Origin of the sequence: Plastoroseomonas hellenica (assembly GCF_018129085.1) — a bacterium.
In the GTDB taxonomy this organism is placed as follows: Bacteria; Pseudomonadota; Alphaproteobacteria; order Acetobacterales; family Acetobacteraceae; genus Plastoroseomonas; species Plastoroseomonas hellenica.
Map to the genome: position 1 here is coordinate 55026 of NZ_JAAGBB010000010.1, position 56273 is coordinate 111298.

At 66.6% G+C, this 56273-nt stretch carries 53 protein-coding genes and 1 other annotated feature (2 of these 54 cut by a window edge); of the genes, 19 read left to right on the plus strand and 34 right to left on the minus strand.

The features are described 5' to 3' along the window. The 3 genes from GXW71_RS10100 to GXW71_RS10110 all read right to left on the minus strand — a co-directional run. A protein-coding gene (locus GXW71_RS10100) for a SulP family inorganic anion transporter (RefSeq protein ID WP_211852369.1) crosses the window boundary here: on the minus strand, nt 1-841 show its 5' portion. Its footprint begins 656 nt before the window's first position; only the first 841 of its 1497 coding nucleotides appear in the window; its start codon is at nt 839-841; its stop codon lies beyond the left edge, outside the window. A 62-nt stretch (nt 842-903) separates the two neighbouring features. Continuing rightward, nucleotides 904-959: a sequence feature (sul1 is cis-regulatory element that is thought to sense ions involved in sulfur or methionine metabolism; They are found in Alphaproteobacteria), on the minus strand. Nucleotides 960-1138: 179 nt separating this feature from the next. Continuing rightward, nucleotides 1139-1540, minus strand: coding sequence for a type II toxin-antitoxin system VapC family toxin (locus GXW71_RS10105; RefSeq protein ID WP_211852370.1), 402 nt, complete (start codon nt 1538-1540; stop codon nt 1139-1141). Further along, entirely contained in the window at nt 1537-1803 is a 267-nt protein-coding gene (locus GXW71_RS10110; protein WP_211852371.1) for an antitoxin, read from the minus strand. Before GXW71_RS10110 ends, GXW71_RS10105 begins: the two co-directional genes overlap by 4 nt. Nucleotides 1804-2300: 497 nt before the next feature. Between GXW71_RS10110 and GXW71_RS10115 the strand changes: the two genes are divergently transcribed. Then, nucleotides 2301-2984: a hypothetical protein gene (locus GXW71_RS10115; protein ID WP_211852372.1), complete on the plus strand. Its 684-nt coding sequence runs from the start codon at nt 2301-2303 to the stop codon at nt 2982-2984. A gap of 178 nt (nt 2985-3162) precedes the next feature. Here GXW71_RS10115 and GXW71_RS10120 read toward each other — a convergent pair whose 3' ends face one another. Next, nucleotides 3163-3411 (minus strand): hypothetical protein, encoded by a 249-nt coding sequence (locus tag GXW71_RS10120; RefSeq protein WP_211852373.1) that lies wholly within the window; start codon nt 3409-3411, stop codon nt 3163-3165. 79 nt (nt 3412-3490) lie between these two features. After that, the gene (locus GXW71_RS10125; RefSeq protein ID WP_211852374.1) at nt 3491-3826 is read right to left on the minus strand and encodes a hypothetical protein; all 336 of its coding nucleotides are present in this window, start codon (nt 3824-3826) and stop codon (nt 3491-3493) included. A gap of 92 nt (nt 3827-3918) precedes the next feature. Between GXW71_RS10125 and GXW71_RS10130 the strand changes: the two genes are divergently transcribed. Further along, complete coding sequence (locus tag GXW71_RS10130) at nt 3919-4401, plus strand: hypothetical protein (RefSeq protein WP_211852375.1); 483 nt, start codon at nt 3919-3921, stop codon at nt 4399-4401. Nucleotides 4402-4474: 73 nt separating this feature from the next. On the opposite strand, the gene GXW71_RS10135 is transcribed toward GXW71_RS10130, so the two are convergent. The 5 genes from GXW71_RS10135 to ssb form a co-directional block, all read right to left on the minus strand. Further along, nucleotides 4475-4636: a hypothetical protein gene (locus tag GXW71_RS10135; RefSeq protein ID WP_211852376.1), complete on the minus strand. Its 162-nt coding sequence runs from the start codon at nt 4634-4636 to the stop codon at nt 4475-4477. Nucleotides 4637-4786: 150 nt separating this feature from the next. After that, nucleotides 4787-5032, minus strand: a complete 246-nt coding sequence (locus GXW71_RS10140; protein WP_211852377.1) for a hypothetical protein — start codon at nt 5030-5032, stop codon at nt 4787-4789. A 53-nt stretch (nt 5033-5085) separates the two neighbouring features. Then, nucleotides 5086-5475, minus strand: a complete 390-nt coding sequence (locus GXW71_RS10145) for a hypothetical protein (RefSeq protein WP_211852378.1) — start codon at nt 5473-5475, stop codon at nt 5086-5088. 10 nt (nt 5476-5485) lie between these two features. Next, nucleotides 5486-5767: a hypothetical protein gene (locus tag GXW71_RS10150; protein WP_211852379.1), complete on the minus strand. Its 282-nt coding sequence runs from the start codon at nt 5765-5767 to the stop codon at nt 5486-5488. A gap of 95 nt (nt 5768-5862) precedes the next feature. Continuing rightward, nucleotides 5863-6330: a single-stranded DNA-binding protein gene (gene ssb, locus GXW71_RS10155; protein ID WP_246526453.1), complete on the minus strand. Its 468-nt coding sequence runs from the start codon at nt 6328-6330 to the stop codon at nt 5863-5865. An 874-nt stretch (nt 6331-7204) separates the two neighbouring features. Here ssb and GXW71_RS10160 point away from each other — a divergent pair. Further along, entirely contained in the window at nt 7205-9064 is a 1860-nt protein-coding gene (locus GXW71_RS10160) for an ABC transporter ATP-binding protein (protein ID WP_211852380.1), read from the plus strand. A 415-nt stretch (nt 9065-9479) separates the two neighbouring features. On the opposite strand, the gene GXW71_RS10165 is transcribed toward GXW71_RS10160, so the two are convergent. Continuing rightward, a complete protein-coding gene (locus GXW71_RS10165; protein ID WP_246526441.1) occupies nt 9480-13472 on the minus strand; it encodes a lactate dehydrogenase in 3993 nt (1330 codons plus the stop codon). A 1640-nt stretch (nt 13473-15112) separates the two neighbouring features. Here GXW71_RS10165 and GXW71_RS10170 point away from each other — a divergent pair. Beyond that, complete coding sequence (locus GXW71_RS10170; protein WP_211852382.1) at nt 15113-16018, plus strand: hypothetical protein; 906 nt, start codon at nt 15113-15115, stop codon at nt 16016-16018. Here GXW71_RS10170 and GXW71_RS10175 read toward each other — a convergent pair. From GXW71_RS10175 to GXW71_RS10200, 6 genes are all read right to left on the minus strand, one after another. Next, nucleotides 16002-16283 carry an Lrp/AsnC family transcriptional regulator gene (locus tag GXW71_RS10175; RefSeq protein ID WP_211852383.1) on the minus strand — a complete coding sequence of 94 codons (282 nt, stop codon included), beginning with the start codon at nt 16281-16283 and terminating at the stop codon, nt 16002-16004. The two genes, GXW71_RS10170 and GXW71_RS10175, sit on opposite strands and share 17 nt — an antisense overlap. Before the next feature lie 1253 nt (nt 16284-17536). After that, nucleotides 17537-18427: a metallophosphoesterase family protein gene (locus tag GXW71_RS10180; protein WP_211852384.1), complete on the minus strand. Its 891-nt coding sequence runs from the start codon at nt 18425-18427 to the stop codon at nt 17537-17539. A 4-nt stretch (nt 18428-18431) separates the two neighbouring features. Next, nucleotides 18432-19712 carry an extracellular solute-binding protein gene (locus GXW71_RS10185; RefSeq protein WP_211852385.1) on the minus strand — a complete coding sequence of 427 codons (1281 nt, stop codon included), beginning with the start codon at nt 19710-19712 and terminating at the stop codon, nt 18432-18434. Between the two features lie 26 nt (nt 19713-19738). Then, a complete protein-coding gene (locus GXW71_RS10190; RefSeq protein WP_211852386.1) occupies nt 19739-20563 on the minus strand; it encodes a carbohydrate ABC transporter permease in 825 nt (274 codons plus the stop codon). Next, the gene (locus GXW71_RS10195; protein WP_211852387.1) at nt 20556-21458 is read right to left on the minus strand and encodes a carbohydrate ABC transporter permease; all 903 of its coding nucleotides are present in this window, start codon (nt 21456-21458) and stop codon (nt 20556-20558) included. The genes GXW71_RS10190 and GXW71_RS10195 overlap by 8 nt, the downstream gene beginning before the upstream one ends. After that, nucleotides 21451-22608, minus strand: a complete 1158-nt coding sequence (locus GXW71_RS10200) for an ABC transporter ATP-binding protein (RefSeq protein WP_211852388.1) — start codon at nt 22606-22608, stop codon at nt 21451-21453. The genes GXW71_RS10195 and GXW71_RS10200 overlap by 8 nt, the downstream gene beginning before the upstream one ends. A 149-nt stretch (nt 22609-22757) precedes the next feature. Between GXW71_RS10200 and GXW71_RS10205 the strand changes: the two genes are divergently transcribed. After that, nucleotides 22758-23654 (plus strand): MurR/RpiR family transcriptional regulator, encoded by an 897-nt coding sequence (locus tag GXW71_RS10205; RefSeq protein WP_211852389.1) that lies wholly within the window; start codon nt 22758-22760, stop codon nt 23652-23654. Nucleotides 23655-23672: 18 nt separating this feature from the next. On the opposite strand, the gene GXW71_RS35415 is transcribed toward GXW71_RS10205, so the two are convergent. Together GXW71_RS35415 and GXW71_RS10215 are read right to left on the minus strand one after the other, a co-directional pair. Next, nucleotides 23673-24068, minus strand: a complete 396-nt coding sequence (locus tag GXW71_RS35415; RefSeq protein WP_211852465.1) for a DUF1330 domain-containing protein — start codon at nt 24066-24068, stop codon at nt 23673-23675. 45 nt (nt 24069-24113) lie between these two features. Continuing rightward, nucleotides 24114-24449 carry a hypothetical protein gene (locus tag GXW71_RS10215; RefSeq protein ID WP_211852473.1) on the minus strand — a complete coding sequence of 112 codons (336 nt, stop codon included), beginning with the start codon at nt 24447-24449 and terminating at the stop codon, nt 24114-24116. Between the two features lie 283 nt (nt 24450-24732). On the opposite strand from GXW71_RS10215, the gene GXW71_RS35150 reads away from it, so the two are divergent. Next, the gene (locus GXW71_RS35150; protein ID WP_281417327.1) at nt 24733-24867 is read left to right on the plus strand and encodes a hypothetical protein; all 135 of its coding nucleotides are present in this window, start codon (nt 24733-24735) and stop codon (nt 24865-24867) included. A gap of 100 nt (nt 24868-24967) precedes the next feature. Here GXW71_RS35150 and GXW71_RS10225 read toward each other — a convergent pair whose 3' ends face one another. Together GXW71_RS10225 and GXW71_RS10230 are read right to left on the minus strand one after the other, a co-directional pair. After that, complete coding sequence (locus GXW71_RS10225; RefSeq protein ID WP_211852391.1) at nt 24968-25972, minus strand: phosphoadenosine phosphosulfate reductase domain-containing protein; 1005 nt, start codon at nt 25970-25972, stop codon at nt 24968-24970. Further along, nucleotides 25969-26946 (minus strand): ArdC family protein, encoded by a 978-nt coding sequence (locus GXW71_RS10230; RefSeq protein ID WP_211852392.1) that lies wholly within the window; start codon nt 26944-26946, stop codon nt 25969-25971. Before GXW71_RS10230 ends, GXW71_RS10225 begins: the two co-directional genes overlap by 4 nt. A gap of 235 nt (nt 26947-27181) precedes the next feature. Between GXW71_RS10230 and GXW71_RS10235 the strand changes: the two genes are divergently transcribed. Beyond that, nucleotides 27182-27547 (plus strand): hypothetical protein, encoded by a 366-nt coding sequence (locus GXW71_RS10235; RefSeq protein WP_211852393.1) that lies wholly within the window; start codon nt 27182-27184, stop codon nt 27545-27547. Between the two features lie 329 nt (nt 27548-27876). Here the strand turns inward: GXW71_RS10235 and GXW71_RS10240 are convergent, their stop codons facing one another. Both GXW71_RS10240 and GXW71_RS10245 read right to left on the minus strand, forming a co-directional pair. Further along, entirely contained in the window at nt 27877-28149 is a 273-nt protein-coding gene (locus tag GXW71_RS10240; RefSeq protein ID WP_211852394.1) for a hypothetical protein, read from the minus strand. Next, entirely contained in the window at nt 28146-29138 is a 993-nt protein-coding gene (locus GXW71_RS10245) for a DUF3991 and TOPRIM domain-containing protein (RefSeq protein WP_246526442.1), read from the minus strand. The genes GXW71_RS10240 and GXW71_RS10245 overlap by 4 nt, the downstream gene beginning before the upstream one ends. A 401-nt stretch (nt 29139-29539) precedes the next feature. Here GXW71_RS10245 and GXW71_RS10250 point away from each other — a divergent pair, with 401 nt between their 5' ends. Further along, nucleotides 29540-29851, plus strand: coding sequence for a MucR family transcriptional regulator (locus GXW71_RS10250; RefSeq protein ID WP_211852467.1), 312 nt, complete (start codon nt 29540-29542; stop codon nt 29849-29851). Nucleotides 29852-30631: 780 nt separating this feature from the next. Here the strand turns inward: GXW71_RS10250 and GXW71_RS10255 are convergent. Together GXW71_RS10255 and GXW71_RS10260 are read right to left on the minus strand one after the other, a co-directional pair. Beyond that, nucleotides 30632-32965 (minus strand): putative bifunctional diguanylate cyclase/phosphodiesterase, encoded by a 2334-nt coding sequence (locus GXW71_RS10255; protein WP_211852395.1) that lies wholly within the window; start codon nt 32963-32965, stop codon nt 30632-30634. Between the two features lie 249 nt (nt 32966-33214). Continuing rightward, a complete protein-coding gene (locus GXW71_RS10260) occupies nt 33215-33796 on the minus strand; it encodes a TetR/AcrR family transcriptional regulator (protein ID WP_211852396.1) in 582 nt (193 codons plus the stop codon). 128 nt (nt 33797-33924) lie between these two features. Between GXW71_RS10260 and crtY the strand changes: the two genes are divergently transcribed. From crtY to GXW71_RS10275, 3 genes are read left to right on the plus strand one after another with little or no spacing between them, the layout of a single operon-like run. Then, the gene (crtY, locus tag GXW71_RS10265) at nt 33925-35124 is read left to right on the plus strand and encodes a lycopene beta-cyclase CrtY (RefSeq protein WP_211852397.1); all 1200 of its coding nucleotides are present in this window, start codon (nt 33925-33927) and stop codon (nt 35122-35124) included. Next, nucleotides 35117-36607 (plus strand): phytoene desaturase, encoded by a 1491-nt coding sequence (locus GXW71_RS10270; RefSeq protein ID WP_211852398.1) that lies wholly within the window; start codon nt 35117-35119, stop codon nt 36605-36607. The genes crtY and GXW71_RS10270 overlap by 8 nt, the downstream gene beginning before the upstream one ends. Beyond that, entirely contained in the window at nt 36604-37539 is a 936-nt protein-coding gene (locus GXW71_RS10275; RefSeq protein WP_281417329.1) for a phytoene/squalene synthase family protein, read from the plus strand. The genes GXW71_RS10270 and GXW71_RS10275 overlap by 4 nt, the downstream gene beginning before the upstream one ends. Here the strand turns inward: GXW71_RS10275 and GXW71_RS10280 are convergent. The 3 genes from GXW71_RS10280 to GXW71_RS10290 are packed head-to-tail and all read right to left on the minus strand — an operon-like array spanning nt 37536 to nt 39606. Then, on the minus strand, nt 37536-38264 hold the full coding sequence (locus GXW71_RS10280; protein WP_211852400.1) for a fatty acid desaturase: 729 nt from the start codon (nt 38262-38264) through the stop codon (nt 37536-37538). The genes GXW71_RS10275 and GXW71_RS10280 overlap by 4 nt on opposite strands. Next, nucleotides 38261-38743, minus strand: a complete 483-nt coding sequence (locus GXW71_RS10285) for a sterol desaturase family protein (RefSeq protein WP_211852401.1) — start codon at nt 38741-38743, stop codon at nt 38261-38263. The genes GXW71_RS10280 and GXW71_RS10285 overlap by 4 nt, the downstream gene beginning before the upstream one ends. Beyond that, the gene (locus GXW71_RS10290) at nt 38740-39606 is read right to left on the minus strand and encodes a polyprenyl synthetase family protein (protein WP_211852402.1); all 867 of its coding nucleotides are present in this window, start codon (nt 39604-39606) and stop codon (nt 38740-38742) included. The genes GXW71_RS10285 and GXW71_RS10290 overlap by 4 nt, the downstream gene beginning before the upstream one ends. A gap of 161 nt (nt 39607-39767) precedes the next feature. Between GXW71_RS10290 and GXW71_RS10295 the strand changes: the two genes are divergently transcribed. Further along, a complete protein-coding gene (locus GXW71_RS10295) occupies nt 39768-41036 on the plus strand; it encodes a glycosyltransferase (protein WP_211852403.1) in 1269 nt (422 codons plus the stop codon). A gap of 15 nt (nt 41037-41051) precedes the next feature. Here GXW71_RS10295 and GXW71_RS10300 read toward each other — a convergent pair whose 3' ends face one another. After that, nucleotides 41052-41378, minus strand: a complete 327-nt coding sequence (locus tag GXW71_RS10300; protein WP_211852404.1) for a hypothetical protein — start codon at nt 41376-41378, stop codon at nt 41052-41054. A gap of 714 nt (nt 41379-42092) precedes the next feature. After that, nucleotides 42093-42380 (minus strand): hypothetical protein, encoded by a 288-nt coding sequence (locus GXW71_RS10305; protein ID WP_211852405.1) that lies wholly within the window; start codon nt 42378-42380, stop codon nt 42093-42095. Between the two features lie 138 nt (nt 42381-42518). On the opposite strand from GXW71_RS10305, the gene GXW71_RS10310 reads away from it, so the two are divergent. From GXW71_RS10310 to GXW71_RS10330, 5 genes are all read left to right on the plus strand, one after another. After that, nucleotides 42519-42932, plus strand: coding sequence for a helix-turn-helix transcriptional regulator (locus tag GXW71_RS10310; RefSeq protein ID WP_211852406.1), 414 nt, complete (start codon nt 42519-42521; stop codon nt 42930-42932). A gap of 542 nt (nt 42933-43474) precedes the next feature. Beyond that, nucleotides 43475-45124, plus strand: coding sequence for a coiled-coil domain-containing protein (locus tag GXW71_RS10315; RefSeq protein WP_211852407.1), 1650 nt, complete (start codon nt 43475-43477; stop codon nt 45122-45124). A 10-nt stretch (nt 45125-45134) separates the two neighbouring features. Next, nucleotides 45135-47294: an AAA family ATPase gene (locus GXW71_RS10320; RefSeq protein WP_211852408.1), complete on the plus strand. Its 2160-nt coding sequence runs from the start codon at nt 45135-45137 to the stop codon at nt 47292-47294. Further along, complete coding sequence (locus tag GXW71_RS10325; protein WP_211852409.1) at nt 47287-47907, plus strand: hypothetical protein; 621 nt, start codon at nt 47287-47289, stop codon at nt 47905-47907. Before GXW71_RS10320 ends, GXW71_RS10325 begins: the two co-directional genes overlap by 8 nt. Before the next feature lie 360 nt (nt 47908-48267). Continuing rightward, entirely contained in the window at nt 48268-49176 is a 909-nt protein-coding gene (locus tag GXW71_RS10330) for a YihY/virulence factor BrkB family protein (RefSeq protein WP_367617280.1), read from the plus strand. Nucleotides 49177-50513: 1337 nt separating this feature from the next. Here the strand turns inward: GXW71_RS10330 and GXW71_RS10335 are convergent. The 4 genes from GXW71_RS10335 to GXW71_RS10350 all read right to left on the minus strand — a co-directional run bounded on the left by GXW71_RS10335 (nt 50514) and on the right by GXW71_RS10350 (nt 53835). Next, nucleotides 50514-50978 carry a phage baseplate assembly protein V gene (locus tag GXW71_RS10335; RefSeq protein WP_211852410.1) on the minus strand — a complete coding sequence of 155 codons (465 nt, stop codon included), beginning with the start codon at nt 50976-50978 and terminating at the stop codon, nt 50514-50516. A gap of 472 nt (nt 50979-51450) precedes the next feature. After that, a complete protein-coding gene (locus tag GXW71_RS10340) occupies nt 51451-51948 on the minus strand; it encodes a response regulator (protein ID WP_211852411.1) in 498 nt (165 codons plus the stop codon). 406 nt (nt 51949-52354) lie between these two features. After that, on the minus strand, nt 52355-52750 hold the full coding sequence (locus GXW71_RS10345; protein WP_211852412.1) for a response regulator: 396 nt from the start codon (nt 52748-52750) through the stop codon (nt 52355-52357). Nucleotides 52751-53100: 350 nt separating this feature from the next. Beyond that, a complete protein-coding gene (locus GXW71_RS10350) occupies nt 53101-53835 on the minus strand; it encodes a formylglycine-generating enzyme family protein (RefSeq protein WP_211852413.1) in 735 nt (244 codons plus the stop codon). 1009 nt (nt 53836-54844) lie between these two features. On the opposite strand from GXW71_RS10350, the gene GXW71_RS10355 reads away from it, so the two are divergent. Both GXW71_RS10355 and GXW71_RS10360 read left to right on the plus strand, forming a co-directional pair. Continuing rightward, nucleotides 54845-55189 carry a hypothetical protein gene (locus GXW71_RS10355; RefSeq protein ID WP_211852414.1) on the plus strand — a complete coding sequence of 115 codons (345 nt, stop codon included), beginning with the start codon at nt 54845-54847 and terminating at the stop codon, nt 55187-55189. Nucleotides 55190-56016: 827 nt separating this feature from the next. After that, nucleotides 56017-56273 carry the start of a class I SAM-dependent methyltransferase gene (locus tag GXW71_RS10360; RefSeq protein ID WP_211852415.1) on the plus strand. It continues 586 nt past the right edge of the window, so 257 of the gene's 843 nt are visible here — the first part of the coding sequence; it begins with the start codon at nt 56017-56019; its stop codon lies beyond the right edge, outside the window.

A 56273-nucleotide genomic window follows, 5' to 3' on the forward strand; every position in this document is an offset into this window, starting at 1 on the left:
CGCAGCCGCCCATGCCGCCAAACAGGGCCGCCACGATGTTCGCCCCGCCTTGCCCCATGCATTCGCGCCGCTTGTCGCTGGCGGTGTCGGTCATGTCGTCGACGATCTGCGCGGTCAGCAGCGATTCCAGCAGGCCCACAGCCGCCATCGTCACCGAATAGGGCAGGACGATTCGGAGCGTCTCGAGGGTCAGCGGCACCTCGGGCAAGGCGAAGCTCGGCAGCCCCTGGGGAAGCTGGCCCATGTCGCCGACCGTATGGACCGGCAGCCCCAGCCCAATGCTAACAGCGGTCAGCAGCAGGATCGCGACCAGCGGCGACGGCACCGCGGTGGTGACGCGCGGGAACAGGTAAATGATCGCGAGGCCGCCCGCGGCCATCGCATAGGTCTGCCAGCCGACATCGGTCAATTGCGGCAACTGCGCCATGAAGATCAGGATGGCGAGCGCATTGACGAAGCCGGTGATGACCGATCGCGACACGAACTGCATCAGCAGGTCCAGCCGCGCCAGCCCCGCAATCGCCTGGATGACGCCCATCAGGATCGTCGCGGCGAAGAGATACTGGACGCCGTGCTCGCGCACCAATGGCGTGACGAGCACCGCGACGGCAGCGGTCGCGGCGGAAATCATGCCGGGCCGTCCGCCGATGCAGGCGATCACCATGGCGATCGCGACGGAGGCATAGAGGCCGACGCGCGGATCGACCCCGGCGATTATGGAGAAGCCGATGGCTTCGGGGATCAACGCGAGCGCCACGACGATGCCGGCCAGCACGTCGCGCCGCGCGGACGCGGCGCCGCCGAACCATTCCCGCCGGTAGCGGGCAAGCCTGTCTGTCATTGGGAATTCCGCAACAAGCCACATGGCGCCCTTGGGCGCTTCGGATCTCGGGTCATGTGTGATGTTGTCCGGCGGATCGGCGGCCGGAATAGCCACCCGGGATTGCACCGGGTCCAGGCGGGTGCGCCGCTCCTACGAAACAAGCGGGTGCTTTGCAAGAGGGGGGCGATGGCGGTCGCTTCTGCGGCACCAGATGGGGTGCGTAGCGGCGGCTATGGGCCAGCATCTCGCGCGCGCTGGCGTGGAGCATCGGGCAAGGCGCCATAGGGGTCAGCAGCGTCGCCAGCCGCTGCCGCGTCAAGCCAGCCAGTTCTCCACAACCAGGCCCTCAATCCGAGCGAACTCGTCGGTGTTGGCCGTCACCATGGTCGCGCCGAGGGTGTAGGCATGGGCGGCGATGAGCAGGTCGTTGGCGCCGATGGAGCGGCCGGCGGTCTCGAGCGCGGCCCGGATAAGTCCGTACTCGAGATCAGAGGGCATCTCGAGCGGCAGCACGGGGATGGTTTCCAGCAGGTGCTCCACCGCGGCGAGCAGGCGGGCGGAACGCTTCTTCGCGCAGCCATAGCGCAGCTCGGCAGCGACGATAATGCTGGTGCAGACCGCGTCGTGGCCGACCTCGGTCGCGCGCTTGGCGGCCTTGCCGCCGGGGTTGCGCAGGAGGTCACTGATGATGTTGGTGTCCAGGAGGTACTGGCTCAAAGGAGCTCCTCCGGCTCCAGCGGCGGATCGTCGATATCGGGGAAGTCGTCGTCCGGTCCGAGTGGGGGCTGCTTCTGCCAGGCGGCGAGCAAGTCGGTGAGGGTCATCTTCTTGCGGAGCGGCTCGATGATGAGACGGTCACCGTCGCGGGTGATGATGGCCTCGTCGCCTGGCAGTTCGAATTCGACAGGGATACGAACAGCCTGGTTCCGATTGTTGCGGAAGAGCCTGACGTGGCGGGACTGATGGATGGGCGCGGTCATGGCGCGGCCTCCTTTACATATGCCACGACATATGTCGATTGAGCGCGGGTTTCAAGGAAACGTTGGGCAACGGCCAGGTCCGGCGGGAAGGCGGGGACCGGCGTCGCGAGTGGCATTTGTGCTTGGTAACCGGCCGTCGCCTCTTTAAAATTGGCTTCCCAGCAGGAATACACAGCCTAATTCCCGATGCCGCATAATATTGATTATGGAAAAAGGCCTACCCGACCGCCAGAAAACACCACGAACTCTCGCCGACACGGGGAACGCGGCTGGTCCGTGTGGACGGACTCTTAGTTCTGATCACTCCAGGACCGGTAAGAGCTTGCCACAATCCCCAACTAGCACAATGCCTTGCAGAACCGCTTAATCTTCGCACGGATGCTTTGGGCGATCCACGGCACGATCTAGTTGTCGACCTCCACCGCCTGGGATTAGCGTGCGACGCGGACGTGCGATGAGCCCCCTGTAAACGGCGATCAAAACGAAAGAGTGGCCCAATGACAATTTTGGTGTATCCATTCCAGGACCTCGCGGGCGCCTCGAAATACCGGGGAGTAATGGTCGGATGGATATACCGCGGTAAGGCAGACATATTCATCTGGCCCGGGGGGCCGGAGTTTGATGTGCCGAGCTGTTTGGCCTCCGCCGCCGCTTCAACGATCGTTATTCTGGGCCATTGCACGAGTGGAAGCCCGATTCTCCGATCGGAAACCTCCTATCTGCAGAACCGAGCCGTGGAGAGCCCTGGCGAAACCATTCGCGCCGGTGAACTCGCGGTCTTGCTGCGGAATCTGGGGCTCAATGACAATAACACGAGGACAATAAAATGCCTCAATTGCAGCTCCGGCGACCATTTTGATGGCTTTCAGCTGGAGGCGTCCTTCGCGACAACTCTGAAGGCCGCGCTGGCGCAGCCGGAAATCGGCCTGGGGAACATCCACGTCTACGGCTATCTGGGCGAGCTGATGCTGTTGCCAGACCGCCTGACAAATGTGCCCGATTCCACCGGGCAGCTTGTGAACATCAACAACAGGGTGCTCTCCGTGTTCGCCACACGCCGCAAGGCGTTTCGCGGCAGGGAGATGCGCTTTGAGGCGACCGGGGACGCGCAAGCCGACAGGCAAAGCGCGATGGCACTTTGGCAGCGGGTTCAGGGACAACCCGGCACAATTCCCTATTAGGATGATGCTGGCCGCTTATCGCGGCCAATGCGGTCCCGCTCGGCCTTGAACACGGCCCAGGCATCGGCAGGCTTGGCGCTGTTTGCGGCGGCCAGCCAGCGCGCGCGCTCGCTTTCCGCCAGGCTGTTCTACCAGGCGATGCCGGCGCGCTCGTCGTCGGTCGGTTCCCGGTTGCCCGTCATTCCGCGCCCTCGTACTGAACCGCGGTCGGCCAGGTGGTTGCGTCCATCGCGGCCTGCGCCTTGGTGAGAGCCTCGATGGCGGCGCGAAGATGATGGCGCTGGTTGGAAGGATCGGCATAGACCCCCCAGCCATTCACGATGCGGCCATCAAAATTCTCATGGAGTATTCGAAGCGCGCTCCCGACGTGCTCCTGGATGACCTCGGTCGCTCCAGCAGCGCGTTCGATTGTCAGCTTGACTTCCATCGGTCGGTCCTCTTCCGGGATTCGAGAATAGCGAAATCCGTCAAAGCAAGGTGCGACGAAGGCCGCCTATTGGTGTGAATCACACACGCCCGAGCGCGCTCCAGCGCCGTTCGCCCTCGGGCCGGTGTTCCCCGCAGAACCAGGTCCCCGGCTCGCCTTTGAGGAGGTCGCATCCGAAGCCGAAGCCGGCATCACGGCCGCGCACTGCGCAGTAGTGCTCGAAGGGGCCGGTCCGGACCAGCCTTATCCGGTCCGGATTGGGCTTATCGAATGGAACCAGCAGTTTCGCCGGCGCCGACGGTGCCTTTTCGACCACGATCTCAGAACTCCGCTGTTCGCGCTTGCCGTAGCCAAGCAGCGAACCCTCCGACGCGGGCGGTCGGGCGAGGTCAGTGTCTCGGCGTCGTCCTGTCATGGAAGGAAACCTCAATGTTATCAATCTTCTAGCTTGCGGTACGGGACCGCTGCGCGTAGAGTGCTGCGGCGCCGTAAGAGATGGAGGCCTTGATGGCCGCGCCCTCGAATGTCGTCCCCTTTCCGCCGACGCGGATCCTGGCCGACCAGATCGACCGCGCCAGTGACGCGGTGCCGGATGTGCGGGAGGTGTTGAATCTCGCCGAGGCCTTCGAGATCGATCCCCCCTCGATGGACCTGCAGGCGCAGGTCGAGGAGGCAGTTGCGGGCTATGTCGAGGCCAACATCCCGCCAGAGCGTGGCGCGCGCCGTGAAGCAGCGCTGCGCGCAATTCTCGACGAGTTCGTGGAGCGCGCCCGGGCCGCGGCGGAGGTGTCCCAGGAGGCGTGGGCCGCCGCGGAGCAGGCCCATGCGCGACTGAGCGACGAGCAGCAGCGGCGCGGGGATGCGGACCTGGAAGTGCTGCAGCGTTGCCTGGATAAGCTGACGCACGATGCAGCGCGCTATCGAGCATTACCGCCTTGCGGTCGAGGCACACGCGGCTGCTCGGGTAGTGGCGATGGCGCGCCGGGGTGAGGCGTGGAAGCCGTTCGATCTGCGCGATGCCGAGCGGGAGCTCTTCGGGAGCTGATCGCGAGCCGAGCGCCGGTCAGTGGAAGCCGGGGCCGCTGGGTGTGATGGGCTCGCTCTCTTCACCGGCGTCATCGACCGCCACGAACGCCAGGTCGAGGAAGGTCACATCGCGCGGCTCCAGGAGGGCGCTCTCGCCGCTGGGCAGGGAGATGATCGGCGAGTCCTTCGCAAGCGACACCCGATAGGCGCCCGCGACGATCTGCGCCGCCGCCTCTGGCGAGTCGGCGCTGACTTCGAAGTCGGCCGAGCTGGTGACGCGAGCGCGGTGGCGCAGGGGACGGACATGTCGATGCTCCCGGCGGGCCGGAGGGTCCTGATGGAGGAGGTGTCAGGGGTTGGTGGCGCCGAGCCACCAATCCGCCTGGCGAGCGGCCGCGTCGGGTTGGCGGAGCAGCGCCGCGCTCTGGCGTGCGGTGAGGCGCGGGTTGCCGGCCATCTCGCGAAGGAGATCCGCTTCCGCTTGCCAGCGCCGCGCCGACGCGATGCAACCGGGATCGAGCTCCTGGGGTGATGACGGCGTGCGCGTCGCCCGTGCGGATGTGTGCGCGCACGCGTGGAGCGGGGTGCGTTGCATCTCAGCCTCATGTCGTGCTGGAGGTGGCACCGGCGGCCGTCGGCCGCGGCGGACTAGACCGGCCGCTGGCGCGGTACGTGCGGCAGGGATGGGTAGCGATTGTCGGGCGCACCAAGGCCCGCGTCCTCGTGGAGCTGCAGGATGCGAATGGCGATGGTCACGGAGCGACCATCGCGCAGCGACCGGACGCGAGCGACGTCCGTGCGATTGCCCATGAAGAGGGAGAGCCAGCGCCCGCTGGTCGGATCCCGGCGCGCGGCCTGCAGCTCGCCGTTCAGGAACGCCTCCACGATCCACGGACGGCGCAGGCATGGGCGACCGCGGTAGCGGTCCCGCCAGAATCCGCCGTCCTGGATGTAGAAAATCGAGCCCAGGGCGACGGTGCCGGCGCCGAGCGGGTTCACGCCGCCTTGGCGGCGCTGGGCGAAATAGTGTCGCAGCATCGGCGCCTCCTCAGAAGGGCAGTTCATCGAGATCGATGAGCAGCCGGCGCTCGGGTGGAGCGAAACCCGCTGTCTCCAGCGCGAAGCCGTCGCAGAGGCGCTGCGCATAGCACCAGCGCGCGAAGCGCGCCGCGGCATCGCGCGACACGAAGCAATAGGGGTGGCAAACGGGGGCGTGATGGACTCGCCCATGGAGGCTGTGGCGGCCTTCGTCATCGATCACGTCGAAGACGACGGTCGTGAGGGCGCGCGGATGCATCCCGAGCGCGTTCGGCGCGGCGGTGATCGTCATCCTGAATCTCCGGAGCAGGGGGTGTCGGCGCCTGGAGCCGTGAAGCGGAAGACGGCGGACCGCCCGGCGCCAGAGTGGCGCCGGGCGTGCTCCCGTCAGAATGGGATCTCGTCGTCGAGGCCGCCCTTCCCCGCACCCGTGGCCGCGCCCTCGGGCCGGCGCTCGCGCCGCGTACCGCCGGCACCGGGGACGCTGCTCTCCGGTCGCGGGCCCTGGGGATCGCCCAGCATCTGCAGGCTGCCGCCGTAGGGGCGGAGAACGATCTCCGTCGCATACCGGTCAGCGCCGCTCTGGTCCTGCCACTTGCGGGTTTCGAGCTTGCCCTCGAGATAAACGAGGCTGCCCTTGCGCAGATACTCGGCAGCGACCTTGGCGAGGCCTTCCGCGAAGATCGCGACGCGATGCCATTCGGTCTTCTCCTGGCGCTCGCCGCGGGCATCGCGCCAGGCTTCGGAGGTGGCGATGCTGATGTTCGTCACCTGCCCGCCGTTCTGGAAATGCCGAACCTCGGGGTCCGCACCGAGCCGACCGAGCAGCGTCACCTTGTTCACCGAACCCGCCATGATCGAGATCCTCTTCATCTCTCATCCCGCAGAGGCCTTCCGGCCCACGCCGGTCGTGTCCTCTCGGGTGCGGTCGAAGAGAGCCGCGGCAGCGGGCGGGCCTACTCCTGAGGCATGCGAACGAGCGGGCCCGCGACGCGGCGACGCGGGGCTTCTGCCCAGCGGGAGCGGCAGCGCGGGCTTGCGAGGGAGCGTGCCGAACCGCCAGGCGCTTTCCCCTGGGGAAGCGGGAGTAGGACCGCCCGCTGCCGTGGCTCAGACCGCAGCGATCCCGAGAGGATGCGTCCGGCGCAGGCACGGCGCCGAGCCTGTTTCAAGGCTCCATCCCCGCCTCCGTCTGCTTCCGCCCGCTTCTCTCCGATCCCTCCCCTTGCCCTTCACGGCTCTTGCGGTGACCGTCACGCGCAACTCGACGGGACCTTCAGGCGGGTGGCGGGCGACGCCTGGTTGCGGAACAGCCGACAGGCCGCGACCAGGCGCGCCGGGCAGCACGAGTTGCCGCCGCCCACAGTCGACCAGGTGCCGAGCTCTTGCTGTCTCCGACTTGCTATAACCCGGCGGGGTACGCCTGCCGGCGGGCGGCCGGCTGGCGCCGCATGCCCCGTGTCGAGCGGCTCCCCTTCGCCGCGCACCGCTTCAAATGTTCGAGCTCATGAGGGGCTCGAACTCGGGTATGGGGGAGGAGCGTCCATCCGCGACAGTGCGCGTCATGCGGCTCTGCCCTCGGGGGCTGCCTGGGCCGGCAGGCCTGCATGCCCCGCACCCTGAAGTCCTGCGGCCCGGCTTACGCCGGGCCGCTTCCCCATCCGCGGTTGAGCCGCGCCGTCTTCCTTTGAGCGTTGACAGCGCACCGCGCGGGGCGTTGCTGGCGGTCATGTCGAAACTTCCTTTCGAGCGGATCGTCGACCCGGTCGCGGCACCCGGCCAGGCGGCGAGTAGCCTGTTCGGAACCGCCGTCCCGGCGGGGCCCCCGCCCCCCGGGCTGCTCGCCTTCTACTGGTACTTCATTCGCCAGGCGAAGGCGCTCTTCGTGCTGCTCTTCCTCTGCGGTATCGTGGTCGCCGTTCTCGATGCGCTGATCCCGATCTTCATCGGCCGGCTGATCGGCCTGCTCACAACGCACGGGCCAGAGCGCCTGCTCGCTGAGGCCTGGCCACAGCTCCTGGTCATGGCCGCTGTGCTGCTGGTCGGTCGCCCGCTTGCCATCACGGCACAGAATCTGGTCGCCGCGCAGGGCATCAACGGCAACGTCACCAGCATGATCCGCTGGCAGAGCCATTACCACGTGGCCCGCCAAGGCTGGAGCTTCTTCCAGGAGGATTTCGCCGGCCGCATCGCCAATCGCGTCATGCAGGCCGGCCCGGCACTGCGCGAGAGCGTGGTCCAGGGCGTCACCGCCGTCTGGTACATCATCATCTATGGCAGCACCGCGGTGCTCTGGCTGACCCAGGCCGATGCGCGTCTCGCCTTGCCTGTGCTCTGCTGGTTCGGCGCCTATCTCCTCCTGCTGCGCTTCCTGGTGCCGCGCATGCGCGAACGCTCCAAGGCGGCATCGGAAGCGCGTTCGCTCCTCACCGGTCGCATCGTCGACAGCTACACCAATATCCTGACGGTCAAGCTCTTCGCCCGGGCGGAGGATGAGGACAGCTTCGTCCGCGACGGCATCGCGCGCCTCAACGCCGCGTTCCAGCGGCAAATGCGCCTCGTCACGCTGAACAGCCTGTTGCTCTCCAGCCTCAATGCCTTGCTGCTGACCGTGATGGGCGCCCTCGCCGTCTGGCTCTGGCATCGGGGCGACATCACCATCGCAACCGTCGCCGCGGCGCTGCCAATGGGCTGGCAGATCGCCAATATATCAGGCTGGGTCGCCTTCAATGTCACCGGCATCTTCGAGAATGTCGGCGTGGTGCAGGAAGCAACCGGCAGCATCGCCGTCCCACCCACCGCGCCCGACCCGCCCGGCGCAGAACCGCTGCGCGTCACCGCCGGCGCTATCCGGTTCGAACAGGTGCACTTCGCCTATGGCCAGGAGCGCGGCGTGCTGAACGGCTTCGACCTCGCCATCGCGCCCGGTGAGCGGGTTGGGCTGGTCGGCCAGTCCGGCGCCGGCAAGACGACGGCGATGAACCTCCTGCTGCGCTTCTTCGCGCCTGAGGCTGGCCGTATCACCATCGATGGCCAGGACATCGCCAAAGTCACACAGGAATCACTCCGCGCCGCGATCGGCGTGGTGACGCAAGACACAGCCCTGCTGCACCGCTCGGTCGGCGACAACATCCGCTACGGCCGCCCCTCCGCCGGCGAGGCGGAGCTCATCGCCGCCGCGAGCCGCGCCGCTGCGCATGACTTCATCACGGAACTGCAGGACTGGCGCGGCCGCGAGGGCTTTGAGGCGCATGTCGGCGAGCGGGGCGTAAAACTCTCCGGCGGCCAGCGCCAGCGCATCGCCATCGCCCGCGTGCTTCTGAAGGATGCGCCGATCCTCGTCTTGGACGAAGCGACCAGTGCGCTTGATTCGGAGGTGGAAGCTGCGATCCAGGAACAACTCGCCGGGCTGATGGAGGGCAAGACGGTGATCGCCATCGCCCATCGCCTGTCCACCCTCGCCAGCATGGATCGGTTGGTAGTGCTGGAGCATGGCCGCATCGTGGAACAGGGCAGCCACGCGGAGCTGCTCGCGCGCGACGGCACCTATGCGCAGCTCTGGAAGCGGCAATCGGGCGGCTTTCTGTGAGCCGTCGCGACTTGCGGGCTATGGCAGAGCGGGTGGTGATCCATCGTCCCTCGCCACAAGGGGCCGCGACGCCCGTGGGGCGCCCTGCTGAGGGTAGTCGCGCGGTCATGGCCTGCACGGTGCGCAACGCTCCGGCACCATGGCGGCCGAGCGGCCCTGCCGCGGCCCGCGGGCCGCCAGGCGGCCTGCCGGCAAGCAGGGCCGGGCTGCGCAGGCCGCCGTGGAGCGAAGCGGTGCTGGCCAGCGAGGGCTGCGAGATCAGCGGATGCGCTCGATTGCGCTTCGGCCGCGGTGGAGGCCCACCGCCAGTCGTGGTGAAAGGTACCCGGGCTCAGGCCGCCGGCGTGCTTCCCGGCATGAGTCGGCGACATTGAAGCATCCGCGACAGGCCAGAGGTGGACACGCGCCTTCGGCACTATGCGGCGATGGCGGCGGGCTCCTGGGTGGCAGCCAGCGCGGCCTCCAGCTCCATCATCTCGCGGCGTTTGGCCTCTAACTCGTCCTGGAACTCGAATTTCTCCGTCAGTCGCGCTTCAAAGGCCGGCAGTTGCAGCTCGGCCTCGGCCAACCGACGCTGGAACTCGGCCAACTCCACCTCGAAGCGGCCAAGGTGATATTCCAGGCGAGCGACCAGGCCGAGCGCGGTGAGGTCGCCGTGGAGCTCGACCTCCTGCTGGCGGTTCGTCCGATCCACCAGCAGGCAAAGATCGAAACCACGCGCAAGGCGTCGGCTCTCGGCAATGAGGTTGAAGCCGCCGATGCGGCCAAGCCTCCAGGTGCCCTCCTGGGCGACCAGCCTGTACGCGCGAACGGCTCCGAGAACGGCCGCGCCGGCGGCCTTGCGGTCGGTGTGCCGCCGCCCCTCGACGTCCATGGCGAAGGCCTCCGCCCTCGTCGGTTCCCTTCGCGCTAGATCCTGCCGCAGGTCCTCGATACCGCGCCGCGACCGGAGGATCGTGTTCCGGTGCTCGGCGATACGGCGACGGACCGCGTGCTGGTCGTCGAAGTGCGCGGCGTGCTGGCGCTCGAGCCGGGCGATTTCTGATTCGAGGCCTGCCCTCTGCATCAGCCGCGGGTCGCCCGAGGCGATCGCCTTCGCCATGGCGAATTGGTTCACCTGGCTGCCGATGTCTTCCAGCCGGCGGATCGAGCGATCGCCGCCGAGCGCCGCCGAGATGAAGCGCGCCTTTCGCTCATTGTTCTGCCACATCGGCGCATCCATAGAGCCGAGCGTGGCATAGGCGTAGAGGCCGATCTCTTCGTTCTGGTTGCCCTGCCGCTCAGCGCGGCCCTCCCGCTGTTCGATCTCGGACGGCAGCCACGGCACGTCGAGGTGATGCAGGGCGATGAGGCGGCGCTGGGCATTGACGCCGGTGCCCATCGTCGCCGACGAGCCGAGCAGGAAGTCGATCTGACCGTTGTTCATCTTGTTGAACAGTGCCTGCTTGGCGTCGGAACGCTTGTAGTCCTGCATGAACGCGATGCGCTCGGCGGGGACCCCAAGCCCAATGAGGCGCTCACGGATCCACCGGTAGGCCGAGAACCCACGCGTGGCGACGGCGCCTTCCGTGCCAAGGTCGGAGAAGATCATCTGGGTGGCGCCGGCGACCGGGTGAGGTGTCCCGTCCGGATTCCAGTAGCGCGTGGCGCGCGTCTCCTTCCAGATGCGGAAGGCATTGTCGATCAGAGCGTTCAGCTTGTTCTCTGGCTCGTCATCATTGCCCGGAAGGACGAAGCGGAGGTCGATCGCGGCGTGCCGCCCGTCGGTGATGACCGAGAGGAGGATGTCGTCTCCCTTCTCCGCTTTGCGCGTGCGCCCCTCGATGGCCTTGATGCGCGCCGCCAGCACCTTCTGATACGCCTGGAAGGCGGGGCTCGCGGGCGCCGTGATGATCTGGCGCTTGCCACCCTGGATCGCCGGCAGCTTCAGGTACTGACGGAGATCATCCTTCTGAACGACATCGGCGACGGTGCGGAACACCGCGATCAGGTCGGCGACGTTGACGAACTCGCTGAAGCGGGTGACGGGTTTGTAGAGGCCCGAGGGCTGCAGCTCGAGCTCCGTGCGCGTGTCGCCGAAGTTGGACGCCCAGGCGTCGAACTCCATGATGCCGCGCTCCAGGAGCATCTCGGGCTGCATGAAGCGCTGCAGGGTGTACATCTCGCCCAGAGTGTTCGTGATCGGGGTACCCGAGGCCATAATCAGCGGACGGCCGGGGTTCTTCGTCGCGATGAAGCGCGATTTCACATAGAGGTCCCAGGCACGCTGCGAGCCATCCGGGGCAATGCCCTTCAGCCCGCCCATGTTCGTGGCAAAGGAGAGCTTGCGGAACTCCTGCGCCTCGTCGGCGATCACCTGATCGACGCCCATATCGGCGATCGTCAGCATGTCGTCCTTTTGGGTCTGGAGCGCCTCGAGCTTTTCCTCCATGCCCTCCTTAATGCGCTCGATGCGCTTGCGGGCGATGCGGTCATCGCCGTCGAGGCGCTCCAGCAGCGAGACATAGGCGCTGATCTGCGCTTCGATCAGCCCGCGCTCGAATTCGGCGGGTACGGCGATAAACTTGAAGGCCGAATGCGTGATGATGATGCAGTCCCAGTTTGCCGTGGCGGCACGGGCGAGGAAGCGGCTGCGCTTGTCCTTGGTGAAGTTCGTTTCATCAGCAACGAGGATGCGGGCCCCCGGGTAGAGCTGCAGGAATTCGCGCGACGGCTGGGCGAGGCAGTGACCCGGCACGGTGAGCGTGGCCTTCGAGATCAGGCCGAGGCGCTTCTGCTCCATGATCGCCGCGGCGATGGAGAAGGTCTTCCCGGCCCCGACCGCATGGGCGATGTAGGTGCTGCCCGACGAGATGATGCGCCAGACGACACGCTTCTGGTGGGCGCGCAGCTGGATGATGCCGGAGGCGCCTGGCAGCTGCAGGTGATCACCGCTGAAGTGGCGCGGCACCAGGTTGTTGAAGCGGTCGTTGTAGAGCCGCACCAGGCGCTCGGCGCGCTCGCTGTCGGTCCAGACCCAGCGCTCGAAGGCCTGCTTGATCTTGGCCAGCTTGTCCTTGGCGGCCTCGGTTTCCTTCGCGTTGAGCTCGCGACGCTCGCGCCCCTCTTCGTCGCGCCAATGGTCCCAGATCTGCGGGATGGAGGCGTTGAGGGCATCGTCGAGCAGCTCGCCGGCGTGGCGGCGGTGGGTGCCCCATTCCGAGGTGGCGGACGCCTGCCCGGCGAAGCGGCTGATGTCGATGCTCCAATGTGCCACTTCGACGGTGTGCCGAACCGGCGTCTCGACCCCCAGCACCTCCTTCGAGAACGCGGCGACATCACTCGCGGCGATCCACGGTGCGCCGAGGCGGGCGGTGATGTCGGATGGCCGGAGATCCTCCGGCTGCACCCGCTCCAGCGGCGCGACATTGCGGGTGTAGCGGGCATCCATCGCCGCGGCGGCCCTGGCGGCCGTGAGCTTCCGGCGGACAGGGCCAGACAGGTACTCATCGGCGGTCTGCCAGACCTCGAAACCCTCGGTGGTGGGGCTGGGCTCCAGAAAGACGGTCTCGCCCAGCTGGGCGATCGCCGTATCGCGATCGCAGCCGAGCAGCTCCGCGATGTGGTCGAGATCGACCACGCCGCGCTCGGCCAGGGTCACCGCCAGGGCGTCGGCCGCGGTGACGATGACCGGGTCGGCGGGAGCGTGGATCACGCGCTCCGAGAAGATCGGGCCCTTGGTCGCGCTGCCTGTCGCAAGGTCGTAGTCCTCGATCGACGACACCAGCCAGCTATCAGGATCGTCGAGGAAGGGCTGCAGGTTCGGCCGGCGGCTGGTCTCGGTCACCTCTCCGGTCTCGGGGTCGGTGCTGGTGGTGACCGTCGTGAGGTTGATCGCACCGAAGGCGCGGATGAAGGCGTGGTAGGCGCCCCGGAGCCGGACCTGAGCCGCCCCGCAGGGTTGGTTCTGCTCCTGGGCCCGGATCACCTCCCGGACGGCGTCCCGCACGGGGATCAGCCCGCGGATGATTCGCGCATGCTTCGCGAAAATCCCGACCGTCCCCTTGCCCGACCTGACGGCCACGGGCTGGGCGCGGCCGTCGACCACCTGCAACAGGGCGCCGCCGTGCCCGACCAGGTAGCTGCCCTCCTTGATCGTGGCGCCCTCGGCGGCGGTGCCGACCTGGATTGCCGGTCGGGCCAGTCGGACGGCCTCCTGCGCCTCCTGAGGCGGTGTATGGAGCCCCTCGGGCAGCCGGGTGATGGCGACCGCCAGCGCTCCCTCGAGCGGCCGGTCATCCGCCTCGCAGGTATAGGCAAGACCGAATTGGCTGCTGGCCCACCCGTGGCGGCCAAGCACCATCTCGGGATGGCTGGCGAAGTAGCTGTTCGCCAGGACTGGCGCCTCGCCATCCTCGGCGGGCCTCACCTCCGCCAGCTCCGTCCAGGCGATACCATTCGGTGCAGTATCGCGCGCCCGGCGCTGCAGGAAGAGGATATCCACTACGACATCGGTGCCGGCCGCGGCGGCGAAGCTGCCGGCGGGCAGCCGGATCGCGCCGAGCAGATCCGCCATGCCGGCGATATGCGCCCGAGCCGTCCTGTCGGCCTTGTCCATGGTGCCGTGGCTGGTGACGAAGGCAGCCAGGCCGCCGAGCTTCAGGCCGAGGCGGCCAGCAGGATCCTCGACCCGAACCGTGCGATCCGAGAAGGGCGGGTTGCCGACCGCGAGGTCGAAGGTCTCCGCGATCCGAGCCCGGGTGAAGTCCTCATTGCGGATCCAGGCCTTGGGATAGAGCAGCGCCGCGATCCGGGCGGTGATGGGGTCCATCTCCACGCCGGTGACGGTGGAGCAGTCCTCGATCGCATTGGGGCGGAGGGCCAGAAACAGGCCAGTGCCGCAGCCGGGCTCCAGGATGCTGCCCTGGCGGAAGCCCAGCCGGCTCAACCCGGCCCAGACCACGCGCACCAGGTACTCCGGTGTAAAGTGCGCGTACTGGGTGCAGCGGCGCAGCGAGGCGAGCTCAGCGGCCGAGACCGCCACCTCCAGCGCCTCGCCGGCGTCCTCCCAGGCGCGCGGAAAGGCCTGGCCGGGCCGCCGGAAGAGGGAATTGGCGAGCTCACCGGCACCGTAGCCGGCGAAGCGGGCGAGGACCGCCTGCTCCTCGGCCGTGGCGGGCCGGGTTTCGGCCTCGATCCGCTGCAAGAGCCGGATGGCCGCCAGGTTGTCCGCGGCACGGGCGCGCCAGCCTTGGGCCAGACCACGGTCACCGCCGAGGGTGAAGTCGCGCGCGACGACGCGCGGAACGGCCGGCGCCGCCGGCAGGTCATCCGGCTCTGTTTGATCGAGCGGCGGGAGGAGGCCTCCGATGGTGCTCCCACTGTGGAGGGTGAAGCTGCTCAGGGCGGTCGTGTCGAAGAGGCTGAGCTGAGCGGGGGACGAGGCATTTGGCATGGCTGGGCGAGTCCTGCGCGCACGCGCGAGCGCCCGGCCGCCGTGCGGAGGCCGGGTGGTGCAGCGGTGCTGGGTTGGAGGAGAGCGCCGCCTGGGGTTCTGGGAAGGGGCTTCTCTCCCCTTCCCTTCACACTCCTGGGCGACCTCCCCTCGCCCGCCGCCGAGGTGGGCGGGTGGCAAGGGCGCCGCGATGGCGGCGGGAGCGGAGCGACTTCACCCTTGCCGCACGCCTACCGAGGTGGCAGCTGGCGTTCCCTCGCGTCCCCACCTCGAGTCACTTCGGAGGTAGTGCCTACGGGCTGCCTCAGCTGCGGAGGCATGATCTTTGACGGGCTCGAGTCTCACCCCGGATGGCGGCGCAACCATCGACAGCGCGCGCTGAGCCGGGCCGGAGCGCGCCGAGCGGCCGACCGCGTCATCGTGGTCAGGCACGCAAAAGCCAGCGGATCGCACAGCATGCTTGGTCCGCTGAGGAAGCGAGACAACTGACTTCTTCCATTGCACAGCCCATCTCCTAACCCACGGGGTTGCGGCTTAGGGAGACTGGTGCCGCGGCTGGGAGGGAATGGCCGGAAGCAGGTGGAAGGAAAGCTGGGCTGCCAAGGAGGGAACGGGTGACTGACAAGGCAATGGAGTTCAGGGCGACGCAGCGGGATTCCGGTGATGATGCGCCTGGAGCGACGGCCGCCTTCCCGTACGACCGCATGACCGTGGAGCGCTTTCGTGAGGCATTCCCGCGCGCACGGTGGCGCGACGACCTGGGTGCCTGGTTCGTCCCCGGTACACGGGCGGAACAACGCCTGACTGCTTGGATGAGCCGTGAATGGTCGAGCGTACTGGCCTATGCCGACCAGCGCGGCCGCGACGCGTTCACTTTTGACCCAGTATCGAGTCCCTATCTGGAGGTGGCCGATGGCTTCGTGATCCGGACGCCGTATTCCCGAACCGCCATCGCTGAGTTGGAGCAGGTGCCCTGGGCCCGGTGGGATCCGGAAGTGAAGGCCTGGCGTGTGCCGTTCCGTTCGTTTGAGGAACTGCGCCGGCGTTGGTCCGCCATTGAGGGCGCCGCCCGCGGGGCCGAACCTGAAGAGCGGAGGAAGCGCGAGGAGAGCCGCCAAGCCTCCCCTGAGCACGCGGACAGGCGAGCCCAGGCCGCCGAGCGTCGCCGACATCGCTACCCCGTGCCGGAGGATGCATTGCCGCCACTCGACCGCGTGCTGATGACCCATGCGGGGTGCATCGCGTTTGAGACGATCACCGGCGAGCTTGTCGAACCCAATATCGCCGCTCGCTTCTACCCAAGTGTCACCGCTGGACCTGCCGCGCTGATCTGGGCAGCTTGGCGCAGGCCCAGCCATGCCGAGCTGGTTAAGGCTTGGCCCGCGCGGACACCGTCTAGCTCGGCCGACCTGGCCCGCGGCTGGTGGCAGCCGACCATCGAGGTTTTGCGCGAGGAACGTCGCAAAGCGGCATCTCTGGAGCGTGCGCGGGTTACGCGGCGGTCTAGGCCGCGGGACTGACCATTCTCCGAGCAGCAGCAACCGTGCTGCGCTCGTGCTTGGCCAGGCTGATCATGAACAGGGCTTCGAGGCCGATCCCGAGCGCTTTCGGGTCCACGTCGGCATGCGCTCCCCGCAGCACGCCCGCATCGCGAAGCTGCTTGACGCGACCGTGGGTTGAGGATGGAGCACGCCCGACCTCGTCAGCGAACTCCTTTACCGCCAACCGAGCATTCTTCTGCAAGAGGCAGAGAATGGCGATATCCGCTCGGTCAAGTGTGTCCAATCTCTTTCGACCAGCGCGGTTTCAACGTGCGAGACCTCGGAGACAGTGACTCGCGAAGTGTGCCCGCCTGTTGAATGGCGCTTTCGCGCGCTAAACCCTATTTAGCTGACTCCCGTCGGGGATGAGAGCAACATATCGGTCAGTTCGATCACCGTGGCTGATGGCCGACAGCGCTTCCGTGCCACCGCGATTGCGACGCCAGATGTCGTCACGTCGAGTGCAGGCGTGAGGAGTTGCCGTATGGCTGAGTAAGAGGGAGCGTCGAGTTATGGGTGAACCCATGCCCTCCATCACCAATTAGTACGCGCAGAATGGGTCGTCACCATGCGCTGCCTATTCGCCAGCTTAGTCGAAATCCCACTGCTGCTTTCCGGGAGGGGCGCGGCACAGGAGCGTCACGAGGAGCAGGTTGAGATCGAGCTCGAGTCAATCAGCGAGTACTGCCCGAGTCAGACTGCGACGCGAGAGGTATGCGCGCCTGAAGGATGGCGCCTGACCTATCGGGAGCCGATTCAAATAGACCGAATTAGCCACCCCGGCGGCAACGTTACGGCCGCTCCGTTCACGAGCGCCGATGGTCGGCGCTGCTTTCGGTTGCGAGCGACGATAGAGCCAATCTTCCTGCTTGGCATAAATTCTTGTGGAAGAGGCTACGTGCGTGGGCGGGTGACGTTTGTCCGCGAGCGTATTGCGGACTAGCGCGCAATCCTTCGCCTCGGAGAATGCGCGCGCGGCGAGCGCATCGAGGCGATGGTGTTCGCCGCCATCTCGCGCGACATCCGCGTATTGCAGGCGCGCGCGATATAACCGGCGCCGACATGCTGACGCCGCTGACGCCTGGTCCTGCGACGAGCGCATCCCAGGCTGACCCACGCCTTCGCCGATGCCGACAGCCAGGAGGATCGCAAACGGATCGCGGCCGCGGTTCAGAGGATCGCCGATGAGCTGATGCCGAGCGTCATGTCGGGTCAGTTCACCATCCCGCCGCCTATCGGGCATCGCTGCGCGGGCTGATGCAATCCTCCTTCCCGATCTTCTGGAGCGTGGAGAAGAGCTGAGAAACGATTCGAGAATGTGGCGGCGGAGGGCTGGCGAGGGATTTTTAGTCCCTGGCGTATCGGCTGATGGAGCCGATGCTCGTGGCATCGGCGAGGAAGCCGGCGCGCCAGGGGCGGAAAGATCCGCCGGACCGACCCGTGGCCGTTCCCGAATGGTCTCTGCGGGGTGGCGGCAGCGCCCGCCCCTCACGCGGTTCAGTCCTGCCGTCCCAGCAAGCCGAGATAGGGGGCGCTGCCCGCCAGCGTCCCATAGTGGCCGATGCTGCCGCTGCGCAGCCAGTTGCCGATGTCGATGTTGAGCATGCGGGAGGGCTCGCGCAGCGTGACCCGCGGCTCCTCCGCCAGTTCGAGCATCATGTAGCCCACGCGCCGCCGTCCGTGCCGCTCCGGCAGCCATTCGCCGGCGATGTCCTGCACGAAGGCGATACCCGGCGCCCAGACATGCCGGACGCCGGCGATAAGCCGGTCGCGCGATTCATGCAGATGGCCGGACATGCAGAGACGGACGACGCCGTCGCGCATCAGGCGCAGCACCGTCTCCCGTACCTCTGGATACCAGAAGGATTGGCTCACTTCGGTATCCAGCAGCTCAAAGGCACAGAGCGGCTTGTGATAGAGCAGCGCCACCTTGCGTTGCGCCGCCTCCGCCACGGCCCGTTCCAGGAAGGCGGCCTGCTCGGCCTCCGCCGCGAAGCCGGAGCCACAGATCAGGCAGTCGAGCCCGACGATGCGCCAGCCGCCGATATCCAGCGCCCAGAAATCTTCGTCGAAATGCCGCAGCCATGCGGCGCGGCGTGCTTCCGTCACCGTCGCCTCGCCGCGCAGGTCGGGGATGTTGTTGCCGACATCGTGGTTGCCCGGCACCGCGCGCCATGGCGCCGGCAGCCGATCGAGCTGGGCGCGGGCGAAGGCCAGATCCTCCTCCCGGTGAGGAGCGTCGAGCGCTATGTCGCCCGCGAGCAGCACCAGGTCCGGCGCTTCCTGCACCAATTCCTGCAGCAGGATCTCCCAGTTCGCATGGAAATACGGCCGGGCCCGGCTGAGATGGATATCGGAGACGAGGGCGATGCGGGGTGCGGTGGTCATCGTCTCAGCTCCGGCGCCGCGGCAGCAGGGACTGCACTTCGGAGGCCATGCGGTCGAGCGCCGCATCCGGTTCCGCACGCTTCGCCACCACGGCCTGGAGCTGGTCGTTGATGACGTCGGTGATCTTCAGGGCGTTCTGGCCGGGGAAGGCATACCATCCGGTGATGACGTCCTGCTGGCGGATCGCGGTCAGATGGTTCGGGTTCTCGCGATAGAAGCGGCCGAGCATGTCCTCGCGTTCCGCCGGGATGGTGGTGGCGGGCATATAGCCGGTGTGGTTGACCATCATGGTCGCACCCACCGGGCCGGTCGCGAACTTGATGTAGTTCCACGCCGCCTGCTGCTTCGCGGCGTCGCGCGTGAACATCATGGCGACATTGCCGCCGGCAGGTAGGCGCGGCGCAGGCCCGGGGATCGGGAAGCGACCGGTCTTCAGGGGAAAGCGGCCGGCGATCTCGCGATTGTAGCGGGCGAGCTGCGCGGTGGATTGCATGGAAATGCCCATGCGGCCCGGCATGAATTCGGTGAACATGGTGGTGGGGCGAATATCCGGCATGCGGCCTTCATCGACCATGGCACGCAGCGTGCGCATGGCGGCGCGTCCCGGTGCTTCGGTGAAGGCGACAGCGGTCTCCTCGGCATTCAGGATCGCGCCGCCGCGGCTAAGCACCAGCGCCTGCCAGGACCAGTTGCCGGTGATCGTCCAGTCGAAGAACATGCCGGTGATGTTCTCGGTGCTGCCATGGATGGCGCGGGCGAGCGCCGTCACCTCCTCCCAGCTCGTGGGCAGCTTGTCCGGATCGCCACCGGCGCGGCGCACGAGATCGAGATTGTAATAGAGCACCGGCGTCGAAATCGCGAAGCCGATGCCGGTCTGCTTGCCGCCGACCTGGCCGAGGCTGAGCAGAGTTTCGGAATAGCCGAGCGTCGACAGCGCCGGATCGGCCCGCATGAAGGGACTGAGATCCACAGGGATTTCGCGCTCGAGCAGGGTGCGCTGACGGTTGAGGCCATGGAAGGCGACATCCGGCAGGTTGCGCGTGATGGCGTCGCGGAGATTGCGCTGAAGCAGCGCCTCGTAATCCTGTTCCGCCGCGCGGAAGGCGATGCGCACATCGGGATGCTGGCGCATGAAGGCCTGCGCGACCTCGTCATGGAGCTGCCGGAACAGCTCCGGGGTCGTGTACTGCACGCTCAGCTCCACGCCACGCGACTGAGCGCGCGCATAGAGCGGAGCAGCGAGCGCCGGAGCGGCGCCGAGCAGGAGGCGGCGTGTGAGGGCCATGGGTCGGGGGTCCTTCTCGGGTCGGGTCACTTGATGCCGGTCATGGTCACGCCCCGCACGAAAGCACGGCTTGCGAGCAGGAAGGCGATGGCCAGCGGCGCCGTGGTGACGGTGGCCGCAGCCATCAGCGCCCCCCAATTCGTCCCCGCCTCGGCATTGCTGAAGAAGGCGATGCCGAGCGGCGGCGTCATCAGGTGCTCGTCCTGCACCGCGATGTAGGGCCAGAAGAACTCGTTCCAGTTCCAGATGAAGGAGAGGCAGCCGAAGGCGGCGAGCGCCGGCGCCGCGGTCGGCAGCATGATCCGCCAGACGATCGCGAATTCGCCGAGTCCGTCCATCCGCGCGGCGGCGATCAGATCGTCCGGCACGGTGCGGAAGAATTGCCGCATCAGGAAGATGCCGAAGACGCTGATGGTCGAGGGTAGGATGATCGCGGCATAGGTATTGAGGAGATCGAGCTGCCAGAGCGCGATGTAGAGCGGGATCGCCGGCACCTGCGGCGGCACCAGCAGCGCCGCCAGCACCAGCAGGAAGGCGGTGTCGCGCCCGCGCCAGCGCAGTTTCGCCAAGGCATAGGCCATCGGCAGCGCGGTCACCGCCTGCGCTACGAAAATGCAGAAGGTGACGATGAAGCCGTTCAGCAGGAAGCGCAGCAGCGGCACCTTGGTGAAAGCCGCCGTGTAGTTCTCGACGGCCGCCCATTGCAGCGGCAGCAGTCGGAACTCCGGGGCGAAGATCTCGCCGGGCGGCTTCAGGGAGATCGACAGCATCAGCACGAAGGGCGCCAGCATGACAGCCGCGCCGCCGAGCAGCAGCGCATGGCGCAGCAGCAGGCCGAGACGGTCAGCCATAATGCGCCCTCCGGTCGAGAAGCACCGTCTGCGCCACCGTGATCGCGAGGGTGAAGACCAGGAAGACGACGGTGATCGCCGCGCCATAGGCGGTGCGCAGGAAGCGGAAGCCTTCCTGCACCATGGTGTGCAGCAGCACCTCGGTCGCCTTGTTCGGTCCGCCTTCGGTCAGCACCGCGACCGTGTCGAAGACCTGGAAGCTGCGGATCGCGATGATGGCGACGACGAAGACCAGCGCCGGCCCCAGCATCGGCCAGGTGACGCGGCGGAACCGCTCCCATGCGCCATCGGCGCCGTCCATCGCCAGCGCCTCGTAGAGGTCGCGGGGGATGCCCTGCAACCCCGCGACGAAGAGCACCATGGCGAGGCCGAGATTCTGCCAGATGCCGATGACGGCGAGCGCCAGCAGCGCGGTGTCGGGGTTCTGCAGCCAGTCGGTGGTCGGCAGGCCGATCGCGCGGAAGGCCTGCGTGACGAAGCCGACGGTCGGATGGAACATGAACTCCCAGACCAGCGCCATGGCGAGAAGGGTGGAGGCGACCGGCAGGAAATAGGCGGCGCGGTAGAAGGCGCGACCGCGGCCGACGCTTTCCACCAGCAGCGCCGCGCCGAGGCCGAGGCCGACCGTCATGGGCACCGAGACGCCGACATAGATCAGCGTGTTGCGCAGCGACTGCCAGAAGACCGGATCATCCGCGAGCTGGAGATAATTGCCGATCCCGGCCCAGCCCATCTCCGGCTCGCCGAGATTCCAGTCGGTGAAGGAGAGGAGCAGCACCGCAACTGCGGGGCCGAGCAGCATGACCCACATCAGCAGCAGGGCCGGCAGCGCGAGCAACCAGGCGGCGACCGCCTCGGCGCGGGCGCCGGGATGGCGGGCGGACCGGTCAGCCATAGGCCGGCTCGGAGGAGGCCGTCACGGCCCCTTGCTGGCGTGTCGCTGGCAGCCGCTTGCCCTCGGCATCGAAGATCACGGCGCGGGCAGGCATCAGCCGCAGCGTGGTGCCGGGCGGATGCGCTCCGGCCTCGGCGGTGTCCAGCCGCACGACCAGGGCTGCGCCAGACCCCGGCAGGGCGCAATGCAGCAGCGCCTCGGCGCCGAGCCGCTCCAGCCGCTCGACCCGGGCGGGCAGGCCCTGGGCCGCCGGGACGAGCGCTTCCGCTCGCACGCCGAAGGTGACGGGCGTGCCCGGCGCCGCGCCGCTCCGCCAGGGCAGGCTGACGCCGGCGGCCTCGATGCGGCCATCGGCACCGATCCGCGCCGGGATCGCGTTCATCGGCGGGCTGCCGACGAAGCGCGCGACCTCGAGGCTGGCGGGCTCGTCATAAAGCTCCTGCGGCGGCGCGAGCTGCAATACTCGGCCGCCCTGCATCACCGCGATGCGGTCGGCCATGGCCATCGCCTCGGCCTGGTCATGGGTGACGTAGAGCATGGTGGCGCCGAGGCGCTGGCGCAGCGCCATGATCTCGGCCCGCGCCTCGGTGCGCAGCCTCGCATCGAGGTTCGACAGCGGCTCATCCATCAGAAAGGCGGCGGGGTGGCGCACCATGGCGCGGGCGAGCGCCACGCGCTGCCGCTGGCCGCCCGAGAGCTGCGCCGGCCGCCGGTCCAGCAGATGGGTGAGCTGCAGCGGTTCCGCCGCGGCCGCGACATCCTCGGCGATCGCCCGACGGCGGAGCTGCGTCCCCGGCAGCAGTCGGCCGAGCAGCGGCAGCCGCTGCAGGGCCGAGAGCCGGCGCATCTCCAGCGGCAGGGCGATGTTCTGCCGCACCGTCATGTAGGGGTAGAGCGCGTAGCTCTGGAACACCATGGCGAGGTTGCGCGCCTTGGGCGGCAGCCGGTCCACGCGCTCGGCGCCCAGCCGGACCTCGCCGCGATCCGCCCCTTCCAGCCCAGCGAGGATACGCAGCAAGGTGGACTTGCCGCAGCCCGAGGGACCCAGGATCGCCAGGAACTCGCCATCGGCGATGCGCAGCGTGACGTCCCGCAGCACGTCCACCGCGCCGAAGCGTTTGCCGATGCCGATCAGGTCGACGCTCGCCATGCTGCTTCCCCATTCACCGTCGGCGGGGTGTTTGCCGCAGCGCAGCGGGGAACGGCGTGACCGTCCTATGAAATCATCTCAGTGAAACAATGCATGGATCTGAGAAAAATTCATCCACTTGCCCGCAGCCCCTGCTAGGTTGGGCGGCCATGGTCCGATCCGCCCTTGCCCCGACATCCCAAGAGCTTGCCGGCGCCGCGCCGCCGCTGGCCGCCATCGAACGACTGCGCGCGCTCCGCCCCGGCCTGCCGCCGGCGGCCGCGCGCATCGCCGATGTCGTGCTGCACCAGCAGGCGGAGGTGGTGCACATGTCGGTCACCGAAGTAGCGGAGCGCGCGGGTGCCAGCGAGGGCAGCGTCGTCGCGCTCTGTCGCCAGATCGGCGCGCGGGGCTTCCAGCATCTGAAGATCGAGCTGGCACGCGCCCTGACCCGGCCGGTGCAGGCGATCCATGAGGATCTGGAGCCTGAGGACGCGCCGGTGATCGTCATGCGCAAGGTCTTTGCCGCCGGCATGCAGGCCCTGCAGGACACGCTGGCGGTGCTCGATCCGGAGGCACTCGCCCGCGCCGCGTCGCTGCTGCGTGCGGCGCGGCGGATCGAGGTTTATGGCATCGGCAGCGCCGCGCCGGTCGCGGAGGATGCGCATATGCGGCTGCTGCGCATTGGGCTGGACGTGCGGCTCGCCGTCGACAGTCATGTGCAGGCGATCAGCGCTGCGCAGGCGAGCCCCGAGGTCGCGACGCTCACCATCTCCCATTCCGGCAGCACGGTGGAGACGATCACGGCGACGCGCCTCGCGCGGGAAGCGGGCGCGCGGACTGTCGTGATCACCAATCTCGGCCGTAGCCCCTTGCAGGCGCATGCCGATGTCGTGCTGCACACCGCAGCGCGGGAGACGCGCTTCCGCACAGAGGCGATGACCAGCCGCATCGCGCAGCTCGCGGTCGTGGACGCGCTGATCAGCTGCATGGCGCTGGCCGGCGGCGCCGATGCGGTCGCGGCGCTGCGCCGAACCTCGGAAGTATTGGCGCTGAAGCGGTACTGAGCGGCCGGGTACTGGCGGTCACCCGATGCCATGCGTCTTCAGGAAGTCGACCGCGCGATAGGTCCCCGGCACGGTGTCCACCAGGAAGGCGGTCGAATCGCTGTTCTCCGTTCGCAGCGGCAGGATAGCCTGATAGGCCGGCGAGCGGTACCAGGCCTCCGCGCGGGCGCGATCGGGGAAAAGGATGACGACGGAATCCCCAATCCCAGCCCTTCTTCGAGAAGGGTGACCTGACTGCCGTGGACGAGGAAGGGGCCGCCATAGGGCGCCAGCGTCGCGTCGATCTTCCGCAGGTCGTCGATGATGGCGGGTCCCAGAGTGACACCGCGCAGATTGGCGACGGCGACAGTGGGCATGAGCGATCCCGTCCTTGAGTTGCGCTGTCCGATGCGCCGGACATCCGCGGCGGCCGATCGATTCTCCGCAAAGGGTCGAGAACTGCCTATCCTGATTGGGTTTTCACGCAAGGACCAGATCAGTGCCGGCGGGGGCGAGGATGGAGATGGGATTGCTCTCCTCGCCAGCCTCATCGACCGCGACTAAGGCAAGCTCGAGGAATGTGATCTCCTGCGGCTCGAGCAGAACACTCTCGCCATTGGGCAGAGAGATCACCGGTGACGCCTTGGCGAGAGCGACACGGTAGGCGTCCGCGACGCTGCGCGCTGCCTCTTCAGGCGACGTCGCAGGGGCCCGGAAATCTACGATGCTGGTGACCTGGGCGCGATGTCGCAGGCGAATGCGATGACTGCCTGATGGCGTCTCGTTCTTGGGCCCACGGGGACGGCGCAACGACATCCTTCGATCAATCGAGAGAGATGTTCGATGCGCGCGCCACCTCCGTCCACTTGGCGAGTTCGGCGGTGATGAAGCGTCCGAAGTCTTCGGGGGATGACAGGGCCGGCTCCGCCCCCAAGTTGCGCGATGCGCGACCGTACCTCCTGTGTGTCCATCGCCTGGCGCACCACGGCGTTCAGGGTTGCGAGGACCGCGGGCGGGGTGCGCGCCGGCGCCAGCAGTCCGGCCCAGTCCACGGCTTCATCCGGGCACGCCCGCCTGCATCGCGGTCGGCACCCCGGGCGTGTTCCAACCCTTCGGCGGCTATGCCGACGACTGCCGCCTGATCGACGCCCGGATCATGCCAGGCGATTCCCCGGGCTTCGGGCTGGAGGCGAAGGCGGATCTTCGGCCGCACATTGCGCGCCTTCTCGCCTAAAACCGCGCAGCGATCCCGACCGCCTGGGCGCAGTGATCGCTCTTCCGATTCCTCCGCCCATGCCTCAGGCCTTCGACCATGCCGATGGGGGCGACGGCGGTCAGGTCGGTCCGGAACGCTCGGCGAAGGCGCCGGCTGGCATGACCCAATCCTCGGGCGACCCCCGGATGGGCAGAGGCCAGCTGTCACCGAGGGCGAGCGCGACGAGGCCGGGATTATCGATCGCGGCCTGGTAGGGACGGCCGAGGGCGGCAAGGTCACGGATCGAGCGGGCGCGCTGGATCGTGCGGCCGAATAGTTCCTCGTAACGCGCGATGCGCTCGAAGACTTCGGGAGCGATCAGGCGGATTGTCGCCCACTGCGCAGCAGTGCCGAAGATGCAGCTCATGCATGAGAGCCGCGCCCACCCCAGCTCATAAGCCGGGTGCGGCCGGACACCGTGGCGGCCAACCGTGTCCCAAACGCAAGCGGTGCTCCAGCCATGCACCGGCCGCCAATGATCGACATGCCGCGGGCGGCGCCGGCCGCCTCGGGTATCAGTCCCATGCGGCTCGAATGTGGCGTAGCGCGCTCTGGCCGGACTCTCTTCCGCACGCTCGCCGGTGACAACGAGGAGCCGCTGCCCAAGAAAGCGATCCTGGTTGCGGATGACCGCGGCACCGACATCGATCTTGAGTGCAGGGCTGCACCAGCGGACCGAGGGGTCCGCCGAGATCTGGGGGAACGCCAAACGGGTACCCAATCGCCCGGCGCCGCCGGCCTGCGCCAGGCCGAGTGGCGTTTCGAACAGAACCGGCGCTGTCGCGGCGTCGCGGCGGAGCATCTCGCGCTCGAAGCCGCCGACGCGCCACGAGCGATACAGCGGCAGGCCGAAGGCGGCCGCCGTCGCGGCGACGTAGGCGCCGGTCACGGGCCAGTCCATGAACCAGGCGCCGCGCCCGTCGACCTCGTGATGGTGGAGCTCGATCCTCCTTCGATCGACACCGCGCTCCAGCAGATGCAACAGGCAGCAAAGGCTGTCCTTGCCGCCGGAGGTGAAGATCAGGATGGTGTCGTAGCTGGCCAGGTCGGGCTTAGCGCGCGGCGGCAGGGAGGGGCCCCTCATCCCTCGCCTCCCCCACCGACAGTCTCGATCCGCTCGTCGGCGATGCGCTTCGCATGCTCGGGATGATACGCGAGCAGGTAGTCCGAAATGCGCTGTGCGTCGGCCGCTGCGCGGAAGATCTCGCGCTTATCGTCCTTCAGTACCCTCAGCCACGATGCGACGTAGCTCGCGTGATTCGGGATGTCGCAGGGCAGGCCGAGCTCGCCGGCGATGAAGCAGCTCGCGAGTTCGGCGCGAAGCTCCTCCTGCGAATAGGCGTGGCTGCCGAACCGGCCGGTGAGATCGCGCGCAAGCCGCGACGGCGCACCCGACCAGTGGCCGAGCTCATGGAGCAGCGTGGCGGCATAGGCCTCCGGGCTCTCGAACGCGGGCCGCGGTGGCATCTGAATGTGGTCTGTCGACGGGCTGTAGAAGGCGCGGTCGCCACCCTCGCGGAGCACCGCGCCGCTTCCATCCAGGATGACCTCGGCGGCCTCGGGCGTGCGCCAGACTACCTCCGGCGACGGAAGCGTCTCCAAGGTCGGAACGCCCTCCACCTGGGAGGCGTGGAACGCCGTGTACGCGCGGAGCACGGGAACGGCGCGCATGCCCCCCTCGCCGTCCCCGTCCGCATCCTCGCCCGGTCTGGAGTCAGCGACCAGCAGCTTGCGGAAGAAGAAGACGCGCGAGCCGCGCTCGCCGCGACGGACCTGCCATCCCTTCGCTACGGCCTGCTTATAGGTCAGCCAGCGCGGGTCGCTGCCGGCGAAGACCAGGCCGGTCATGCCGAGCATCAGCAGGTTGATGCCGCGATACCGGCGGCCTGTAATGGCATTGCGTGGCGACATCGGCGCGCCATCCGCCTTTGCCTGGTCCCAGGGCCGGCGCCACGGCAAGGTCCCTGCTTCGAGCGCGTCGATTACCTGCGCGGTGATTTCGGCGTAGTGGTCGCGTGGCGCCGCACCTTCCGCGCGGCTATGTCGATGATAGGCCATTGGTGTTCCCTTTCCTTCTTCGGAACACCTCCCGGTCCCCGCATCCGGAACGCTCGGGGCAAGGGCGCGCGCCTGCGCGCGGGAGCGCAGCGACGAACCCTTGCGGCGGGCGGCTCCGGTGCGGGATAGCTCATCGATTTCATCGGCTCCCGGCGGATCCGCTGGCTATGCATCCTCTCGCGCTTCGTCTCCCGAGAGGCGGCGGAGGACCGCGGCGGGCTAGAGTGGTCTCGAGATGCTGGCGGCGAGCGCGCCAACGACCCATGTGTCGTTCAGTTGCGCAGTGGAAGTGGTTGGGCGTGGAACGCAGGATCCAATCGACACCAGGGCCCAATCCGCGACTTCCGGCGGGAAGGTCGGTTTCCATCCTGTTGGCCCGGGTCGCCGCGGTGGCCTTGCTGCCGGCGCGTTCTTCGGTTGGGTGTTCCACGAGCGCTACTGGCTCTGGCGGCGCTGCTTCAACGAGTTGGGCCGCTGCTGGGATGAAGTCGGCGAGCAAGTGTACGTGGAGCAGGCTGGAGTGATCTGGGGCACGGTGGCGCTGCTGCCGCTGATTGCGGGGCTGCCGCTATTGGTGTGGGCGCACCGGCACCGAAGCTGATGGCAAGGGCTTCCGGTGATGGCCCCTGGGCAGGCCGCATGTCGCGTGTGCACCGGTGGCGATGGGATGGCTCAAGGCTCGCGAAACTCCGATGCCACGTTCCTCTGGCGTATCGCGTTGGTGGCCGCGTTCATCGACGTCACGACGATAGATGCGATGGGCGAAGATCCGGTGTGCAACGACGCTCAGCATTCCGGTCTTACCCATACCTGCTCCCGCCAGCACCAGCATCGCACCAGGCGTTGTGGCCGCTCCACCCGGCGCGAGGTCAAGTTGCGCGGCTCGACTGCTGTTCGATGCGCGGGTACAGCGCCGGCCGCGCTCGCGCGTCAGAGAGGCTCAGCATGGCAATTGCCCGCGTGGACGGTGATCAGGGTCGCGCCGGGACCTTCGCGGTCGAGCGTGAGCAGGCGAAACTCGGTGTCGAGCAGCCACTCTCCATCGTCATCGCGCACGCCGGCGACAATGGCGCCTCTATAGTCCTCACCGTAATCGCGGCGACGACCCAGACCAGTTTGTCGCGCATGGCGTCGCAGCTCGGCAGACACCGGCAGGGCGCCTTGATGCTTTGGGGGAAGGGCAAAGAGCGTCACTGCGCTCATGGGCGAGTGCCTGTGCGGCAGCGGATTGGCGTGGCGCCTCCGCTGGCGAAGGCGTCATGCTCCCCTCCCCGGCGAAGGTCATCATTCCAGTCGTTGACGTCGGCAGGCGGGCGACGGTCCTCGACACCCACCCCAACGGCCCGCGCTCGCGCGGAGAGCATTCCGGCATACCTTTCGCCGCCAGGATCATTGTCCGTCGCCAAGGCCAGCGCCGCAGCCGGGATCGAGGCAAGTTCGGCGAGAAGCTGGTCGATCGCGTCGATCGTTCGTGGCCCCATGCCGCCGCCCGTCGCGACATAGAGGGTGTCGCCGGCCAGCCGCTCCCTGGCGGCGACGCTTAGAGCGTCGATCGGGGCCTCCGCCACCACGATCCGCCGAGGCCGGACCTCACGATGCGGGATCCAGCCTGGCAGTCGGAAGAGGGTCTTCTCGCCGCCTTTGACGAAACCGCGAAACTCGCGGCCGCGCATCTCGAAGCCGGTTACCTTGCCGCGGTGATCCCGATGGGCAAACCACGCAGATCCAAAGCCGCCTTCTCGGACCGAATCCCAGGCCGCGGCAGCATGGAGGATGGGGCTTGGCAGCGCCCTCTCCTCGCTGAGGTAGCGCCAGGCGCGAGAGCTCTGGCTGAGGACTTGGGCCCTGCTCCATCGCTCTGCCGCCGGCGGCGGCGGCGCGCCGTCCTTCTCTCTCGCCGGCTGGTGCGGAGCGAAGGCGGGCCGCAGCCCCACGAAGTCGCGAAGGAGCTTCCTGACGTGGCCAAAGTTGAGATCCGGCCGGAGGTGCTGGACGAGGGCGAAGATGTCACCTCTCGCGGTGCCACCGGCATCCCACCAGCCGCGGCCGCCATGATTCACGATGATGATCTCGCCGCGGCCGCGGCGGTATTTTAGGCAGTCGCGCGTACTCCCGGCGCGATCGAGCTGCCACTGCGGCGCGAGGTTCTCGAGCAGGGCGGCGCAATGCACGGCGTCGCGCAGGTGCTTCAACTCCGGGTCGTGTCCACTCATCTCCAGGCCTCCTTCCTTGGATGCCTTCCGTTCGCCGCGAGGCGGGAGCGGGACAAGGGCGCAGCCGGGGATTCGCCCGGCGCGGGAGCGCAGCGACGGACCCTTGTCGCGCGGCCGGCGCTAGCGGTATCGCCTCTCTTCCCCAGGCATGCTGTCATCCCAATCGCCTTCGTCCGATTGGTGAAGCAGCGTGTGGCCAAACGGCGCGAATGAGAAAATCCCGGCGTCGTAGGCCTGAAACTCCTGGAGGATCTCCACGCGCTGCTGAACCGCGTACTGAGTGAGGTAGTAGACTAGGCCGTCGACAATCCCGCTTGCCGTGCGCCTTGCTCAACCAAGGGCCGTTGTTCAGCCGGCCTCCAGCATCACCGCTCAGGAACATGCATGCCACAAGATGCCACCGGCCTGACATCCTTGCGCTGACTGCCGAGATCGTCGCGGCGCATGTCGCTCATAATACCGTCGCCCGGGCCGACCTGCCGGCACTGATCCAGAACCTGCATGGTGCCTTTGCGAGCCTCGGCGCGCTGACGGTATCGAGTAGCGGCGGCGAACTTCGCCGTTGGAATTTCTGGCCGCTTCGGGTCCCGCTAAACCGCGGCGTGCGGTGCCAAGCGGCGGATGTGAGCGACCATCTCTCCGGCCGTGGTATCGAGCTCGTCGAGCGGAACCCGCACACGACGCAAGTCTGAGCCAATGTTCCCCGCCCCACTCATAACATCAGAGCCGACGTAGAGATCGTTGACGAGTTCCAGGTCGATAATATTCGTTGCGGTGCCATGGTTCCTCACCTGTCGGATCTGATGCCAGGGGATGAGTACGCCACCGGAACGCTGATCTTGAAACCCCTCTGACGACAAAACGGCGGATCGATCCGAAAGCTGCCGCACATAGCAGAGGGACGCCAATGCCCAGCTTTGCCACGATGACAAACAAATGTCCGCCGCGAAGGCCGTTTCGGATCTCCATGGCGCTCGGTCCCCACGATTCTTGTACCGAACATCCGCCTCTTTGACGGTCCCGTAAACTGGGCCGCACGCGCCACGCGCTCCCATCTGGAGGCAGCCCTGGCACTTTGGAGGCGGTGCATCAGACCGGAATCCATGTGGCATCGCATGTCCGCGCCCAGACGGATGCTCGAGACATTGCAGGCTGGCCGGAGCTGAAGGCATGTCGGGGTGGATGGGCGCCGGGAAGGGCATCCGAGTTTGGCACCGCTGCCGAGAACCGATGCCCTGTAGCGCATCGGCCGCCGCGTTGTGGTTTCCCGCCGAGGCCGGGCGGACGGCGACCGCGTCGGCATGTAGGAAAATGTCGGCACGCGCTACTTCGGTCGGGCCGCCCGGTGGAGGGCGGGATCAGCTTCGGCGTACTCCGAGAACGCCCTGGCCGCCTCGCAGACCGGATCCACGCCTAGGCCGCCGGTGCGCCTGCTCGATGTCCAGCTGTCGCGCTTAGATCCGCAGGTGGCATCACACGATCGCGGTCTGCGTGCCCGCCGCGTTTAAGATCTCCAATCGGTCCTCAAGCGCGGCGACGAGAGGCGCGTCTCGCTCGCTCGGCTTCGGGGTGCTGAAGAGGTAGCCCTGCGCTTCGAAACAGCCTTCCACCGTGACGAGTTGAAGATGAGCAGCTGTTTCGACGCCTTCGGCAACCGTCGTGACCCCGAGGCGGCGGCCGAGATCTGCCACCAGCCCAACGATAGCCGCGCAATCCGGCCGCTCCACGGCATCTCGGACGAAGGTTCCATCGATCTTGATTTTGTCGAAAGCGAAGGCTCTCAAATGAGCCAGGGACGAGTACCCCGTGCCAAAATCATCGAGCGCAACGCGGACCCCTATCTCCCGGGCGTGCCGCAAATCGGCGATGCAATCGAACGCTTCGCTCAACAAGGCCGACTCCGTCACTTCGATTTCAAGCCGATCAGCCGGCAGACCCGATCCAGCAAGTGCGGTCAGAATGGCAGGAATCAACGTGCCTTTGCCGAGCTGCGTCGCCGAGATGTTCACCGCGACGCGTGCTCCATCAGCCCATCCAGCCGCCTCCCGGCACGCCTGGTCCAGCACGAACGTGCCGAGACGATCGATGAGTCCGCTCTCCTCCGCGACATGGATAAATTCGCTCGGCGGAACCCAGCCGTGCTGCGGGTGATGCCATCGCGCCAGTGCTTCGCGCGCCGTGACGCGGCCCGACCGAAGACAGACGATTGGCTGATAGAAGACAAACAGGTCGCGGCACTCGACCAGGGCGGTCCGCAACTCGGCCTCGAGACGCACCCGCTCCTGCACGCGTATTTCCATCCCCGGCGAAAACGTTCTGTAGGTGCCCTTGCCGACGGCTTTCGCCGCATACAGCGCCATGTCTGCCCGCGACAGGAGCCTCTCAGCCTCTCTGCCATGGCCGGGGATCAACGCGATGCCAATCGATGCCCCGATCTGAACATGCCGATCGTCACCGAGCGTGTAGGGCGCGCCAAGCTCCGCGATGAGTTCCGTTGCCAGTGCCGCTGCCCCGCCGACCTCCTCGTCCTCGACGAGGATCGCGAATTCGTCGCCTCCAAGCCGTCCGACGATCAGCTCGGCTCGGCTGCGCGCAGCCTGCAGGCGCCCGGCGACCTGGCGGAGCAGTTCGTCACCCACCAGGTGCCCTCGTAGGTCGTTCACCATCTTGAATCCATCGAGGTCGATGAGAAGGAGGCCGCCCCGGCTCTCGGGGCGCGCGAGGCTGGCCTCAAGCCTGTCGCGGAACGTGGCGCGGTTCGGAAGACCGGTGAGCACGTCGTAATGCGCGAGCTGCCGAATACGGCGCTCCGCCGCGACCTGCTGCGTCACGATCGACAGCGACAGCATCGGCCCGATGTAGCTGCCGTCATCGTCGTGGATCGGCGCGACTTGAAGATCCACGACCTCTTGCCCGACCGCGACCCGCGCGTGGTGTGGCAAGTTCGCGGGATCGGCCAAGATCCGGCGCTGGTGTTGTGGGTTGGCGTGGAACACGTCAACGCAGGTGCCGACCAGTTGGTCCGCCTTGACCGGCAGCAGGCCCTCAATGGTGCCGAGCGTCCGCTTCGCCGTCTCGTTGGCGAAGTTGATGACGAAGGTTGCCGGATCGAGCGTCATCACGGCGATTGGCATGTCATCGATCATGCGAAGAAGTCGATGCTGCTCCTTCGCCTTCCGCGCGGCCTCCACCTGCGCGTCGATCATCCTCGTAAAGTCGCGATAATTGATGAGGAGAATCGCCAGCATGCCGGAGGAGACGAGGCCGGTGTTAATAGCGGTCGCCACGAAGGTTGGCTCGCCTGTCGACGCGAAGAACGCGACGATAGCGCCGTTCACGATGACTGTGCCGGTGATCGCAGCGGACCTTAGATGCAGCAAGCTGAAGATGCATGCGATTACGGTGATCGCCATGTAAAATACGACGTGCGATTTCGTGTACGCGTCGCCGTACGGAAATAACATGAGGGACCACGCCGTGAAGGCGACCGCGATGATACTCGACAGATAATTGGTTCTTGTCAGCGCCTGCCGGGCCTGTTCCGGAGTCGGCTCGGCGCTTCGGACACGCAGCCAATGGACGGCACGTACCCCACACCCGAGTGTCATGATCGCCGGAACGCCGGTCGTCAGCCAAGTCGGCGCAACGGCCATATGGGTAGCTGCAACAATCCAAGTGTTCGAGATGAGTATGAGGTACATCAACGGCAGTTGCCGCGAGAAGGCACGATACTGGGCCTTCAGTAGCTCCGGCTTCCCATCGGGCACCGTCATGAACGCGATAAGGGACTTAATGACCTCAGCCATTGCTCGCGGGTCCGATTTGATCTCGCAGCAGATCATCCCTGCCCGTCGATGGCCAGTCAGCAGGCCGCGACCTGCGACCGGGCAGCCGGGTGGGCTGGTCGCACATCGATCGGCGGCCGTGGGCCGATGCCGAGGATCTTCACTGCCGAAAGTGTCGCTGCGGTGCTGGTGTTTGCCTCGTCGAGGTTGAGGCGAACGGGTCCAGGCAAACTCGAGATTTTTGTCCCTATTTCATTATGCTCTCGAGGGTCAGGCCTTCTCCCGTTTCCGTGAGTAGGCGCGGATGAACGCGTCGCAGATCCCGGAGACAGCTGCTTCGAGGTCGAGCGGGTTGCACGCGCTGCCGCCCATTTGATCCTGATGCAAGGCCGCAATGAGGATCGGCGACAGCAGCATGAGGGATGCCGCGCGCGTATCGGCTTCGATCATCTCGCCGCGGGCAACATGCTCGTCCAACCGGCGTTGGAGTGCCTGCTGCGCCGGATCCACCATGAACCGCAGGGCGGAGGGGCCGATCGCGGGGTCCAGCAGCCCCTCCGCCAGGCCCACCGCGAAAGCGTCGCCGAGCCGGACCGGGCCGGCATGGCGCATGCCCCGCACCAGCGACAGCGCGAACTCGTGGATTGATTCGGCGAACGGGGCAGAGGTCATCGCCGCCGAGGCAAGGCGCGCTTGACCCATCTTCAGGAACTCCTCGAGGATCGCCGCGATCACCTCCGCCCGGCTGCTGCCGAAGTAGTGGCGGAGCGTGGGCGCGGTCACCCCCGCAGCCTCGGCAAGCTGGCGCAGGCTTGGCCGCGCGGTTTCGCGGCGCAGCACACGCATCATCATGCGCCGCAGCAGGGCCGTGCGCTTCTCCTCGTAGTCGCTGTCGCGCGCACCCTTGGGCCTAGCCACAGCCACATGCCCCCTGTCGAATGGCTGGACGGGTGGTTTCTTTATAGCTACTGATATGAAGAATGCCTTGGCCAGCGAACCCAGAGGACGGGCCCTCCAGACGCTGCGACGTGCTGTTGCTGGGCGGTGGGCTCGCAAATGGGCTGCTTGCGCTGGAATTGCGGCGCAGCCGGCCAGCGTTGAACGTCGTCATGTTGGAACGGCGCCGCGGTCCGGACCGCCTTCACACATGGTGCATGTTTCGTCCTGACGCCGCCAAGGATGGCTGGTCCGCGATCGAACCATATTTCGAGCGAATCTGGTCTGGGTACACCGTGGCGTTTCCCGAGTATAGGCGGCGTCTCGGCACCGAATATGGGTGTCTCACCGGGGCCGCGCTGTATGGCGCGACGGCCGCAGCGCTGGGTGCGAATCTGGTGGAGGGCGCGGAGGTGTTGGAGGCAGGGCCGGATGGCGCACGGCTCGCAGACGGCCGGAGCTTCCTGGCGCCGCTGGTGATTGATGGCCGCGGTTGGCGTCACTCGACCGCGCTCCGTTGCGGCTGGCAGAAATTCGTCGGGTTGGAATGCCGCCTCGAGCAGCCGCATGGGCTGGACCTGCCGATGGTGATGGATGCCGAGGTCGAGCAGGCCGACGGCTTCCGCTTCCTCTACCTGCTGCCATTGGGTCCCGATCGTCTGTTGATCGAAGACACGCGCTACAGCGCCGAGCCCGAGCTCGACCTTTGCAGGTTCACCGTGTCGATCCGTCGCCACGCCGGTGCCCGCGGTTGGCGGATCGCGGAGGTGCTGCGCCGGGAGGAGGGCGTTTTGCCGGTTGTGCTTGGCGGCGATTTCGCCACCTTCCTGGCGGAGCAGGGCAGCGTGCCGGCGGTGGGCGCCAGGGGCGGCTTCTTCCACCCGACCACCGGCTACTCCCTGGCCCGGGCGATCGACACGGCGGCATTGATCGCTACGGCGCCTCGACCGGCCAGCCGAGATGTCGCGACCGCGCTTCGGCAGCGGGCGATCGCAGATTGGCGCGGCGATGGCTTCTATCGCGTCCTGAACCGCATGCTTTTCCAGGCTGCGGCGCCGGCCGAGCGGTATCGCATCCTGCAGCGCTTCTATCGCCTGCCGCAGCCGCTGATCGAGCGCTTCTACGGCGGGCGCCTCACCCTCGCGGACAAGGCGCGCATCCTGCTCGGCCGGCCACCAGTGCCGATCCTTGCCGCGCTGCGTGCCGTGCGCGGCCTGCCGCAGGAGGCTTCCGCGCATGCCTGACGCGGTCGTCATCGGCGGCGGATTCGGAGGCCTGGCCGCGGCGATCCGCCTGCAGTCGCAGGGGATCCAAACGACTTTGCTTGAGAAGCGCGACCGTCTCGGCGGCCGCGCCTATGTCTATCAACAGGACGGCTACACCTTCGACGCCGGGCCGACGGTCATCACCGATCCCGCCTGTATCGACGAGCTTTTCGCGCTCAGCGGGCGCCGGCTCTCGGATTATGCCACTCTGCTGCCGATCGAGCCCTTCTACCGCCTGCTTTGGGAAGACGGCGTCCGCTTCGACTACGGCAATGACCAGATGGCACTGGAGCGGCAGATCGCGGCGCTCTCGCCGCCCGACGTGGAGGGCTATCGCCGCTTCCTCGCCTATTCCCAGGCCGTGTTCGAGGAGGGCTATCGCCGGCTCGGCCATGTCGCCTTCCTCAGCCCTTGGGACATGGTGAAGGCCGCACCGCAGCTCGCGCGGCTCGGCGCCTGGCGCAGCGTGCATGCCATGGTCTCCCGCTTCGTGCGGGAGGAGCATCTGCGCCAGGCCCTCTCCTTCCACACCCTGCTGGTTGGCGGCAGCCCCTTCGCCAGCTCGGCGATCTACGCGCTGATCCATGCACTGGAACGCCAGGGTGGCGTGTGGTTCCCGCGTGGCGGCACCGGCGCGCTGGTGGCAGGCCTCGCCCGGCTCTTCGCCGACCTCGGCGGCAGCATCCGTCTCTCGGAGCCGGTCGCGGAGATCGCCACGGAAGCGGAACGCGTAACCGGCGTGCTCACCGGGCGGGGTGAGCGGATCACGGCGGATATCGTGATCAGCAATGGTGACGTGATGCACACCTACGGAGCGCTGCTCCGTCGTCACCCCCGGGGCGCAGCCATGGCGCGGCGCCTGGACCGCCGTCGGTTCAGCATGTCGCTCTTCGTCGTCTACTTCGGCCTGCGGCGGCAACACCCAGGGCTTGCCCATCATTCGATCCTGTTCGGTCCCGAATATCGCGGGCTGATCGATGCGATCCGCGATGCGCGACCGCTGCGCGAGGATTTCTCCCTCTATCTTCACGCACCGGGCGCCACGGACGACAGCCTGGCGCCGCCCGGCCGCAGCGGCTTCTACGCACTCGCGCCGGTGCCGAACCTCGCGCAGCAGATCGACTGGAAAGCCGCCGGGCCCGGCTATGCCGACCGTATCCTCGCGGCGCTCGAGCGCCGCGTCCTTCCAGGTCTGCGCGACGACCTCGACACGCTCCGCATCTTCACGCCCGAGGATTTCCGCGTCGAGCTGAACGCCCATCTCGGCTCCGCCTTCTCGCTGGAGCCGATCCTGACGCAGAGCGCCTGGTTCCGCGTGCACAACCGCGACGCCGTGCTGCGCAACCTATACTTCGTTGGCGCCGGTACGCATCCCGGCGCGGGAGTTCCCGGCGTGATCGGTTCGGCCAAGGCCACGGCGCGGCTGATCGCAGAGGATCTCCGCGCCGGCCTCGCCGCATGAGCGACGCCGTCCTCGCACACAGCGCAGCCGCCCTGACCAGGGGCTCCAGTAGCTTCGCCTTGGCGTCGCGCCTTTTCGACCGGGAGCTTAGGCAGGATGTCCGTCATCTGTATGCTTGGTGCCGCCATTGCGACGACGCGATCGACGGCCAGGACCATGGCATGGGCATGGCGCCGCCCCCTGCCGAGGAACAGCGGAATCGCCTGCGGCAGCTTCGCCTGCTGACCGAGGCGGCGCTGGACGGCAAGCCGGTCGCGGAGCCGGCCTTCGCGGCCTTCCAGCGCGTCGCCGTCAAGCATTGCTTGCAACGGGAATGGCCGATGGCCTTGCTGGACGGCTTCGCGGTCGACGTGCAGGGTGAGGAGTTCGGCAGTGTCGAGGATACGCTCGCATATTGCTGGCGCGTCGCCGGCGTGGTCGGGGTGATGATGGCGGCCATCATGGGCACGCGCGATCCCGCCGCCCTGCGCCGCGCGCAGGATCTCGGCATCGCCTTCCAGCTGACCAATATTTGCCGCGACCTGTTGGAGGATGCAGCGCAAGGGCGGCTCTATCTGCCACGGGAGCGCCTCGACGCCGCGGGCGTCGCGATCGCTTCCGGCTTGCTGCTGGACGCCGGCCGGCGTGCCGCCATTTTCCCCGCGGTGCGGGAGATGCTGACCCTGGCCGAGGCCTACTACGCATCGGCACGGATCGGGCTCCGAGCCCTGCCGTTCCGCGCGGCCCTCGCCGTCGCGGTGGCGCGGGCGCTGTATCGGGAAATCGGGCGGCGCATCCTGCGGCAGGGGCCTGCGGCGCTGGAGCAGCGCATGCGCGTGCCCGCCCATGCCAAGGCCTGGCTTCTGGTCCGCGGCGTTGCGGCGGCGGTTGCCAGCCGCTGGGAGAGACTGGCGCCGTTCCCGCCGCGGCCGCCGCTCTGGTCGATGATCTAAACCGGATCTCGATCCGCCTGGAGCTTCACCGCTGGAAGCCGCCACCACGGCATCTCCGGCCGGCAATGATGCTCGCGGTGGCGGCCGAAGTGAAAGCAGGCGAGCAGCGACAGCGCCCATGGATAATCGAGACTGCGGGCGCGATGCTCGTCGGCGAAGCCGCCTTCCGCATGGCGGTGCGGCAGCCAGGTGCCAAAGGTGAAGAGCTGCAGCGCCGAGAGCAGCGCGGGCAACGCCCAGAAGACAACCAGGTTGAGCGGCCGCGCGCCGAGCCAGAGCCAGGCGGCGGTGGCGACGCTCAGGACGGCGAGTTCCCGCCACCCGAAGTAGTGGCGGAAGAAGCCGAGGAACCATGCCGCGAAGCGATGCGGTGCGGCGGGATGGAAGTCCGGATCGCCATCGCGGCCCGGCTCGGCATGATGGCGCCGATGCGCCGCCGCCAGGCTGTGCAACGAGAAGCCGGCATAGAGCGCGACGCAGATCTGCCCAACCGCCGCGTTCAGTCTCGGCCAGCCGGGCGCGAGCGAGCCGTGGATCGCATCATGCGCCACGATGAACAGGCCGACGCTGAGCCATGTCTGCGCCACGACCAGCAGCGGCGCGCGCCACCAATCGTTCTCTCCCCACCGGTGCCAGAACACCGCCCAGCCATGCAGCCCGCTCCAGGCTGCCAGGATCACTGCCGCGAGCGCGAGTCCGACCGCCGCCTGACGGGCGGCGGTCACGCCCGTCCCGCCTGTCGTTCCCGCAGCCGGCGCTTCAGCGTGGGTATGTCGCGCGGCATCAGAAAGCCGAAGGAAACAGCGCCGTCCCGCGCGTGGGTGCGGTGGTGCAGGTGATGCGCCTGCGCCAGGCGGCGCAGGTAGCCCCGCGCGGGCCGAACGGGCAGAGGAAAACGGCGATGCACCATCCCATCGTGGACGACGGCGTAAAGCAGGCCATAGGCGCCCATGCCTGCGGCCGTCCACCAGATGACGTCCCATCCAGGTCGCGCCCCCAACCAGAACAAGCCGAAGGCCAGCAGGGCGAAGGCCGCGCCGAACAGATCGTTGCCCTCCAGGCGACGCCGGCTGGAGGTGTGATGCGAGGCGTGCAGTCGCCAGAGCGGTCCGTGCATGAGAAAGCGATGCGCTGCCCACGCGACGCCCTCCATGGCGACCAGCGTCAGCAGGAAGGCGCCGGTCTTGACGGCCACCTCGGTCACGGTGCCGCCCCGCGGGCGATCAGCAGATCGATATAGCCGCAGATCGGGATCAGCGCCGGCCCGCCCAGCCGCAGCGCCCCCTTCGCGCGATCGAGGCGGCGCGCCGCTTCCCGGCGCACATCCTCGAGGCTGAGAGCGCTCAGCATATTCGCGCAGGAGCGGCCGCGCGCGAGCTCGTCCGCATCCGTCAGGTCGTCCAAGGCCTGGAAGGCAAGGCCGAGTTCCTGGGCGAAGATGCGCAAGGCCTCCAGCGGCTCCTCGTCGGCGTCCGCGGCCAGCGCCCCCATCTCCACGGCGGCGATGAAAAGGACCCCGGTCTTCTCGTGGTGCAGCTCGCTGAAGGCTTCCCGATCGGTGCCGGACAGGCCGCCGAGATCGCGGACCTGTCCGCTGACCAGCCCCTTCGGCCCGACAGTGCGCGCCAGCAGACCGATCATGCGCAGGCGCGCCGTTTCGCCGATCCCGGGCGCCTCGGCGATGACATTGTAGGCTTCGTTCAGCAGCGCCACGCCGGTCAGCACCGCGATGTCCTGCCCAAAGCGGCGGTGCAGGCTGGGCTGGCCGCGGCGGGTATCGGCATCGTCCATGCAGGGCAGGTCATCCAGCACGAGCGACGCGGCGTGCACCATCTCCAGCGCGCAGGCGGCATGCATCGCGCGGTGCGATGGGCAGCCGAGATGCTGGGCGGTCAACAGGGCGAGGATCGGACGGATCCGCTTGCCCGGTGTCAGCAGGGCGTAGCGCATGGCGTCCAGCAAGCGGGAACAGGTCGCACCGGGTTCCGGGAGAAGCATCTCCAGCGCGTCCTCGACCTGCGACCGCAACTGCGACAGCGCGTCCCTCTCCAGTGCGAAACCGTCCATCAGCCTACCCCGCCATGGTGCCGCCGGCGCCCCCGGCGACGGGGGGGACGGAATTTTTTATATCCTATGGAACATAGAACTGCGCTAAGCGTTGCAAGGGGCCGGAGTTGTGTTCGTGAGCGGCGTGGCTGGCGCGGCGCCCGGGGTGATGGCGGTCGCGCATGCGCTTTCTGTTCACGACCTTCGAAGGTGGCGGCCACGTAGCCCCGGCATTGCTTGTAGCGCGGCGTCTGCGAGACACAGGGCACGAGGTCGCCTTCCTTTCGGACGCGGCGAACCGGAGCCAGGCGGAGGACGCCGGTCTGGCTTTCGAGGCCTGGCGCACCGCCCCGAATCGTGTGGCGATGGCTCAGGCCGACGATCCGCTCCAGGATTGGAAGCGGCGCTGGCCGCCTGCGGTGGTGCGCGCGATCTGCGATGCGGTGCTCGCCCGCCCTGCCCTACGCTACGCGCAAGACACGATCGGCAGCATCGAGCGTTTTCACCCCGACGCGGTCATATCGAACGAACTGCTGTTCGGGGCCATGATGGCGGCCGAGCGCTGCGGCCTGCCGCTCGGGTTGCTGACGGCCAATGTCTGGTGCTTCCCGACCCGGACCGACCTGCCGCCCTTTGGGCCGGGCTTCCGGCCGGGTGGCTGGTTTGCCGCCCGGCGGGACCGCAATGCCCGGGCGATGATCGCCAGCTGGTACGACCATGCGCTGCCCGACCTCAATGCGGCGCGGCGGGCGATCGGCTTGCCGCCGCTGGACCGGGCTCTCGATCAGCTTGCCGCCGCGAAGACCGTCATGCTCGGCACCAGCCAAGCGTTCGATTTCGGGGAGGAGCCGCCGCCGGCGCCGTTCGCCTATGCCGGTCCGCTCGGAGAGGTGCCGAATTGGGCCAGGTCCGCGCCGATCCCGGACGCCATCGCGGCTGCCACCGCCCCAATTGTCCTGATCTCGTTCAGCACGACCTTCCAGGGCCAAGCCGGCGCGATCGCGCGTTGCGTGCAGGCGCTGGCTAGCCTGCCGGTCCAGGGCGTGGTGACGCTCGGTCCTGCGATCCCGCCGGGATCCGTGCGGGCGGCTAGCAATGTCGCGGTGCTGACGGAAGCGTCGCACGACCGGCTCGTACCGCTCGCCGCGGCGGTGATTGCGCATGGCGGCCACGGCACGGTCATTCGCGCGCTGATGCATGGCGTTCCGATTGTTTGCATGCCGATGGGCCGAGACCATCCGGAGAACGCCGCGCGAATCATCCATCATGGCGCCGGGCTGCGGCTGTCCCGGTCCGCTTCGCCGCGCAGCATCCGCGCTGCCGTCATGCGCTTGCTTCGGCAGCCCGAATTCGCGCGGGCAGCGAAGCTGCTGGGAGCGCGGATCCGGGCCGAGGCCAATGGCGGCCGCCTCGCGGCGAAAGCCTTCCTGGGAATGGCGCGATCGCGCTGACCCCACCCCTCGCCGTCAGCCGCAGCGCCCTTTATCCCTCGCGCCACGCTCGCACTTGCTGTCGGTATCGACGGCCAGAGCCTCCTCCATCTCCGCCTTGGCCAGCATCGCCTGATCCAGCGAACCGAAGGACAGCGGAAGCAAAGCTTCGCCGGCGGGCCCGCTTTCCATGAGCAGGTACGTCATTCGCTGGTCGAACCCGGCCAGTGGCACGATCATGTAGCTCTTCCCGACCATCCAGTTCGCCAAATCCGTTGCGGGTTGCGGGTGTGCGCCGCGCGGCGCTTGTCCGTGTGCGGAATGCTTGATCCAGGTGAACGTCCTCGACCGACGGTCGGACACGCCCCATCTCCCACACAATTTATTGTACTACACGAGAGAAAGAATAGGGGCATATCGCGCCATTGGCATCCCAAAACTCCAATTTCGACAAAAATTGAAAGGCGCACGCGCCGCAAGGGATGCGACCCGGTTGGGCGTGCGCCCCAGGTCTGTCTACCCCGTCATTTGCGAGGCGAACTGTCTTTGTGTCTCCCCTGCGCGCAGCACCATTGTCACCATGACAGGCGCAAAGCCATAGCGTTGTCCGCCGGGCGACGATGAGGACGGTTGACCCGTTGGGCAACGCTCAAGCTGGGAACATTCCGGGCATCCTACATACCTCTACCGCGCAGGCGCGTTTGTCGATCTGCCGACACCGACCTGCCGGCACGATTGGTTCCCGACAACTCAGCCCCGCTTCGGCGGGGCTTTTTTTGCTCGCGACGGCACCGGGTGGCCGCCGTCTCGAGGCGAGATGATCTTTAGGCTGTCTGCTGACCCTTGTGCGATGCGCGTTCGCCGACCAGCAGCTCACCGACCATACGCCGCTGCTTGAGATACCGCATTGGCATCAGCGCATGCCTGGCTGGCTGACCGGATCGTCCCGTCGGTGCTGAAGACGCGGCGGTTCGACAGGGAGTTCCGCTGCCTCTGAGAACCGCCAGATGCGGTGGGGCGGCGGCTCTGTACGGTGATGCCCCCGCCGGCGAAAGCGCGACGGCCCAGTTGGAGTGGTCAGCAGCGATAGCCGAAGTGCAAACCATACCCGAAGGCTGCGCCGCTCTTCAGGGGCAGGGGTATGATGTCGTCGTCCTCCAGCAGGAATACCTGGATCGCGCAGCCGAGTGCCGAGGTGTCCGTTGCAAGCGCGGCGGCTGCGTCGAGCGCCGCTTCCTTCGTCGCGTAGGCACGCTGCTGGTTCTCGCCGCGTATCAAGATCCAATTCGGATCTTCGAACATCACAAGGATCCGGGAATGCCGCGTGGATTGAGCTGTCGCGAAGCGTGATTCTTGCTTGGCCATCTTCATTATCCCGGAGGCAAGTTGGCGGCCGACTTATACTAATCAGTCGGGAATGTTGCTAGGCCAATCGAAAACAGTCACGGACTTGCGCGTAGCTTAGCCGTATCCCGTAATTCTCATTTTCAGTTGCAACAATGAATGGTGCTCTGGGAATATCGCTCCATTGATGATGGCCTGATCGGAGCGATCTGGCTCGGCGGGAGAAAAGCCGTGGCAAGTCAATATTTCCGCCCACAACAAGCTGATCGCGACGGGGACGAGGTATTGGGGCTCAGTGCAGCCCAATCTCGCGCGGCGCGCGGCCTCCTCGGCATGACGCAACAGGCTCTGGCAGATGCCTCCGGGATCTCTCGCGCCACAATCCAGCAGTTCGAACGAGGTGCGCCTGGCATCAAGCACGCGACGAGGGTCCTGATCCGCCGCACCTTCGTCTGTTGCGGATTGGTGTTCCTTCCCCGAGGGGAGCACGGCGAGGGGGTAAGGCTCGCTCGGCCATCGATTGGGGCAGCAATCCACGATGAGTTCTTTAGCCGCTTGATTGGCGAGCTTTGAGGTCCATGAAGCGTGCGCCGGCGGGCAGGTGCGCGGCGGCCGGACACGTGGCGGGCTTATGGAGCTGGCGACTGCGGGCTCGCGGCGACATGCCCTGGAGCGCGACGGCGCCCGGAGAGACCTTGCGCTAAGGGGCGACCCGCCGGAGTTAGGACGACGGAGACCGGCGCATTGCGCTGCCGCTGAGAGTGCCCCGACGGCCCAACGAGCGTGATCCGGTCTGCGATATGGAATGGGGTCACGTATCGGCCGAAGCGCCCGCTCAGATCGGTTGCGCCCGCACCTGGGCTCCCGGTCGGGCTTTTCGCGGCCGCCGTCCCTCTCAGGCGTCCGGCGACTGGTACCCCCGAAACGGGTAGCGCTTTGCGGCGGTCCCCGGCCCCTTCGAAACCCTCGATGATTTCCGCGTCGGCTCGCCCCGCGACCGGCCAAACTGCGCTTGTGACAATGGACACTTCGTCGCACCCGACGCGTAGCAGGCATCGAGACAGGCACTGGGAAAGGATATAAATCCGCATCAATCCGGGAGTGAGGGTTTCATCATGAGCACGTACGGCGCCGCCAGGCAGGCCAAGTCGACCAAAACCGAACAACGCGACACCACCGCCGTCCGCCGGGCCGACCGCAGCTCGACAGAAGAGACGCCCAATATCCAGGGCAACACTTTCCACAAGATCATCGTTCAGGCGGCACTGACCCCTGAGCAGAAGATGCAGGAGGTCGCCAAGGCGCTGGAATTCGCGGGAACTCGCGAAGAGAACCGCGACCGCATCAAGGAATTCGATGCGTTCAAGGAATACATGCAGTCCATCTCCGAGGAGATGTCAAAGCAGCGTATCGCCATGACGGATACGGAGACCTTCGCCGAGCTACAGCGCGTTTATGGTGACTTCAATAATGATCTGAACGACTTCATCGACGCGATGAAGCCGCTGACCGACATCACGGACGCGCTCTATAAGCTTCGCGAGAACGGTCAGACCCGCGAGGCTCTCGCCCGTATCAAGGAAGATCGGGAATGGGATGAGAAGCATGCCCGTGACGTGGAGCAGGCCACTACCCGGCTGGATGAGCTGAAGGCCAGGCAGCTTGCCCTCGAGAACGAGAACATCGCGCTGGCTCAGGACAAGGGCTTCTTCGGATATGGCGCGATCCGCTCCTCCTCCGTGGCGAAGATCAAGGTGAATGAAGCCGAGATCACGCGCATGACCGCGGAGATCAAGGATCTGACCGATAAGATCGCCGCTCTGACGCAGGAGAAGGACCAGAAGTCGGCGACCCGTTTGGACAGCGCCGAGATCGGGAAGTTGCGAGAGCTGCTCGATCTGACCACCGAGGAGCACGTCAAGCAGCAGGCGGCGCTTGTCGAGCGCGCCTTGGCCTTCGTGAACAACGGCAAGACCCGCTTCGGATCCATCCGCAGCCACCTCGACAAGATGGTGCAGCAGATCGAGGGGCTCGGCGACAACAACAGCAACATGGTTCAGACCTACGCCGTATTGAACGAAGCCACCAAGCTGGCCGAGACGTCCAACCAGCGGAAACGCGAGGAGCTCATTCAAGCGCCCGACGGCGAGAACCTCATCGACAAAATGAAGCGCGAGCAGTCCAAGCAGGACATCGACGAGCACATCGGTATCCTCGCGACGGCGACCGTCGACACGATGCAGGCCTATGGCGAGTTGACCGCCGAGGCCATCAAGATCCGCAACATGGAAGCGGCCACCAAGAAGCAGGGCGAGTCCGCGAGAGCGATGCACTCTCGTGGCATCGCCTCCGTCGCATCGCAGCTGAGCACCGTCATGACCGCGGTCAACTCCGCCGCCATCAACGAAGCCCAGGCGATGGCCGGTTCGACCCTCGCCGAGATGACCCGCGTCACCAACGAAGTCGCCAGGAAGGAGTCGATCCGCATCGCGACCGGCCGTGAAGACGTCAACACCGACCTCGAAGAGATGCTCAACCAGCTCGCGCAGTTCGGCGATGTGCAGCGCGAGGCGACTGCCATCACGCGCGACGCCCTTACGCGCATGCGCGAGAATCTGGCGGAGCTCGAGGGCCTGGCCACCGACGTGGGCAAGGATACGCAGGAGTTCGTTGGAGTGGCCGCCGATGTTGTCGCCGGCGTGAGCAAGCCCGAGGAAAAGTCCCCGCCACCTCCGAGCGCGACGCCCTCTCCCTTCAAGCTCTGAGGTCCGGGCGATGAGCCATCTGATCCGGGGAACCGACTATCTCGGCCGGTTCCCGAACTTCGAACTCAGGGGGCGAGACAAGGACCTCGAGCGGGTTTCCGCCATCCTCATGCGCAAGCGGGCGAACTCGCTCCTGCTGGTAGGTCCGGCAGGCGTCGGGGTCTCCGCGCTCATCCTCGGCCTGCAATCGATCAAGACCAAGCCGGGCACGCCGTTCGATATCATCGTCAAGCGGTTGTTCTTCCTTGATACTGATCGACTGTTCTCCAGCGGAGACGGGCACCTCATCAACGAGGAGTTCCAGAAGGTCCTGAGGCAGCTTCAGACAACGCCGGAATCGGTGCTCATCATCGAAGACACCTTCGGCTTCATCGAGGCCGCCCGGACCTCCGGGAATCCGCACTTCGTCAATGCCCTGAACTTTGCAGTGAAGAGTGACAAGACGCAGGTCGTCCTGGAAGTCCGCGATGAGCATCTGTCTCAGGTGCTGAAATGGCATTCCGACCTCCAGGAGGCCTACACACTTTTCGATGTCCGCGAGCCCGTCGGCGTGTTCCTTTACGACATCGTCGCCGCTGTCTCGAAGGAGCTCTCAGAGCATCACGGGATCGTTGCCTCCGATGAGGCGATCCGTGAGGCAATCGCACTCACGAGCAAGTATCGCGATGGCATGGGCCTGGGCGGGGCGCAGCCGACCAGGTCGATTTCCCTGATCGACCGGTCTTTGGCCAGCTATCGGCAGCACGCTCACCGCAAGCACCCCCGGATTGCCGAACTGGAACTCAAGGTCAGCGGCTCAGCCGGGCAGGAGCGCGCGGATTTCGAGAAGGCGCTGGCGGAGTGGAGTGCCGACTGGACGGCGCTTCAAGCCAAGATCGGCGAGGCCCATCGTCTGCAGAGGGACGGCGAGGAGGCGATCTTTGCCTTGCAGGACGAGCGCGACCGCCTGCGGCAGGAGCGTGCGCGTCGGGCCGTGGAGAGCGATCAGCATGCGAGCTCGGCGGAGGACGCGGTCCGGATCCGCAGCTTCGCGGAGCTCGCAGCCGCCGGCGGTTTCGAAACCCCAGCCGAGGCGGAGATCTCCCGCAAGATCGCGCAGTTCGAGAAGGTGGTCGGGGAGAACCAGCGCGAGCATCGGCGGCTGGTCGAGATCGTCAACAAGGATCTCCGACTCACCGAGAAGGAGGTCCGCATCGAGTTCAGCGAAATCTCCGGCATCTCGACCGAGAGGCTCGGCGAGGACGAGCGAGAGGTTCTGCGCAACCTCGAAGGCAACCTCCTCAAGAACATCTTCGGCCAGGACCCGGTGGTCCGCCACGTCGCCAATGCCGTGAAGGTGGCGAGGATCGACGAGATGGAGGAGACCGGGCCGAAGGGCAGCTTCATGTTCCTGGGGCCATCCGGAGTCGGCAAGACGGAAATGGCCAAGCGCCTCGCGGCAGAGCTCGGCTTGGAACTGCTCCGCTTCGACATGTCCGAATACATGGAGAAACACGCCGTCGCCAAGCTGATCGGTGCCCCCCCGGGATACGAAGGCTTCGAGGCCGGCGGCATCTTGACCAACGCCGTGCGCAGGAAGCCGGTCTGCGTTCTTCTGTTTGATGAGGTCGAAAAGGCCCATCCGGACGTCTTCAACGTGTTTCTGCAGATCCTCTCCGACGCCCGCTTGACGGACAATCTTGGGCGGACGGTCGACTTCCGAGAAACCTACATCGTGATGACCACGAATATCGGTCAGCCCTTCTACCTGGACATGACGCTGACCGACGAGGAGGCGCAGGAACGGGCGCTGATTGAGCTCAATCAGACATACCGATCGGAACTCCTGAACCGCTTCAATGGACGTGAGAACATCCTCCACTTCCGACGCCTGGGAATGGAGGTCATCGAGCGGATCATTTCCCGCGAGATTGATAAGCTCAACAAGGCCTATGACGCCCGTGGTCTTCGGGTCGTCATGGCGGAGAACTCCCTCCAGGAATTCTGCCGCGCGCACTATGATCCGACCCGGGGTGCGCGTGGATTGCCCGGATACATCAAGGCCAATCTGCGCCCGATCCTGGTGAACCACGTGCTCGAGAACGCCAGGAGCACCGGCGCATTCCTTGTTCGCTTCAATAACGAGAGCCGGGGCTTCGAAGTGGAGTTCAGGGAGCACCAGCATGCGTGAGAAGGTGAAGGCTGGTCTGGCCTCGAGCAGGTTCCTGGTCCAGCTGGCGGCTTCTTTGCATTGGGTGTGGGCTGTGCCGCTGCGCCCCTTCCGCCGCGCCGGCGCCTGGATGGTGGGATCGGTCTTCCGTTGGTACAGGCTTCTGTGGGTACGCTGCACCCACAACGAGTATGGCGGCTTTGTCTATTGGCGAGGCGGCGCAATGATACTGGCGACCGGGGTCGCGCTCTACCTGATACCGGTCGTGCTCGGGTTCGTCGCCCAGACCGCGCTCTACTTCACCACCCGGAACTACGAAGAAGTCTACCTCATTCAGTCGGAAGAGATCTATCCGGACGACAACGTGTGGGCGGTGCGGGGGTGTGATCGCCTGCCTTGCGACAGGGACAGCAGCATCTACTTCCGCATCTCGCCGACGCCGTTCAATCATCTTTGGAGCGTGGTGAACACCGGCTGGCTGTTTGTTCCCGATGATGTCGGCTCAGGCGTTCCCACCGGCCTCACCAGATGCTGGGTCAGATCCTACGGCATCCGCATCAAGACCCTTATGCGGAGGTTCGAAATCTATCCCGACGCGCTTGATATCTCCTGCCGGAATGCGGTGGAACGCTGAGGCCTTCATCCGGGGAGGGCTGCGGCCTTCGGCCAAGGTTGACCTCAGGCTGAGCGTGGCCTTGTAGGCGAAGACAGCGAGCGGATGCAGGAAGGTGGCGCCCGGGGAGATGATCCTTGACCGCCGCCGCGCGGTCTCGCCGGTGCTCCTCGGCGGCGAATTCGCCGCCCTGGCGCCGGGGCGCTACCCGCGTGCTCAGGTTGCAGGGCAACTCCCGATCGCCAGTGGTGTGTCATTGTCATTGAGAGCGGAAGCCAGCGCACCGCCGGCCTGATCAGCAGGGTTGACGGGTGCAGAGGCATATCGCGCGCAGCGACGCATCGGCGAAGCGATGCCTGGACGCTTGCGCGGATGCTGAGCGTGCAACTGCTCGCCCGAGATGCCGTTCATCCGTCGATTGCGCTGGAGGCGGACATGCCGGCACCCAAGGCCCTCGCGGTAGGCACGGTGAAGGGCTTCATGGCTGATGAATGTATGAGCCGGTCGGCTGCAGTCGCCTACTACACATTGTTTTCCGTGGCCCCTCTCGTGATCATCGCGACCGCGATCGCGGGGTTCTTCTTCGGTGACGAGGCCGCCCGCGGCGAGGTGACCGCCCAGCTCGAGGGAACGCTCGGACGCCAGGCGGCCGAGGCCGTACAGGGCATTGTCCAGAACGCCAGCGACGCAGGCAGCGGCACCGTGGCAACCATCATCGGGGTCGCGACACTGCTGCTTGCCGCGAGTGGCGTTTTCGGCGAGCTGCAGTCGGCGCTCAATGCAATCTGGAAGACGAAGACGCCCGACGAGCAGGGCACCGTGTCTCGCTTCGTGCGTGCCAAGGCAGCCGCCATTGGCCTGGTTGCCGCGCTCGGCTTCCTCCTGCTTGCCTCGCTGCTCGTCAGTGCGGCCCTCAAGGCGCTCGGTAGCTGGGCTGGCGGGCTGCTGCCTGGGTTCGAGGTGCTGCTTCATGTCATCGAGCTTGTGGTATCGATCGGCATTCTCACCGTGCTGTTCTCAGCCATCTACAAAGTCCTGCCCGACCGCCCGATCGCGTGGCGCGACACGTTGATCGGCGCTTTTGCGACGGCGCTCCTTTTCAGCATCGGGAAGACCGCCATAGGGATCTACATCGGCAGCAGTTCTATTGCGACCAGCTATGGTGCGGCCGGCGCCCTGGTAATCGTCCTGGTCTGGGTGAATTATTCTGCCATTATTTTCTTCCTTGGCGCGGAATTCACGCGCGCCTGGTCGGAGCAGGCGGGCCGAACGGAGAGCCGCTTCGAGTGAACGGCGCGCGCGCCGACGACGAGGCTCCTCTGTTTCAACCAACTCAGCTGTTCACACCATTGCGGACTTCTACTGACTATGGTGTTTCGCTTTGGGCGCGACCTGAGGGCGAGGGCGATGGACGCAGCGGATGCCGTGTATGAACCGGACGGAGCCCTGTTGTTGGCAGGCCTTTGCCTGCTGGCCGCGCTGGCAACCATTGGCGCTCTGATCCCGGCGATTGTGGCCCTGGTCCGGAGCGTCCTCGCATCGCCCCCTGTATGGCCGGTTCTCGGGGGCATCGCGGCGTTCTGGGGGCTGTGCGCGTCAGGGCGCCCCATCGCTGGAATGCTAGCGGCTCTCGCAGGGGTCATCGGCACCGCGGTGGTCCAGGACGTCCGGGACAGGGCGGTGCGCAGAGCGCGTGCGGTGGATGCGACGACGGATGCTCCGCCGCAGAGCGGTTGAGGTCGGCGACTGGCCCGTTCTCCGGGGGTGATGTGGGTTGCGGAGCGCGGCCGCCCCGGCGTCAAGGCGACGTGTAGTTGTGAGGTCAGCTGCGACATGCGTGTTGGGAGCGTGCCCTCGCGATAGGCCAGGCTGTCCTTTTCGCGTTAAGCCCGGCTCGCCATCTTCGCTTCCAGCAGTGATCGACCCCACCCGAGGGCATGCGACCGAGCGGAGCCGCGATGCGGAGCGTGTGCCCCTTTGGCGCGGCGCCGCGGAGCGTGCGGCAGGCCAGGCGCTTCCCTGAGAAAAGCGGAAGACGGAACGGCCGGTGCTGTGGCTCAGACCGGCGCAGCCCCGAGAGGATTCGTCCCAGACGGGCTTGGGACAGAATTCGCCTTCCACTCCGTGCTCGCTGCAATCGCCGCCAGGGGAGGTGCCGGCGATAGCCGCCGTGTCGCGTGCATAGGCAGCCGCAATTCGCCGACTGCCGATCGCCGGCTGGATGATGCGCGTGGACACCGCACCATCGGACGCGGGACGCTCGCCCGCTCACCGGCAACGCGCCTACTCCGCGAGAACCCTCGGCTGAACCGACGTTATGATCATCGGCCCCTGGGCGATACCGTCTGAGGTCACGCACTGATTGCTCGCGCCCGCCAACGCGACCGCCTGACCATTCATCGTCACGCGGGACGCCGCCGCTGTCCAGACGACCCGCGTACAGGGCTGCGGCCGCGGGCCGTTCGCGCCTTCGACGCAGAATGGGCAACCGGAGATATGGAAGGCGCCTCTGGCCGCCAGGGCTGGCGTGCCGCTCAGCAGGACGCGATCCGGACCCGGCGATGGCTGCACCGCGGCGCCATGCGGGCAGCGAAGGCTGCTGCCTATGTCGAGGATTGCGGCCGGCATCAGGTGACCGCCAACGCGCCGCCATTAATGGAGACGGTCGGGCCCACCATCTCGAGCACGGCGCCCTTCCCGTTTGACAAGGTGATGCCGGTCTCGCCGATTGAGATCAATGCCCCGCTTTCGGTACTGAGTTGAATCTCGGCCCGCCGCCCCGCGTCAGTCGGTTGAGCCTCTTCGGCCCGCGAGCGGGCTACGAGCGGAGGGGCTTCGGATGCGGTGCGATACCAGCACCCGGTCCAGATCGGCGCGGCGGCGTTGCCCTGCTCGAATTCGACCCATACGCCTGCGCCCGGGGCAGGAAGCATCCACACGGCGTTGGACAAGGTCGGCGGCGGAAGACACGGCATCGCCCAGACTGGCATCCCGTCGCTGACGTCTGCCACGGTGACGAGCAAACGCCCGATATGAAGAGGGTCGAGGTCGCTCGCCACTTCACCGCGATACTTACCAAGATACTTCGCCATTGATGCCATCCTGTCCTGATACGAGTGTGGGGCGCCGCGACCAATTGGACTTCACCCGTCTGCTTGGCACTCCACAAGAGGAAGCCACTCCAGCCAAAGCCGCTCCGCAGGCATCGGTTGCGCCATGGTTGAAGATCACCCGGAGATAAATTGGAGCCGGAACTGGCGCACGGACGAAGCTGCCAGGCGGTGCGCCCAGGACCTGAGCTCAATGCCGTGCAGCAAACGTGTCGCGAGTCGCTCGGGCAATCGCGCGGCCCGGATCTTGACCAAACGTTGCCGCCACCTGTTGGCGCTGGCGGGGCGCCCCGGCAACGCGAACGCGTGGGGATCGCTGGAGCGGCCGGGTCATGAGCGGCTCGGGTGAGGCACGCGATCCTCCGCGAACCGGCGGCATCTCGCTGCGTCAGTGCTCCGCGCGCTCGGCTATGCGACGGGCCGCAGAAGGACCCGCGGACTTCCTGATGGAGGATCAGGGGTCGTTAGCGACGGCGGGATCGGCTGAAGGCGGGATCCCGTCAGGGCCGAGGTCGTAGGCAACGCTGGACCTCGTCTGCGCCCCCTCTCCCGTCCCGGCACCCGCTCCCGGCCGTCCACCCGGCCAGCCTGCGAGCGCCAACAATTCGGCTGTCAGCACCTGGTCCCCCACGGGTTTCATGACGATCCGGCAGGAGGCAAACCGTGCCGGAAGATCATGGATGTAGTAGCCGCTGAAGAATGCGAATGGCACGCCTGTCGCCATCAGCTCGTCGGCGAACGGAAGCGAGCTTTCGCCACCTCGTAGAGAAATTTCGAGCAGCACTGCATCTGGCTTTTCCAGCATTCGCGTGCGGGCTTCGGCAACGGTGCTTGCCGGCGGCAGGGTTCGATAACCCAGGTGCCGCATGAGCCTGAGGGTCGTCGCGGTGATCAGCGGATCGCCTTCGACGAGCAGGATGCAAGGCGATCGAGCGATTCCAGTTCCGGCCATCGCGGCCTCCTTGCCATGCTGACAGGCGCGTGTTCGGTCTGCTCCCTCAGGCGCGTTCCGCTGAATGACGCCGCGCGTGTCACCGCCTGCTGTTCAACTCCGAAGACCCGCTTGGCGTTCCCAGCCGCGCAGCATCACAGGTGGACTAGGCCCGCATCGTTCACAGCGTCCAACCGCGTAGCCTGCGGCTCTTCCGGCCGCGGCGCGCCGAACTGGTTCCCAGCACGGCTCGCCTCATGTGCCCTAGCACCGTCGGCCATGTGATCGGGCGGTGAGCGGCGGCCGTGCTCCGATGCGATTTAAAGCAGCGTGCGATGCAGCTTCAGAGCTCACAGGCTATGGCGTTGTGGGGATGGTGAGTTTCGCGACCGGTTGGCTGTCGACGAGAACCCCGAAAATGGAGACTCTACCGCTGCTGTCCGTGCGTGGCGTCGGCGGACGTCGAGCGATGCGCGAGACCGATCTCGACCAACTCCTTTCGAAGCTCGGCACTGCTCAGCGGCTTGCTGAGTAGGGGACGTTTCGCAAAACGGTCCGGCAGAATGGAGCGATCATAGGCGGTCACAAAGATGAACGGGGTCCCCCGCGCAGCCAGCGCGTCAGCGATCGCATAGCTTGTCTCGCGTCCGAGGTTGATGTCCAACAACGCCAGATCCGGCATTGCGCGACTTAACGCGAGCATGGCCTCCGCAACAGAGGCTACCGGACCCACGACCCACCCGCCGATTTCGTCGACCTGCCGCTCTATTGCGTCGGCGACGAGCCAGTCGTCCTCCACAATAAGAACGCTCAGACCGTCCATTCGGGCCACTAGGGTTTCCATCGCAAATCAACGCCCGCAGCGGCGCCTGCGCTACATCAAATGGTAACGAGCGCGGAAAATACCGCCGGCGCTGCTCAAGCGGGCCAGGCCGGCCTGCGAACCGTTTTCATAACACCGCACGCTCAGCCCCCGATCGCGGTCGATCGATTGGCTGCTGTGACCCTCAGAGCGGCGACGCTGTCCTCGATGGCATCGCTTGGAAATGGCAGGCCGCGCATGGTCTCTGCGCGCCATTTGCCCGTTACGGCGCATGACCACGCGGGTTTCGCCGCGGGGCCGCAGGAGCTGCGGCGGCAAGCGGCCAAGCGCGCGAGTGCCGGCGAGGCATGCTACAGGTCCAGCGCGAGGCGAACGCCATAGTCGTCGCATCGGAAATCGATGCCATTGCGATTCCGCGTCGCACAGCGGATCTGCCGCGGGACATCCTGCCAGGAGCCACCGCGCAAGACACGGCGGTCGCAGTCGCCACGGAGCCATGGCGTCGCACCGCTTGGGGCACCGAGATAGAATTCGTTCCAGCAATCCTCGACCCACTCCCAGACGTTGCCGAGCATGTCGTGGAGCCCGAACGCGTTCGGGGGAAACCGGCCTACAGGAACCGTGCCCAGCACAGTGGTCGACACGTCCTCGCGCAGGTAATGCGCATCTCGGGGGGACATGGCGTCACCCCAATGGTAGGCGGTCGTCGTGCCGGCCCGGGCGGCATACTCCCACTCGGCCTCGCTCGGCAGGCGGTATGGCTTTCCCGTCTCGATCCGCAGCCACGCGGCATAGGCCGTTGCGTCGCGCCAGGAGATATTGATCACCGGCCGCGCGCCCCTGCCCCACCCCTCGTCGGGCGGCAAGCCGGATCCCGTAGCGCCGGCGAAGCGGTCCCATTCGTCGAAGGTCACCGGAAAGCGCCCGAGTGCGAAGGCGCGCGCGACCACGACGTCACGAACTGGATGCTCATTGTCCTCATGACCCTCCTCTGCATCGGATGATCCCATCTGGAATCGTCCCGGTGGGATGGCCACCATTTCAGGCTGACTGACTTCGCCGCCGCTCGATCGATTCCGCACCATCCGATTTCATGCCCCTCGTGCCATGGACCCTCGAGCCGTGAGGCGCGGGGCGATCAGCCGGTCCCCCGCCCGCGGTTGCTGATTCGCGACCTTGATTCCGAGCAGCGGATTGCCCGTCCCCAGGGGTCGGGAGGGAGGTTACACATCATCCTTGGTGCTGGAGGCAGCCCCGTTCGAGGACCACGCGGATATCGCGCAGAGGCCGCCTCAGCAGCAGTCGAGGCGAGGCCACGCTGCGCGCATACCGGCTGAGCAGGTCCGGCTGGCCCTCGCCTCTTCACGGCCGGAGGGGTCATGCCCGCTGTGCATACCGTGCCTAGAGAATCGCAGCACGTTGCGGGGACGTCCGCTAAGCTGAACCGGCGAAGGGGGCGAGCAAAAATGCTCGTGCTAAGGGGGCGCCGATGACGTCGCATTCCTATCGGATCATCTCGATACGGAGCAGCGCGGACCGGCTGCAATACGTTATCGCACCACTTCATGACGACGCTGCCCTGGAGCAGGCGCCGGCCCTGGCCTTTTCCTCTGTGCGAGAAGCTGAGATCGTATTGGCGTGGCTTGAAGAACGCGATCTCTTCGACGGGCCCAGCGGTGCAACTCCGAGCTGCCCGGACGTGACTGCTGTTCGATATGATCGCGATCGGCCGAAACAACCTTCCTCGAGAGCGTCCTAACCCCGGCATTTCCTTTAGCATGGTTTGCAGCACCGCCCGACGGATTGCGGTAATCCAAGCGGCCCCGACATCGGCACATCTGGTGGCGTGCCGATCGTCGCCACGGAATATGATCGCTGCCGCGGTCGCGACGACCGCGCCGAGCGTGGTGGCACGCCGCTCTGGTTATTGTTGACGACCTAGCGGTACTCCTGCCCGGCCGCCTAAGTACCCCAAGCATCGTACCGCCATGGCCTCAGGTCCGCGGCCACCCAGCCGGATGAGAATGCGAAATTGGGCAAGCCAAGGTCGCTGAGCCGGTGATTGCCTATAAACTCGGGCTTGGGAGTAACGTTATGGACCACGCGCCGAACATGACGTCGGCGGCGATGGAAGTGACCGACATGCGGCTTTTCGTGTTTCCGGCGATCCTTGCGCTTGGGCTCGCTGACCCAGCCGCGGGACAGGCCCCACAGCGGGCGGCATTTTGCGACCGCTCTTCTTCCGCCGAGGGCGTGCAGGGCACGCGCGAGACCATTGCCCAAAGCTACCAGCGCCGATGTCAACCGGGTGGCATCGTTTCATTCTCAGGGCCGACCGCCGCCCATCTGATCCCGGAACTCTGTGATTTCACGAAGCAGATCGTTGTCACGGATGGCGCCGTGTTCTGCGCGATGGTGGAGCCCCGCGGACGCCGCTGAAGCGGTGTCGCCGCCATGCGGCGGACAAGATCGCGCCTGGCTCTGGCGCCGACGCGCGGGAATTGGGGCGTCTTGTGCGCCCGCAGAGTTGGGGCGTGCCAGTGGCTGCGGACGCGCGGGGGACATAGCGGGTCTCCAACCGTCTGCTCGTGCTGGCGCGTCGGGCCGTTGATGCCAAGCGGCTGAGACCGCGGGCACGGCCGCCCGGCGGCATCGGCTCTGTTCTTGGCAAGGCTGCGATCCTCATCATGGTTCAGCACGGGACGCCATTGCCGGTTGCGTTCAGCGGCCGGGCTATTCCGAGAGGTTTCGGCTGAGACCGCGCCGGTTGTGAGGTCGCCGAGTCTGGTCGGCTGCACGCCTGCGGGACCCCTCGCGAGTGGCAAGGATGGCGCCTGGTTCCGCGGCTATTCGCACGACCTGTTCCGTAGGTAACAGGCGACCTCCATCAGGCCGGTCGGCCTGGTTCTCGACCGCGGCTAACCCTCTGATCAGGCTTCCGATTTTACCCCGGTCGTGCCTGTAACCTGGATCACTGGTGATGACCGTGCGCGATGCGCCATTTCTCTCCTTGCCGCGGCACTGCCGATCGACTGCCGGGGCAGGAAGCCAATCGCTGAGCAGCTGAGGCGATCCTTCTTTCCGCATGGAGCCACCCGCGATTGCGGGGCCCGCGTGCCCCTGGCGAGGGAGTCCGCGGTCGACCATCAATCCGGGTGAACCTCGATCAACGCCCAGCGCTGCCGAGGCCCATCGCATGCCTCCGGCGGCGCGCAGTACCGCCTCTCGGCGCATCAACGGGAACCCTCGCAGTAAGGAGAAGACAAATGCCGACCGCCACTCTCGAGAAGAACCAGATTGAGCCAGGCGCTTCCGTCGACCTCGCAGCCTTGAAGGCTCGGCAGCAGGCGACCTGGTCTACCGGCGATTACGCCGTCATCGGTACCACGCTGCAGATCGTCGGCGAACGGATCTGCGAGGCCGTTGACCTGCGTGCCGGCGAGCGAGTGCTCGACGTCGCAGCCGGCAATGGCAATGCGACGCTCGCCGCCGCCCGCCGGTTCGCGGAGGTGACCTCCTCGGA

Coding starts and splice junctions, on each gene's coding strand:
- GXW71_RS10110 (WP_211852371.1), bottom strand. CDS start 1,803: ATGACCGCGCCCATCCATCAGTCCCGCCACGTCAGGCTCTTCCGCAAC.
- GXW71_RS10115 (WP_211852372.1), top strand. CDS start 2,301: ATGACAATTTTGGTGTATCCATTCCAGGACCTCGCGGGCGCCTCGAAA.
- GXW71_RS10120 (WP_211852373.1), bottom strand. CDS start 3,411: ATGGAAGTCAAGCTGACAATCGAACGCGCTGCTGGAGCGACCGAGGTC.
- GXW71_RS10125 (WP_211852374.1), bottom strand. CDS start 3,826: ATGACAGGACGACGCCGAGACACTGACCTCGCCCGACCGCCCGCGTCG.
- GXW71_RS10130 (WP_211852375.1), top strand. CDS start 3,919: ATGGCCGCGCCCTCGAATGTCGTCCCCTTTCCGCCGACGCGGATCCTG.
- GXW71_RS10140 (WP_211852377.1), bottom strand. CDS start 5,032: ATGCAACGCACCCCGCTCCACGCGTGCGCGCACACATCCGCACGGGCG.
- GXW71_RS10145 (WP_211852378.1), bottom strand. CDS start 5,475: ATGCTGCGACACTATTTCGCCCAGCGCCGCCAAGGCGGCGTGAACCCG.
- GXW71_RS10150 (WP_211852379.1), bottom strand. CDS start 5,767: ATGACGATCACCGCCGCGCCGAACGCGCTCGGGATGCATCCGCGCGCC.
- ssb (WP_246526453.1), bottom strand. CDS start 6,330: ATGGCGGGTTCGGTGAACAAGGTGACGCTGCTCGGTCGGCTCGGTGCG.
- GXW71_RS10160 (WP_211852380.1), top strand. CDS start 7,205: ATGTCGAAACTTCCTTTCGAGCGGATCGTCGACCCGGTCGCGGCACCC.
- GXW71_RS10180 (WP_211852384.1), bottom strand. CDS start 18,427: ATGACCACCGCACCCCGCATCGCCCTCGTCTCCGATATCCATCTCAGC.
- GXW71_RS10185 (WP_211852385.1), bottom strand. CDS start 19,712: ATGGCCCTCACACGCCGCCTCCTGCTCGGCGCCGCTCCGGCGCTCGCT.
- GXW71_RS10190 (WP_211852386.1), bottom strand. CDS start 20,563: ATGGCTGACCGTCTCGGCCTGCTGCTGCGCCATGCGCTGCTGCTCGGC.
- GXW71_RS10195 (WP_211852387.1), bottom strand. CDS start 21,458: ATGGCTGACCGGTCCGCCCGCCATCCCGGCGCCCGCGCCGAGGCGGTC.
- GXW71_RS10200 (WP_211852388.1), bottom strand. CDS start 22,608: ATGGCGAGCGTCGACCTGATCGGCATCGGCAAACGCTTCGGCGCGGTG.
- GXW71_RS10205 (WP_211852389.1), top strand. CDS start 22,758: ATGGTCCGATCCGCCCTTGCCCCGACATCCCAAGAGCTTGCCGGCGCC.
- GXW71_RS10215 (WP_211852473.1), bottom strand. CDS start 24,449: ATGTCGTTGCGCCGTCCCCGTGGGCCCAAGAACGAGACGCCATCAGGC.
- GXW71_RS10225 (WP_211852391.1), bottom strand. CDS start 25,972: ATGAGGGGCCCCTCCCTGCCGCCGCGCGCTAAGCCCGACCTGGCCAGC.
- GXW71_RS10230 (WP_211852392.1), bottom strand. CDS start 26,946: ATGGCCTATCATCGACATAGCCGCGCGGAAGGTGCGGCGCCACGCGAC.
- GXW71_RS10235 (WP_211852393.1), top strand. CDS start 27,182: ATGCTGGCGGCGAGCGCGCCAACGACCCATGTGTCGTTCAGTTGCGCA.
- GXW71_RS10240 (WP_211852394.1), bottom strand. CDS start 28,149: ATGAGCGCAGTGACGCTCTTTGCCCTTCCCCCAAAGCATCAAGGCGCC.
- GXW71_RS10250 (WP_211852467.1), top strand. CDS start 29,540: ATGCATGCCACAAGATGCCACCGGCCTGACATCCTTGCGCTGACTGCC.
- GXW71_RS10255 (WP_211852395.1), bottom strand. CDS start 32,965: ATGGCTGAGGTCATTAAGTCCCTTATCGCGTTCATGACGGTGCCCGAT.
- GXW71_RS10260 (WP_211852396.1), bottom strand. CDS start 33,796: ATGATGATGCGTGTGCTGCGCCGCGAAACCGCGCGGCCAAGCCTGCGC.
- crtY (WP_211852397.1), top strand. CDS start 33,925: ATGCCTTGGCCAGCGAACCCAGAGGACGGGCCCTCCAGACGCTGCGAC.
- GXW71_RS10270 (WP_211852398.1), top strand. CDS start 35,117: ATGCCTGACGCGGTCGTCATCGGCGGCGGATTCGGAGGCCTGGCCGCG.
- GXW71_RS10275 (WP_281417329.1), top strand. CDS start 36,604: ATGAGCGACGCCGTCCTCGCACACAGCGCAGCCGCCCTGACCAGGGGC.
- GXW71_RS10290 (WP_211852402.1), bottom strand. CDS start 39,606: ATGGACGGTTTCGCACTGGAGAGGGACGCGCTGTCGCAGTTGCGGTCG.
- GXW71_RS10295 (WP_211852403.1), top strand. CDS start 39,768: ATGCGCTTTCTGTTCACGACCTTCGAAGGTGGCGGCCACGTAGCCCCG.
- GXW71_RS10305 (WP_211852405.1), bottom strand. CDS start 42,380: ATGGCCAAGCAAGAATCACGCTTCGCGACAGCTCAATCCACGCGGCAT.
- GXW71_RS10310 (WP_211852406.1), top strand. CDS start 42,519: ATGGTGCTCTGGGAATATCGCTCCATTGATGATGGCCTGATCGGAGCG.
- GXW71_RS10315 (WP_211852407.1), top strand. CDS start 43,475: ATGAGCACGTACGGCGCCGCCAGGCAGGCCAAGTCGACCAAAACCGAA.
- GXW71_RS10320 (WP_211852408.1), top strand. CDS start 45,135: ATGAGCCATCTGATCCGGGGAACCGACTATCTCGGCCGGTTCCCGAAC.
- GXW71_RS10325 (WP_211852409.1), top strand. CDS start 47,287: ATGCGTGAGAAGGTGAAGGCTGGTCTGGCCTCGAGCAGGTTCCTGGTC.
- GXW71_RS10335 (WP_211852410.1), bottom strand. CDS start 50,978: ATGGCGAAGTATCTTGGTAAGTATCGCGGTGAAGTGGCGAGCGACCTC.
- GXW71_RS10340 (WP_211852411.1), bottom strand. CDS start 51,948: ATGGCCGGAACTGGAATCGCTCGATCGCCTTGCATCCTGCTCGTCGAA.
- GXW71_RS10345 (WP_211852412.1), bottom strand. CDS start 52,750: ATGGACGGTCTGAGCGTTCTTATTGTGGAGGACGACTGGCTCGTCGCC.
- GXW71_RS10350 (WP_211852413.1), bottom strand. CDS start 53,835: ATGGTGCGGAATCGATCGAGCGGCGGCGAAGTCAGTCAGCCTGAAATG.
- GXW71_RS10355 (WP_211852414.1), top strand. CDS start 54,845: ATGGACCACGCGCCGAACATGACGTCGGCGGCGATGGAAGTGACCGAC.